The following is a 56,538-nucleotide window of genomic DNA, read 5'->3' as shown; positions in this document are numbered from 1 at the left end:
CATATCGATGGCCAGGCCATCCGCAGCTGCGTGTACCCGGCATCGGCCGTCACGGCGCAGCAGAAGGTCACCACCATCGAGGGCTTGTCGCCGGACGGCTCACACCCGATCCAGAAGGCGTGGGCGGCGCTGGATGTGCCGCAGTGCGGTTTCTGCCAGTCCGGCATGATCATGGCCGCCGCCGCGCTGGTGCGCCAGAAACCGAAATGCACCGACGCCGACATCGATGAGGCGATGACCAATATCTGCCGCTGCGGCACCTACAACCGCGTGCGCAAGGCGATCCACGTGGCCGTGCGCGGCGGCGATCCGGCCAGCGCCGGCTTGTCGATCGAGCGCGTCGAAGGGAGCAAGGCATGAACGCGCGCCGTGATTTCCTCAAGCTGGCCGGTGGCCTGGTGGTCGCCTTCCACATCCCGTTCGACGCCATGGCGGCGGCCGAACAGAAGCCGATCGCCAAGGGCGCCTCCGGGGCGACGCCGGAGGTGAACGCCTGGGTGGTGGTCAAGCCCGACGACACCATCGTGATCCGCATCGCCCGCTCCGAGATGGGGCAGGGTACGCTGACCGGCCTGGCGCAGCTGGTGGCCGAGGAGCTGGATGCCGACTGGAGCAAGGTCGTCACCGAGTATCCGTCGCCGGGCCAGAATCTGGCGCGCAAGCGCGTGTGGGGTTCGTTCTCCACCGGTGGCAGCCGCGGCGTGCGCGAGTCGCACGAGTATGTGCGCAAGGGCGGCGCCATCGCACGGACCATGCTGGTGCAGGCGGCTGCCGACCAATGGCAGGTGCCGGCCGCCGAGTGCGTGGCCGCGTCCAGCGTGATCACGCACAAGCCGAGCGGCCGCACCACTAGCTATGGCAAGGTGGCCGAAGCGGCCGCCAAACTGACGCCGCCGGCGGACATCATGCTGAAGGATCCCAGGGACTGGAAGCTGGCCGGCAAGCGCCTGGCGCGCCTGGACACGGTGGACAAGACCACCGGCGCGCAGATCTACGGCATGGACATCCGCCTGCCCGGCATGCTGAACGCCGCCATCAAGGATTGCCCGGTGTTCGGCGGCACGGTGAAGAGTTTCGATGCCGCGGCGGTGCAGAACCTGAAGGGCATCAAGAAGGTGTTCAAGTTGGGCGACACCGCCGTGGTGGTGGTGGCCGATACCTGGTGGCGCGCCAGGTCGGCGCTGGAGAAGGTCAACATCGAGTGGGACAAAGGGCCGAACGCCGGCCTGTCCAGCAAGGATGTCGCCGCCACGCTGAAGGCGGCGCTGGATGCGGACGAGGCGGTGGTCGGCAACGCCAACGGCGACGCCAAGGCCGCCATCAAGTCGGCCGCGCGCAAGATCGAGGCCACGTATTCCTTCCCGTGGCTGAACCATGCCACCATGGAGACCATGAACGCCACCGCGATCTGGACCCCGGAGCGCTGCGAGGTGTGGACGCCGACCCAGAACGGCGAAGGCGCGCTGGCGGCGACGGCGGAAGCGGCCGGTCTGCCGGCGGCCAAGTGCGACGTCTACAAGATGCACCTCGGCGGCGGCTTCGGCCGGCGCGGCGCCACGCACGACTGGGTGACGCAGGTGGTGAAGATCGCCAGGGAATTCCCCGGCACGCCCATCAAGTTGATCTGGTCGCGCGAGGAAGACATGCTGCACGGCCGCTATCACCCGATCACGCAGTGCAAGCTGACCGCCGGCCTGGATGCCAGGGGCAATGTGACGGCGCTGCATATGCGGATTGCCGGCCAGTCGATCCTGGCCTCGCTGGGCTCCACGCTCAAGGACGGCAAGGACCCGGTGGTGTTCCAGGGGCTGAACGCGCCGGGACCGGAGGCGTCGATCGGCTACAGTTTCCCGCATCTGCTGGTGGACCATGCGATGCGCAATCCGCCGGTACCGGCCGGCTTCTGGCGCGGTGTGAACCTGAACCAGAACACGATTTATCTCGAGTGCTTCATGGACGAGCTGGCGCATGCGACCAGACAGGACCCGCTGGCCTTCCGCCGCAAGCTGATGGCCGATCATCCCAAGCACCTGGCGGTGCTGAACGCGGTGGCGGAGAAGGCCGGCTGGGGCAAGCCGGCGCCGAAGGGTGTGTATCGCGGGCTGGCACAGACCATGGGCTTCGGCAGCTACGTGGCCGCCTGCGCCGAGGTGTCGGTGGACCGCAAGACGGGCAAGGTGAAAATCCACCGCATCGTCGCCGCCACCGATCCGGGGTATGCCGTCAATCCGCAGCAGATCGAGGCCCAGGTGGAGGGCTCGTTCGTGTATGGCCTGTCGGCCGCGCTGTACGGCGAATGCACGCTGAAGGACGGCCAGATGGAGCAGCAGAACTTCGATACCTATCAGGTGATGAAGCTGGAGGAGATGCCGAAGGTGGAGTCGATCATCATGCCGTCGGGCGGTTTCTGGGGCGGCGTGGGCGAGCCGACCATCGCGGTGGCTGCGCCGGCGGTGCTGAACGCGATCTTCGCCGCCACCGGCCAGCGGGTGCGTGATCTGCCGCTGAAGAATCACAGCCTGGTGAAGAAGGCCTAGCGATGGCCAGGCATCGCGACGGCAGCGTGGGAGGGGCGATGGCTCCAGCCGCGCTGCTGCTTGCGTGGGCGCTGGCGCTGTCTCCGGCGTTGCTGTCCGCCGCGTGGGCGATGCCGCCGCCATCGGCCGGCGCAGCGTCGCCGCTGCAGCAAGCCGGGGACATGACGGCGCAGCTTCCCCGGGCCGCCGGTGCCGTCTCGCCGGGCTACGTCATCAAAGGCGACGGCATCCCCGCGCTGCTGGCCGGCGCGGCGCCTGGCGATGCCGCGCGCGGCCGCGCCATCGTGGCCAATCGTCAGGTGGGCCTGTGCCTGTTGTGCCATACCGGTCCGATTCCTGAAGAACGCTTCCAGGGCAATCTGGCACCCGATCTGCAAGGCGCCGGTGCGCGCTGGTCGGCCGCGCAGCTGCGCTTGCGCATCGTCGATGCCGGTCATTTCAACCCGTCGAGCATCATGCCTTCGTACTACCGGACGGAGGGACTGAACCGCGTGGCGGCGGCTTACCAGGGCAAAACCATTCTCGACGCTCAGCAGATCGAGGATGTGGTGGCCTGGCTGCAGACGCTGAGGGAGCCGGCATCATGAAGCGCCGCGACCTGCTGGCCGCCGGCGCCGGCGCGGTGATGCTGGCGCTGGTCCGCCCCGCAGCCGCCACACCGGCCGACATGGCGGCTGCCATCGGCAAGTTCACCGGTGGCGTCACGCCGCAAGCCGGCAAGGTCAGATTCGACATCGCCCAACTGATCGACAACGGCAACGCCGTGCCCATCACGGTCAGCGTGGAGAGTCCGATGAGCGCCCTCGATCACGTCAGCGCCATCGCCCTCTTCACCGAAAAGAACCCGCAGACCGACGTGGCCGTGTTCACGCTGGGGCCACGCGCGGGCAAGGCGGAAATCTCGACCCGCATCCGGCTGGCGACCTCGCAGCGGCTGATGGCGGTGGCAAAGCTCAGCGACGGCAGCTGCTGGTCGCAGGCGGTCGATGTGATCGTCGTGCTGGCCGCGTGCGTCGAAGGGGAGGCGCCCTGATGGCCCGCGCGCTGATCCACATGCCGCCCAGCGCCAGACGCGGCGAGGTGATCGAAATCCGCGCGCTGATCGGCCATCCGATGGAAACCGGCTATCGCGTCGGCGCCGACGGCAAGCCGCTGCCGCGCGATATCATCCGCCGCTTCACCTGCCGCTATAACGGCGAACAGGTGTTTGCCGGCGAACTGCATCAAGCGATATCGGCCAATCCCTACATCGCATTCTTCACCGTCGCCACGGAGAGCGGCACGCTGGAATTCAGCTGGGAGGGCGACAACGGCTTCGCCCATACCGAAAAAATGAACCTGACGGTGAGCGCGGCATGAGATGCGCAATGACCGCCGCAATGCCGGTCGCGGCGAAAGCCGCCATCGCGACCATGGCCTTGATCGCCAGCGCAAGCGGTTCGCTGCCGGCCGCAGCGATGGCGGCAGGTGCCGACTTGCCAACCGGCGAGCGCCGCTCGGGCGCCGATTTCATGAGCCCCGCCACGCAGGCCATGCAGCGCGACGATGCGCAGAATCCGGCCATGCTGTGGATCAGCGGCGGCGAAGCGCAATGGCGCGTCAAAGCCGGCGGCAGCGCCAAATCCTGCGCCGACTGTCATGGCGATGCGCGCAGCAGCATGCGCGGTGTCGCCGCGCGCTTTCCCGCGTTCGACACGGAGAGCGGCGCGGTGGTCAACCTCGGTCGGCGCATCAACCTGTGCCGAGAGCGCAGACAGCAAGCCGCCGCGTGGAAGCTGGAGAGCGAGGACTTGCTCGGCATGGAAGCCTATGTGGCCATGCAGTCGCGCGGCATGCCGGTGACGCCGCCGCGGGATGCCGGCACCAAGGCATCCGCCGCGCGCGGCCAACAGCTGTACCGGCAGCGCATCGGCCAGCTGAATCTGTCATGCGCGCAGTGCCACGACCAGCAATCGGGCAGGAAGCTGGCGGGAAGCACGATCCCGCAGGCGCATGCGGCGGCGTATCCGATCTACCGGCTGGAATGGCAGGCGCTGGGATCTTTGCAGCGTCGTCTGCGCAACTGCATGAGCGGCGTGCGCGCGGAAGCGCCGCCGCTGGGCGCGCAGGAATTGACCGACCTGGAAGCCTGGCTCGCCGTGCGCGATCAGGGCATGACGATCGAAACACCCGCAGTGAGACCTTGAGGAGGCATGATGTTGTCCAAGTTTCTGGTGATTCTGGCGGCGACGGCCGCGCTGACGGCGGGTGGCCGGGCCGGCGCAGTCGGTGCAGACGGTGCGGGCGGTGCCACTCCGGCGCCGGTGGCGTCAGCGACGCCCGAGATATCGAAAGGCGCACGTCTGGCCGCCACCTGCGTCGCCTGCCACGGCACCAACGGCGACACGAAAGAGGGTGCGCTGCCGCGCCTCGCCGGCCAGTCGCGGCAGGCGCTGTCGGCCAGTCTGCACGCGTTTAAAAGCGGCAGGCGACCATCGACCATCATGACGCAGATCGCCAAGGGCTACACCGACGAACAGATCGAACTGCTGGCGGCCTACTTCGCCGCGCAGAAATAGGGAGGCCGCATGCAACGCCGTCAATTCATCCAGGCCGCCGGCGCGGGCGCCGTGGCCGCGTCGCTGGCCGGTTGCGCCAGCATCGCCGGCCAGGCCAGGCCGCAAGTCGTCGTCATCGGCGGCGGCTATGGCGGCGCTACCGCCGCCCGTTACGTGCGCATGTGGAGCGACAACCGCATCGACGTCACGCTGATCGAACCGAATGCCAGCTTCATTTCCTGCCCGCTGTCCAACCTGGTGCTGGGCGGCTCGCGCCGGATCGGCGAGCTCACCATGTCGATCGATGCGCTGGCCGGCAAGCATGGCGTGCGCATCGTGCGCGATACCGTCAGCGCCATCGACGCCGATAAACGCACGCTGGCGCTGGCCGGCGGTCAGACCCTGAGCTACGACCGCCTGATCGTCTCGCCGGGTGTCGATTTCATGTGGGGCGAACTGCCAGGCATGCTCAAACCGGGCGCGCAGGACAGCATTCTGCATGCCTGGAAGGCCGGTGCCCAGACCACCGCGCTGCGCGCGCAGCTGGAAGCCATGCCGGACGGCGGTGTGTATGCCATGACCGTCCCGCCCGCGCCTTACCGTTGCCCGCCCGGCCCATACGAGCGCGCTTCGCAGGTGGCTTTTTACTTCAGCCGCCACAAGCCCAAATCGAAAGTCCTGATCCTCGATGCCAATGACGACGTGGTGTCCAAAGGGCCGCTGTTCAAGAAGGTGTGGAAGGAGCGCTATGGCGGCATCATCGAATACCGTCCGGCCTTCCGCACCGCCGACGTGGATGCGGCCAGCCGCAGCGCCATCTCCGAGCTGGGCGACCAGGTGCGGGCCGATGTGCTGAACGTGATTCCGCCGCAGCGCGCCGGCAGCATCGCCGTGCGCAGCGGACTGGCCAACGCCAACGCGCGCTGGTGCGCGGTCGATTTCCTGACCTTTGAATCGACGCAGGCGAACAACATCCACGTGCTCGGCGACGCCATCGCCGTCGCGCCGCTGATGCCCAAGTCCGCGCACATGGCCAACCAGCACGCCAAGGTGTGCGCGGCGGCCGTGGTGGACCTGCTCGGCGGCCGCGCGCCCGGTGCCCAGCCGATGCTGACCAACACCTGCTACAGCTTCGTCTCCGACCACGAGGTGATTCACGTCGCCTCGGTCCATGCCTACGATGCGGACAAGAAGACGCTGCTGGTGGTGTCCGGCTCCGGCGGCGTCTCCTCCGGCCCCAGCCCGCTGGAAGGCGAATATGCGCTGAACTGGGCGCGCAACATCTGGGCCGACACGCTGGCGGTCTGAATGTTCAGCCAGCCCGCGCGCCACGTGCGCCGTCGTTCACCTTGACATTAATTCCAGCGCCGTGAGTATTCGATAGGTTTACTGTTCAGCAACGTTGATATCATGTGTAAATTAAAGTAAAGATTTAATTATCACCAAATATGGCGGACGACTATAGCGCGAACATTTCCACTACCGGCCGGCTGACTGTCGGCGGCAGCGCCAGCGGTGAGTTCGACACCAGTTATGACGGCGACTGGTTCAGGATTTCGCTCAAGGCCGGCGTCAACTACATATTCACGCTACGCGGCGCGGCCAGCGGCGATGGTACCTTTGCCGGCACGGCCGGCGCGTATCTGAATGTGAATGATGGCAAGGGCAACGCGACCTTCGGCGATTTCTTCAGCATGTATGCGGATGGCAACAGCGCGGTGGCGCAGTTCATGCCCTCCGTGGGCGGAGACTATTTTTTTTCCGTATCCAACAATGGCAATAGCCTCGGCAGCTATACGGTCAGCGTCACCACGCCGGCGCCGGACGACTTTGCCGATAATGCCCGCACCACCGGCACGCTGCAGGCCGGCGTGGCCACGTCCGCCGTGTTCGAGAGCGCGGCCGACACCGACTGGTTCCGCTTTCACGCCGAGAAAGGGCAGCTCATCACGTTCGATGCCGACGGCGTGGCGGGCCTCTGGCACGGCAACAATGCCGCGCGCGCCGTGTACGATGCCGCCGGCGTGTTGCAGGCCAATGTCACCAACGGGCCATTCGTGGTGACCCAGAGCGGGGACTACTTTTTATCGGTCAAGGCAAACAGCCGCCTGGGCGCGTACACGCAAACCATGCAGCTTATAACGGACGACTACGCGGGCGACAAGACCACGACCGGCCAGCTGGCCGCCGGTTCGCAGGTGTCGGGCACGCTGGATTTTTACGGCGATAACGACCGCTTCCTGATGCAGATGGAAGCTGGCCAGGTTTATAAGCTGAATTTGCGCTTGTCCAGCAATGACACCAGCGGCATCAGTCTGGCGGTTTACGAGCCCGGCAACGATTATGCGCTTTTGGACTTCAATCCGGCCGCTGACGGTACGCTGGAGGTGTACTACCTGGCCACCCAGACCGGTGTGTATGGCGTCGGCGTCAGCGGTACCGTGAGCAACCGGCCTTCCTACGTGCTGTCCGCGTCGACCGGCGTGGCGGACGACTTTGGCGGCACGCGCGAGACGGCCGGCGCGCTGCCGCTGGATGTCCCACTCACCGGCCACTTGCAGTCGGTGCGTGATGTGGACATGTTCAAGCTGGACCTGAAAGCGGGCATCACCTACAGCTTTGCGCTGGACGCGGGCAAGGCCGCAATCTACATCTCGTTGTACGACAACAAAGGCGCCAGCGTATCCAGCTGGTTCTACGGCGACAAGTCCTACAGCTATACGCCGAGCCAGGATGGCAGTTATTACCTGGCCACCGATTACAACTACCGGGCGTTTCCCGGCGACTTGCCCTACACGCTGACGGCCAGCAAGGCGGAGGACGATTATGCCGCCAATGTCAGCGGCGCCGGCCGCTTGCTGGTGGGGGGCACGAAAAAGGGGACATTGGAATCCGCCGGAGACCGCGACTGGTTCGCCGCCACGCTGGACGCGGACGGTTATTACTGGTTCACACTGGCAGGCGAGCACGAAAACGGCGGCACGCTGTCCTCCGGTAACTTGCGGCTGATGGACGCCAGTGGCAAGGTCGTGGCCGCAACGGACCTCGATCCGGGCTCGGCCACCGCGGCCACGCTGGACTTCAAGGCGCCCGCGCGCGGCGTGTATTACCTGGACGTATCCACCTCGGGTGGCAGCGGCAGCTATACCGTCAAGGCGCAGCTCGGCGTTCCGGACGACTACGGCAACGACGCCAGCCACGCCGCCGCCATCGTGGCTGGCGTCCCGCTCAAGGGCGCGCTGCAAATGAGCGGTGACAAGGACGTGTTCAAGCTGAACACAGTTGCGGGCATGAGCTATATCGTCGAGCTGACACCCGACGCCACCAGCGACGGCAGCAGCGCCTACGCCGGCGCCGTCGACGTCAGCGACAGCCGGCAGTTCGGCGTGAATTTCCGCATCCTCGGCAGTTCAGGCAACAAGACCTATGGCGTGTTCGACGCCGATCAGGGCGGGGATTATTACCTGGATATCCAGAGTTCTTCCTACTACCAGGTCAACACCGGTTACACCCTGTCCGTGCGCCCGGGCGGCGCGGACGATTATGCGGCCAACACCGGCACGCGCGGCGTGCTGGAGATCGCCCGGCCGCTGCAGGGCGCGCTGCACGTCAGCGACGACCGCGACTGGATCAAGGTCCACCTCGATGCGGGCCGCACCTACGTGTTCGATCTGCAGGGCCGCTACAGCGGCGGCGGCACGCTGGACACGGCGCTTGCCAGTTTCAGCTTGCTGAACGCCGGCGGCGGCAGCGTCGCCACCGCCAGCATTCCCGGCGGCGGCGGCGGCAGCGATCCGCGCATCAAATACGTGGCCAGCGTCACCGGCGACTTCTACCTGGACGTGCACAACAACTACGGCGCCAGCGTCGACAGCGTTGGCACCTATACGCTGTCCGCCGTGCAGACCAACCTCGACACGAGCGGCCCCCGCTTGCTGGCGAGCAGCGTGGCGGCTGGCGCCACCGGGGTCGCGCCGGTCGGCAAGATCGTGCTGACCTTCGATGAAACGGTCATGGCGGGCGGCCCGATCACGCTGACCGATAGCGCCGGCGTGGTGGTGGCAGGCAATGCCGGCGCCCAGATCGTGGTGGCGGGGAACACCATCACCTTCGATCCGCACGCCTATCTGACCCCGGGCAAAAGCTACATCCTGAATCTGCCGCAAGGCAGCGTGCTCGACCTGGCCGGCAATGCGGCCGCGCCACGGAGCCTCGGCTTCACGGTGGTGGCGCCGGTCGGCAGCGGCACGGTGGGGAATGACTATTTCCTCGGTGGCGGCAGCGTCAGCCTGGACGGCGGCGCCGGTGTCGACACCGTATATTACGATCAGGCGGCATCGCGGTTCACCACCACGCGCAATGCCGACGGCAGCGTCGCGGTGCATCACAACGTCAGCGGCGCCACCGACCACCTGACCAATATCGAACGCTTGCAGTTCAGCGATGGCGCGCGGGCGCTGGACATCGAGGGCGTCGGCGGCCAGGCTTACCGCATGTATCAGAGCGCCTTCAACCGCACGCCCGACAACGCCGGCCTGGGCCTGTGGATCAGCAACATGGACCAGGGCATGAGCCTGAACCAGGTGGCCGGCTACTTCATCGCCAGCGACGAGTTCCGCCAGCGCTATGGCGCGGCGCCCAGCGACACCGATTTTGTCACGCTGCTGTACAAGAACGTGCTGCACCGCGCGCCCGAGGCGGCCGGCCTGGCGCACTGGCTGGACCAGCTGCACGGCGGCCTGAGCCGCGCTGACACGCTGGTGGCCTTCAGCGAAAGCGCGGAAAACCACGCCAATGTCGCCACCATCATCGGCAATGGCTTCAATTACACACCTTACGGAACCTGACCCATGGCCGACGACTACAGCGCCACCATAGCCACCACCGGCAGACTCGGCGTGGGCGGCAGCGCCCGCGGGGAGTTTGAAACCGCCTATGACAGTGATTGGTTCAAGCTCTCGCTCAAGGCGGGGGCGACCTATATCCTGACCCTGAGCGGTGCGGCCAGCGGCGACGGCACGCTGCCAGCGGACGGATCATTTTATTTCACCCTGATGGACAGCAAGGGCAACAATCCTTACGGCAGCGGCACGCTGTACTCCGGTTATGCCGCCGATAGCATGGGCACGCTGCAATTCACCGCGGCGGTGAGCGGCGATTTTTTTGTTGTGGCTTCCGCGTACAGTGCGCTGGGCAGCTATACGCTGCGCGCTCGCACTCCGGCGGCGGACGATTACAGCGACAACAGCAGCACCCGCGCCACCCTGCAGTCCGGCGTCGCCAGCGCGGCCGTATTTGAGCAGGTCAACGATGTTGACTGGTTCAAGTTTCATGCGGAGAAGGGCCAGATCATTGTGTTCGACGCCGGCGGCGTGGCCGCCGCGAACGGTGGGGCCTACCGCACCGTGTATGACGGCGCCGGCGGGATCAGGGCGTTCGTCACCAACGATCCGTTCAAGGTTGCCGAGAGCGGCGACTATTACCTGGCGGTGAGCGCCAGTGGCCGCCTTGGCGCCTACACACAGACCCTGCAGGTCATCACCGACGATTATGCCGACAACAACAGCACCACCGGGCAGTTGTCCGCCGGCGGCCAGGCGTATGGGGTCATCGACTATAACGGCGATGTCGATCGCTTCAAGATCTACCTCGAAGCCGGCCAGATTTATACGCTGAGCTTGCGGCCATCGGGCGCCGGCACGTTTACCCTCGCCTTGCGCGATCCCGACACCGGTTACCCGGTAGCGACCTCGTCCTACTACGGCGGTGCCGATACGCCGACCTTCCGCTATCAGGCCACGGTCTCCGGCCTCTACAGCGTCGACGTCAGCGGCAGCAGCACCGCGCGGCCCGGCTATACGTTACTGGCATCGGCCGGTGAACCGGATGATTTCGGCGGTACGCGCGATACCGCCACCACACTGGATCTGAATGCGCCGGTCAGCGGCCGCGTGCAGGCATCGTCCGACGTGGACATGTTCAAGCTGGATTTGCAGGCCGGCGTCACTTATCTGTTTGAACTGGCCAACGCCACCAGCCAGCTGACGCTGTCCAGCCAGTTAAGCGACAGCGCCGGCGCCATTCTGACATCGCTGAGTTACGGCAGCAAATCCTACAGTTATACGCCGGGCAAGACTGGCAGTTATTACATTTCCGCCAGCTACACTTATGCCACCGATACTGCCATCGCATATACCCTGACGGCCAGCGCGCCGCAGGATGATTACGCCGCCAACGCGGCCGGCGCCGGTCGTCTGGCGGTGGGCGGCTCGGCCACTGGCGCGCTGGAGGCCGGTGGGGGGGACCGCGACTGGTTCGCCGTGACCCTGAATGCCGGCGGCTATTACTGGTTCAAGCTGGACGGCAGCAACGAGAAGGGTGGCACGCTCAGCTACTACCCCAACGTCTACCTGAAGCTGTACGACAGCAGCGGCAAGTTGCTGGCCACCAGTTCGGCCTCGTACTCCGCCACCGCAGGCATACTGGATTACAAGGCGGCGGCGCGCGGCACCTATTACGTGGAAGTGTCGGCCCCAGGCAATAGCGGCAGCTATACGGTGAAAGCGCAGCTGGGCACACCGGACGATTACGGCAGCGACAAGGCGCATGCCAGCGTCATCCAGGCCGGCGTATCCCTGAAGGGCGCTCTGGAGTTGCCCACCGACATGGATGTCTTCAAGCTCGGTACGGTTGCCGGCATGAGCTACATCGTCGAGCTGACGCCCGATCCGGAGAACGGCAGCCTGCGCAGTTACGGCAATCTGAGCATCAGCGATGGCCAGTCCGGCGTCGCCCTGCGCACTGGCAGCGGCAGCTACGACAAGATCTATGGCGTGTTCGACGCCACCCAGGGCGGTGACTATTACCTGAGCTTTTCTTCCTGGAACGTCACCGGCGCTTATACCTTGAAGGTCAGTGCCGCCGGTATCGACGATTACGCCGCCACCTCGGCCACCAGCGCCGCCATCGACCCGAACCGACCGGCACATGGGACGCTGCACGTCAGTGACGACCATGACTGGATCAAGGTGCATCTGGATGCGGGCAGGACGTATGTATTCGATTTGCAAGGCAAGTACAGCGGCGGCGGCACCCTGGACACCAACGGCGCCGTGCTGACGCTGATGAATGACAACAACGGCGCCCTGGCCACGTCGGCGATTCCGACCAACGCCGGCGCCGGTGTCGATCCGCGCATCCAGTACGTCGCCAGCACCACTGGCGATTTCTATCTGGACGTGCACAACAACTACGGTGTGACGGCCGGCAGCATCGGTACATACACGGTCCGGGAAGTGCAGGCCAATCTGGACACCACGGGGCCGCGGCTGTTGGCCAGCAGCGTGGCGGCCGGCTCGACCACCGCCTCGCCCGCTACCAAGATCGTACTGACCTTCGATGAAACGGTGATGATCGGTAGCGGCATCACGCTGACCGACAGCACCGGAGCGGTTGTCAAAGGCAATTATGCCACCGAGGTGGCGGTGGCAGGTAACACCGTCACCTTCGATCCGCATGCGTACCTGATTCCCGGCGCAACCTATTTACTGAACCTGCCGCAGGGCAGTGTGGTCGATCTGGCCGGCAATCCGGCTGCAGCGTCGCTATCGTTCAGCTTCACAGTGACGCCGCCGGTCGGCAGCGGCACTGCCGGCAATGATTATCTGCCCGGCGGCGGCGGCGTCACGCTGGATGGCGGCGCCGGGATCGATACGGTGTTCTACCAGCAGGCCTGGTACTATTACGACATCACGCGCAACACCGATGGCAGCCTCGCCGTGCGCAGCTACGAAAGCGGCAAGACCGATACGCTGACCAACGTCGAGCGCCTGCTGTTCAGCAATACCGCGCGCGCCTTCGATGTCGACGGCACTGGCGGCCAGGCATACCGCATGTACCAGAGCGCCTTCAACCGCACACCCGACAATGCCGGACTGGGTCTGTGGATCAGTAATATGGATAAGGGCATGAGCCTGAGTCAGGTGGCCGCCTACTTCATCGCCAGCGACGAGTTCATCAAGCGTTATGGCGCGGCCCCCAGCGACACCGGGTTCGTCACGCTGTTATACAAGAACGTGTTGCACCGCGATCCCGAGGCGGCCGGCCTGGCGCACTGGCTGGACCAGCTGCACGGCAGCCTGAGCCGCGAGGACGCACTGGTGGCCTTCAGCGAAAGCAATGAAAATCACACGAATGTCGCCAGCATCATCGGCAAAGGTTTCGACTACACGCTTTACGGTTCCTGAGCCCGATAATGATTCAGACGACAAGGGCGTCAGCTATCGACTCGACAGCACCGGCGATGCCGCGCCGGCATCCAGTAGCCGGTTGAACGACAGTAGCGATGGTGGGGCAGCGCCGATCCCCCTTCCATCTGTACGCCGAACAATGACGAGCCACTTTATATTCCGCCACTTGTCGCGTGTTTTGCGTGACTACATTTTGGCTAATGGCAAAAAGTACGGTGTGTTCGACGCCGTTCAGGGCGGCGACTAATATCCACGGCTGGCCTCCGCCGCCGGTTACAGCGTCGTCGGCGGCTGACGCTCAGCGGTAGCGCGCCAGGATCTGGTCGATGCTGCCGTCCTTGATCAGGCCGTCGATGGCGCGGCCCACCTCGTCGAAGGGGATGGCCGACCGCCGCGAGAACGCACACTGCGCGCGGTAGGCGGAAAACACCAGCTCGGCGCGCAGCCGCAGGCCGGGCTGGCTGCGGTGCAGGTAGTTCAGGGTGGCTTCGCTCAGCATCGCGTACTGCACCTTGCCGGTCATGACCTGACGCAGGTTCTGCTCCATGTTGGCGGCGTCGACCCGCTGGAAGCGCTCGCCCAGCACCTGCTGCACGCGCGGGTAGCGGTAGCCGCTGACGGTGCCGACCGGCTTGTCCTTCAGATCCTTGAGCGAACGCAGGCGCGGCGCCTCGTGGCGCGCGGCCACCATCTCGGCGTCCGGCAGCAGCGGCACGCTCCAGTTGTAGTCGCCGTCGATCCAGAACGGCAGCACGTAGCACATGGCGTCGGCGCGGCCGGCGCCGAGCAGCGGCGCGACGTCGGGCGCGGCGGCGTTCAGGTACACCGCGCGCCGGCCCAGACGCCGCGCCAGCGCATCGCCCACATCTTTGACGATGCCGCCGGCCAGCGCGCCGCGGTGCAGGCGCGCGATCGGCATCGCCTGGTCCAGCGGCGCCAGCATCACCAGCTCGCCCGGCCCCGCCAGGACATCGACCGACAGCGCGGCCAGCAGCAATGGAAGATGTCGGAATGATAAGATCATGCGGCCATTATAGCCTGCCAGTGTGGGTGACCGCACATGCAAGCCGGGACCGGTGTGGCACCCTGACACCTCCCCAAACTCAGCATGGAGTTACATCATGGCCAAGCCATTGCAAGACAAGCGCGTCGCGGTGCTGATGACCGACGGCGTCGAGCAGGTGGAATACGAGCAGCCGCGCCGCTTCCTCGAGGAGCAGGGCGCCAAGGTCACGCTGGTGTCGCCCAAGCACCAGGGCGACGAGATCCAGGGCTTCCAGCACATGGCGCCGGGCAGCAAGTTCAAGGTGGAACTGGACGTGCGCGACGCCCGCCCGGCCGATTTCGACGCGCTGGTGCTGCCGGGCGGCGTGGCCAACCCGGACCAGCTACGCCTGCACACCGAGGCGATCACCTTCATCCGCGAGTTCGGCCGCGAGAACAAGCCGATCGCCGCCATCTGCCACGGTCCGTGGACCCTGATCGACGCCGATCTGGCCAAGGGCAAGCACATGACCAGCTGGCCCAGCCTGGAACTCGACCTGCGCAACGCCGGTGCCGAATGGAGCGACCAGGAAGTGGTGGTGGACGGCAAGCTGATCACCAGCCGCAAGCCGGACGACATTCCGGCCTTCAACCAGGCGCTGCAACAGGCGCTGGCCGCCGCGTGATTTTCCTTGCGGCAAACGGGCGCTGGTCTGCACGGGTAAACCGTAGACTGAAGCCGATACTCGACCTCATCTGTCTCAAACCAGGAGCACATCATGACCCACACTCTGGCAGCCGTATTTGAAACCCGGGCCGAGGCCAACCTGGCCCGCGACGAACTGGTGCACAGCGGTTATGACCGCGACAGCATCCAGATCCACGATTCCGGTAGCGCGGCCGGCACCGCGCGCATCAACGATGACGAATCGATCCTGGGCAACGTGCGCCGGATGTTCAGCGACCTGATCGGCCGCGAACATGCCGACCGCCACGTCTATGCCGAAGCGCTGAACCGCGGCCACGCGGTGCTGTCGCTGGAAACCGCATCGCTGGACGCGGCCGAACGCGCGGCAGACCTGATCGAGGACTTCAACCCGATCGACATCGACGAACACGAAACCATGTGGCGCGCCAGCGGCTGGGTGGGCGCCGAGGCGGCCCGCAGCAGCTACGGCAGCCAGCAGATCAGCCAGGGCGCGCAGCAGAGCGCGCCGGAATACCACGGCATCATCCCGCGCGAGGACGCGGTGGTGTTCGCCCGTTCCGAGCAGGGATCGGTGGCGGGCGGCTCGATGCAGCGCGGCGACGTCGGCGCCATCACGCCGCCGGCGGCGGCCTCGGTGGCCGACATCCAGCGTACCGTGCAGCGCAGCGGCATGCGCATCTACCCGCGCGACGAGCGTTTGGCGCAGGCCTCGCTGGACATCCAGACCGGCCGCAACGAGGACGCCGAGGACGATTACTTCCGCTCGCACTGGGAAAAGACCTACACCGGCGGCACCTTCCAGGAATATGACCCGGCCTACCGCCATGGCGAATCGCTGGCCGGCAATCCCGGTTACCGCGACAAGGAATGGAACGACGTCGAGCCGGAACTGCGCAGCACCTGGGAAGCGCAGAACCCGCAATCGAGCTGGGACAAGTTCAAGGATGCCGTGAAGCACGGCTGGGATCGCATCACGAAGTAAGGCATAGCGGCACCCCGTCGCGCAGCATCCTTTGCTGGAAGGTGGGGTTGCCGATCTGGTGCAGCAGCACCAGGTCGGTCTCCAGCCGCACGGGCTGGCCCCAGGCGTTGCCGCGCGAACCGTCGTAGACCGCGTGCTCCCCGCTCGTCAGGGCGGATAGCTGTTGTTGCTGAGCATTCCCTTGGGGCCACCGCCGCCGCGCCGCGCGCCTCCGACATCTGGCAAGCCCAAGCGTACTGGCAAGCGCGAGCAGCGCCTGGCGGCGGAGTCAACGAACTGCAGCGCGATCTGTTCGGCATCAGCCACCTGCTGCGCTACGAGTGGGCGCTGTTCACCTGGTCGGATCGGGCGCTGACACCGCAAGCCGTCTTGCGTCATGTGGAGGACGAGGCGGAACAGATGCGCCGCATGCTGGCCGCCACCGAACGCGATCTGGCGGCGTTCCAGGACGTCAAGCAACTGAAGACCTGCCAGCCGCCGCCTGCCGACGACTGGTAGGTCTGAAGTTACCGGCGCTTGTGTTTTCTCAAAGGAATGATTTTCCGTCGTGACATGATCGACAGCCTGGGCCATCCCGATGGCGGGACGCCCGCCTGCGATGGATGCGCGAGATGGAAAAACTGCTGCCCTATTACGAACGTGAGTTGAGCCTGCTGCGGCGCGCCGGCGCCGAGTTCGCGGGACGCTATCCCAAGCTGGCGGGCAGCCTGCAGATCCGCGGCGAAACCTGCGCCGATCCCCACGTCGAGCGGCTGATCCAGGCGTCGGCCTTCCTGAACGCGCGCGTGGCGCGGCTGCTGGACGATGGCTACGCCCACTTCACCGACGCGCTGCTGGCGATGCTGTATCCGCATTATTTGCGGCCGATCCCGTCCTGCTCCATCGCCCGCATCGACTACAGCGGCGCGCGCGTCAGCGAACTCGGCGCGGCGCGCGTCATGCCGCGCGGCACCGCCATGAAGTCGTTCGGTCACAGCGCCGCCGTGTGCCGCTTCCGCACCGTCTACGATGTGACGGTGGCGCCGGTGACGATCGCCGCGGTGCAGCTGGAACCCTACCCGCAGCTGCCGGCCACGCTGACGCTGCCCGCGGAGGCCGGCGTCGCCATCTGCATCACCCTCGCCAGCACCGGCGCGGCGCGCAGCCTGAGGGAGGCGGGCATCGACCGGCTGCGCGTCTTCATCGACGGCGACAGCTCGCTGCGCGCCGCCCTGCGCGACGCGCTGTTCATGCAGACCGCCTGTGCCTGCGTGGAAGCGGACGGCCACTGGCGGATGCTGGAACGGCTGCCGCTGGCGCCGGTCGGCTTCGCGCCCGAGGAGGCGCTGCTGCCGGCCGCGCCGTCCGAACACGCCGCCTACCGCCTGCTGAGCGAATACTTCGCCTTCCCCGAAAAATTCGACTTTGCCGACATCGACCTGGCGGCGCTGCTGGCGGCCAGTCCGGATGGCTGCGCGCGCCTGACGCTGCGGCTGCTGCTGGCCGACATCCGTCCCGACGCGCCTGTCACGCGCATGCTGCGCACGCTGTGCGCCGATAACCTGGTGCCGGCCTGCACGCCGGTGATCAACCTGTTCCCGCACGCCGCCACGCCGATCCGCATCACGCACACCAGCAGCAGCTACCCGCTGCTGGTGGACGAAAGCGGCGCCTGCGACATCTACAGCGTCGACACTGTACAGATGGTGCGCAACGCCGGCGACGGCAGTGCGGTCACCGAATTCTTCCCTTGTCACTCGCTGCGCCATGGCCAGCCCGGCAGGAAAGGACATTACTGGCTGTCCCAGCGTGACGACCTGATGCCGCCCGGTCTGGAACACACGCTGACGCTGGTCGACCGCGACTTCTCACCGCTGCGCCTGGATGGCGGCACCGCCTCGGTGCACCTGACCTGTACCGACCGCAACCTGCCGCATGGGCTGCCATACGGCCGCGCCGGCGGCGACCTGAACACGGAGACCTGCATCGCCAGCTTCCCCATCCGCCTGCTGCGGCGGCCGACGCTGTCGTACCGTCTGGACAGCCGGCAGTGGGGCCTGATCGCCCAGCTGGCGCTGAACCACCGCTCGCTGACGCAGGAAGGCTTGCCGGCCCTGACCGCCATGCTGCGGCTATACGCGCATCCGGACAGCCTGGTCGCGCAGCGGCTGATCGACGGCATCACCGCACTGTCGCAAAGGCCGGCGACGGCCTGGCTGCGGCAGGCGCAGGGCAACGCCTATCTGCGCGGCGTGGAAATCCATGTGTCGCTGGACGAGGACGCCTATGCCGGCATGAGCCTGCACGCTTTTGCCCAGCTACTCGACCACCTGTTCAGCCTGCATGTGCACCTGAACAGCTTTACCCGGCTGGTGGTGCTGTCGCACGCCAGTGGAAAGGAGCTCTTGCGATGCCCACCTCGCAACGGCCTGCTGCCGCTGGCGTGATCGGCCGCCTGCTGGCCGCGCCGCAGCGCTTCGAATTCTTCCAGGCGATGCGGCTGCTCGAGCAATGGCGGCCGGGCGCGGTGCGCTGCCGCAACCGGCTGGGCATGAGCTTTCCGCCCAACCAGATCGAGAACATCAGCAGCGACGATACTGGCGTGCGCGTCACGCCGGCGTTCATGGGCTTGCTCGGTAGCCAGGGCGTGCTGCCGCTGCATTACTCGGAACGCATCGGACGTCATGAGCGCAGTGCCAACGATGGCGGCCCGCGCGCGTTTCTCGATCTGCTGTCGCACCGGCCGGTCGCCCTGTTTTACGAAGCCTGGACCAGGCACCGGCCGGAATGCGCGGAAGACGCATTCATGGCCTTGCTCAACGCGCTGGCCGGCGTCTCCCGCGTCGGCGAGGACAGCGGCGGCATCGCCCGCGAAACCATCGCCTTCTACGCCATGCAGATCCGCGCCCGCGCGGCGCCGGCCGCGCTGCTGGAGGGCATGTACTCGGAATACTTCGGCGTGCCGGTCGAGGTGCAGCCGCTGATCGGCGAATGGCGCGCGCTGCCGGCGCAAGACCAGGCGCAACTGGGCCGTGCCCACGTGGCGCTGGACGGCGGCGTGATGCTGGGAGCGCGCTGCTACGGTTGCGACGGCCGCGCCCGTCTGCGCATCGGTCCGTTGGACAAGGGGCGTTACGAGGATTTTTTGCCCGGCAGAGCTGGCGCGCGGCAACTGGCGGCCATGCTGGCGCTGCACTGCGGCGCCGGCCTGACCTGGGAAGTGTATCTGGTGCAGCGCGCACAGGACATGACTGGCGTGCGGCTGGATGGCGGCAGTCGCCTGGGCGTCGATGCCCGCCTGCAGGACGGCACGGCCACCGAGGACCACGCGGAACTGATGTACTTGTTGCATAGCTAAGGAGCGATCGTGGAAAGCGGCGACTTTTTCAGCTTCATGACGGCGGCCAGGGAACTGGTCACCAGCAACCGGCCGCTGCGGCTGCGGCTCGAGCTGCCCGGCGGCTTCAACGACGACCTGCTGCTGCCACAGCGCGTGTACGGCACCGAGCACATCTGCGGCGGCATCGAATACCGCGTACTGTGCGTCTCCGGCGAGGTGCAACTGCCGCTGAAGCAAATGATCGCCGTGCCGGCCAGGCTGGAAATCGTCACCGACCGCGGCGCGCTGCGCAGCGTGTGCGGCATCGTCACCGAGGCCAGCTCGGGCGACAGCGACGGCGGCCTGGCCAGCTACCAGCTGGTGCTGCGCGACGCCCTGGCCATCCTGGAAAAACGCACCAACACCCGCGTGTTCCGCAACATGGACGAAGTGGAAATCGTCCAGCGCATCCTGAACGAATGGCGGCACAAGAATTCCGTGCTTGGCGTCTGCTTCAAGCACGAGCTGTGCGAAGCGTTCGAACTGCGCACCTACCCCAAGCGTGAATTCACCATGCAGCACAACGAGTCGGATGCGCACTTCATCCGTAGGTTGCTGAAGCGGCGTGGCATCGGCTGGTATGTGCGGGCGAACGGCGACAGCCACACGCTGGTCCTGTTCAACCGCAGCGACACCCTGCGCCAGAACGCCGCTGGCACCGTGCGCTACCACCGCGACAGCGCCACCGAGCAACGCGACACCATCACACGCTGGAGCGCGGTGCGCAGCCTGCAACCGGGCGTGGTGACGCGGCACAGCTGGGATTACCGCAATCCCGAAGGGCGTGACTTCATGCTGGCGCAGGCCGACGGCAGCAACAACCAGGGACCGAACGGCAACGAAATGGCCGCCAGCCTGGACGACTACCAGATCCTGCCGCCGCATGCCGGCAACGACAACGAAGACCTGTTCCGCATGGGGCAGTTGCGTTTGAGGCGGCATGACTACGAGTCGAAATGCTTCCATGGTGAAGGCAGCGTGCGCGACCTGTGCGCCGGTGAATACTTCCGGCTGGCCGAGCATCCTGAAGTCGACCAGCATCCGGCGGAAGAGCGCGATTTTGTGGTCACGGCATTACGTGTGGCGGCACAAAACAATCTGCCGAAAGCGCTGGCGGCACGCGTGGAGGGGCTGTTCACCCGCAGCCGTTGGGCGCAAGACGGCGACGACATGCAAATGCAGCGCGAGCTGGGCGACAAGGTGGCGGATGGGCCGCTGCGGATGCACATACAGTTGACGGCGGTGCGCCGCACGGTGCCGATCGTGCCGGCCTTCGACCCTCGCACCGATGTGCCGCAGGCGCAAATGCAAAGCGCGGTTGTAGTCGGCCCGGAGGGAGAGGAGGTGTACTGCGACGAACTGGGGCGGGTCAAGATCCGTTTTCCCGGTACACGCCCGGAGGATCATGCCGAAGTTGGTGGCGCCACCGACACTGAGGCCGACTCCGCCTGGGTGCGTGTTGCGTCCAATTGGGCGGGGGCGGGTCCGAGTAGTCTGGTCCAATGCGGCACTTTAGGTTTGCCTCGTATTGGTACAGAAGTTCTGGTTTCGTTTCTTGGAGGAGATCCGGACAAGCCTGTGATCGTCGCACAACTCTACAATCAGTCTGCATCCCCACCATCATTGAGAGAACTTGCTGGGCTTCCCGATGAGAAATACCTTGCAGGTTTCAAAAGTAAGGAAGTGCGGGGTAGTCGATCTAATCAAGTTCGCTTCGACGATACACCGGGAGAGATAAATGCTCAATTGGCGAGTGACCATGGCCACACGGAGCTGAATTTAGGTTTCCTCACGCATCCAAATGCAAACGGCAAAAGTGAGCCGCGAGGAGAGGGAGCAGAGCTTCGGAGTGATAAAGCTGTCTCAATCCGTGGAGGTGAAGGTGTTTTGATCTCCGCGAGCGGTCGTACACGCGCAGCTGGTGCGCTGCTTAGCAGAGATGAGCTCTCTACTCTCGCCGAGGCCTCGCAGCATGTTGCCGAAGAGCTTACGGCCGTGGCGGCGAGGCACTCCATTGAGACGGAAAACACGCGGGATTTATCCGACCTCGTGAATCGAGTTAAAAATTGGGACGGCGAAGGGGAGAACACCTCGATTGGCGAATCTCAACCAATCATCGCAATGAGTGCGCCGGCGGGGGCTTTCATCGGAAGTCAAATGGCGGTGGCGATAGCTGCGAAAGCTTCCGCGCATGTGCTTAGCTTGGATAACGCATATATTGAAACTGGCCGCAATCTGATGCTAAGAGCAATGCAGGGTGTAAGTGTGTTCGCGCTTAAGCTTGGTATTAAGCTTATTGCAGCATCGGGCAATATCAAGATCGAAGCGCACAACGGCGATATTGAGATAACGTCGTTAAAAAAAATAAGGTTGACCGCTACGGAAGGGATAGAAATTCAATCGCAAGCTGTAAAGATCGTCGCGCAAGGATGTCAGGTTGATTATGGGGCTGGTGCGATTACCCAACAAAGCAAGGGAGACCATACCATCAAGTCATCCAAATTCAAGCATGAAAATGGCAGTGATGGACGCCCTGTTAACTTGTCGCTCCCCTCTACAGAGGTGGACCATGATCAGCAAGTGTTGGTGACCGATATGATTACTGATGAGCCAATTATTGGGCGTAGATATCGCGTTACCTTGGAAGACGGCAAGGTTGTCGAAGGCAAAACTGACAACAATGGTTTAACTGAGCGATTTGCATCCAAGATTGCTTTTGCTCGATTCGAGATAGAGCTTTTGGAGTGAGGGCCTAGCCATGTCCGATCAAAACATGATAAAAGACAGCGATAAAAAAAATAAGGTCTGCGGTTGCTGTACACCCAAGGCAGACAAAATTCCCCAAAAAATGAGTGTGGCACCCAAACGTGTCCTACCCATAGTATTTTTGCCCGGCATTATGGGATCCAGCTTACGCATGAGTGCAGCTAGACAAGCAGAATTAAAAAAAAGTAATAACATCGCTTGGAAACCCGATAGCGGGTTTGATGCGCTAAAAATGGTTAACGCTACCCCAGCTCAACGGCAACTCCAATTGGATCCTGACACGACTGAAGTCGATATTTATGATCCACACACTAACCCTACTGGTGATCCAAAAGAAACAGCAGATGGTCGCCATAATCTTGGTTTTATCAACGTCGAACTCAATGTAGGTATTGATACACCGTTGTTAAAGAGTGATCCAAAAAAAAGCAAAGAAGTGAAAGCAAGGGAACGTGGATGGGGGGAAGTGTACTTTTCCAGTTACCGATCTATTTTGGAAATTTGCGAAGAGGCACTCAATCAGTATTGGACCACGGGGCCTTGGGTTAGCGCCATAATAGGAAGAGAGCCTAAAATTTGGGGAGCCTCCCCAGAATTTATGCTGCCGATATTAACTGAGCAGCAGCACAAAAAAGCCGTCGCTGGTTGTTGGTTTCCAGTACATGCGATGGGCTATAACTGGCTTAAATCCAATGCTCAATCTGCCAAAGTAATCGCGAGTCGTATTAGTGCGTTGATATGTAAGTATCAGAATGAAGGGTACCAGTGTGAAAAAATAATTGTGGTTACTCATTCTATGGGTGGGTTAGTGGCGCGTGCTCTGATCCACCCCGATATCGGTGGGATGAAAGACGAGATATTGGGTATTGTTCACGGTGTGATGCCAGCAGCAGGTGCACCAGCTGCCTATAAACGAATGCGTTGTGGTTTTGAGGAGGCCTATGGAGGAATTCATCCTGCGCCCAAGGTATTAGGTAACTATGGAGCCGAAGTCACGGCTGTTCTGGCAAACGCACCAGGCGGGTTGGAGCTCCTTCCAAGCAAAGCATACGGGAATGAATGGCTCGTCATTGCACAAGGAGATAAATCGCTCCTGAAGCTTCCCCAGAAAGGCAATCCCTATAGTGAAATTTATAAACTGCCAGATAAGTGGTATGGACTGCTGCGCGAAGAGTGGATCAATCCTGCGCGTCTTGAGGGGAGAGGTTTCAGTAAAACCTGTGAGCTTTTAGATCTGGCTGAGAATTTTCACGATACGATACGCGATTCCTACCATCCCTTGAGTTACGCTCACTATGGCGCGGACTCAAGCCGCCCATCTTGGGAAAAGGTCGTTTGGAATTTGGAAAAAAATCAGAAGACTGATGGCTGGCAGAATTTTCATATCATTTTGGATAGCGGTAAAGGACGACTGCAGATCTTCAAATCGGAAACAGCGCCAAATATTGACATCGGTTTTTCCATTGATGGAGTTGAGTCAGCACAGTTGACACCTCACGGAGCAGTCGATGTGTCGCTTGGTCCTAGTAATGGACCGGGGGATCAGACTGTTCCTATGCGGTCGGCGGATGCACAGCTATTTAGTAAAAAGTTCGCGGGTATTTTTCGGCAAATCGGATACGAGCATCAAGGCAGCTATGACGACAAGAATGCAGTTCGTTCGACCCTCTATAGCCTAAGCAAAATTATTAGTACGATGAGGTGGTCCGATGATACATGATCGTTTTAGCTACCTATTTTTAGCAATGACCGCCGGTGCGCTCGCTGCAGCTATTTCCTTCAGCAGTGTTAGCCACCGTGAACCCCATGGAGATCATATGACGATCAAGAGCGCTCGTGTTCAGCAACTTTTCTCTCAAACAAGGACGGTTTGTATAGGGCGGCTGTTGCTTGACGTTCCAGCGGAATCAGCTGTAGTGTATGGCCCGTCGTATGCGCCTTGGCCCCTCACCACTTATATCGGTGACGCAGAAAAAAAAGAATCAGTGGTCGCTAAACGTCTAGCTGAAACTTTAGAAGAGAGGAATATCGCAAGCGGAAACCTGCGTGGCGAAGATTCGCTGGTTGGCACCTTGCGGGAGGGGGGATTTGCCGGGCAAAAAATTGTATTCGGTATTACCAAGGGGAACTCTGCCATTTATAAGATAGATTCTTATGTAGCCGCTGGAGAAAATTTGTTTGTCCAAACTGCCGACCCGATTGCAGCAGAAAAAGACAAAGCGATTCAAGACTTGAACGCAATTGCCTCCGCCCTAAGATATCGCGAACTAACCGAAATCCCAACGGAAGCAGGGGCTTGTGTGGACGGTGGGTTTATTGCAGAGACGCCGTACTTAAGATTTGAAGCTTTTAATTTGGGCGTACGGCTACAGGCATTTCCTGACGTACATTTCTCTCTTTCTGCAACAAACAAGGATGTGCTCGTTGAGTCGGACGCGCTTGAACCTCGTTTACGGCAGGCGGAAGAGATAGCTAATCATTCCGGGCAAGGTGGATGGTACTCTCGTATCAAGACATTCCGGCGAGGCCGTCGTCAGATTGGTCACTGGCACGGCTTCGAAATGCTGGCGTGGAAGCCAGCGCAAGAGACTGAAGGTGAGTCGCACGAGTTTGTATATGTCAGCCAAGGGGAGCCCAAAAACGCCCTGCGCCCGCTGCTCGAGCTGGAGCTGCACACCGGTGTCTTGGATAACCGAGTAGGCAATGCCAAGCCTAGTTTAACGGACGAAGAGGCGGTTGAACTCTGGGATCGTCTGACAGCTTCGATTCGGGTACGGCCATATAAATGACTGTCACGACCAGATCTTCAAAACGTAGCACCGGCCAAGTCAGGCGTCCGATATCAACAAATCCGTGCATTAAATTGGCTATGCAGCACATTGGAGAATGCGGACTGTGACGCCAAGTGAGTCCTGCGCACGTGTCCAATCGGTATCGTTCGTGCTCCTCTTAGAAGCTATAGTGGTGTGGGACAAGCTTGCCTATCTAATTTGCGTTCGCAAGTTCCCCTCTTTTTGAATGTTGCCTGGGGCAATCAGCCTCAATATCAGGGCGGGAAAGAAAATGAAAAACGTAATCAGGGTAGGCGACCCTACCTCACATGGCGGTAAGGTCCTTGAGAGCGGCGCCGCGCATTTCATCGTGAGCGGAAAGCCAGTTGTGCTAGTCGGTGACAAGTGCATTTGCCCGATTACCGGCCATCAAAATTGCACGGTAGTGAGCGGCAACGAGAAGCATCAAATCAACGGCAAAGCGGTCGCCTACGATGGCGACAAAACCAGCTGTGGCGCTACTCTCATCTCGACGATTGGCACCTTCTCATCGGCTTAGGCGGTGATAACGCAGACCGTCGCGTGCACTGACACGTAGGCGCTTTCCCCTATCAGAAAGTTAGCTGAAGCCGTGCCGGCGTTGATGTTTGATCAGATAGCTAACGTTTGCCGTCGTGAGATCCCTTAAACGAGTGAAGCGGTCCAGACCCAAGATACCGCGATCCTCCAAGTTAAGCCTGGTAGCGATTTGTAAGAGCCCCTGATTCGAGAAGGAGATGAGTCCTTGGTCAAACAGCCGGTCGATATGTGGCGCTAAGAGTAAGCCGTTGTTCACATCCAAGCGCTGTTCATTGTTGCAGAGTGCCCAGGCCTCAATGTGGGATGCCACCATAAGATTGGTATTCTGCAGTCCCGTGAGTGCGCACCGGCCGCCCCAGCGTTTGATGAGATCCGAGCGAAATTGACCTTGACCACGCCGGGCTTGTATCAATGCCTCGCGCGTGGTTTTAGAAATTTTCGCCGTCGAGACATTGCCCGCATCGATCAACGCTTCATCGATCAGTTTAGTTTGCCGCGTCGCCTCTAACAAAAACATACCTGCGTCCGCCGGCAGATGCGCCATGTAGATTTGGTTGAGTGTGCCCTGACTATTGAAGAGTGAAGGCGAACTTCTGCTATCGAATCGTGCGATGAACTCGGCAGAAATTTCGTCACGATGGATTTCCCGGTCGAGCTGGATGATTTCCACATCGACCCGATTGCCAATTTCGTCCCAATTCTTGAACGCAGGATTGAACGGACGTCTTTCTCGGTATGCATCCATGTGCGCGCGTGCTAGAAAGCTGATGCGTTTCTCATAGCAGCAAAAGATCACATCGCCCTGCTTGACGCTTGCAACGTTGTCCCAATAAAGCCGGGTGACTTCGTTGCCGACCTTGTTGACGGAGCTTATGGGGGCCCATAGGAAATGCTGCTCGATCACCGCTTTGTGCGTGCCGCCTATGTTGACCCAATAGAATTCCAAAAAATCCTCGTACTGTTTATTTTCTTGAATTAATTTACGTTCATAAACAATACTATCACTTCCTGTATCAAGACGCCTAAGAGTCGGTATCCGAGTCTCGATTGACCAAAAAAAAGCGACCTCATCAGAGGTCGCTTTGCTTGTCAGCGAAGAGGCGTATCAGACGTCGATATTCCCCGCACGCAGCGCATTGGTCTCAATGAACGCCCGACGCGGCTCCACATCATCCCCCATCAGCGTGGTGAAGATCTGGTCCGCGGCAATCGCATCCTCGATCTGTACCTTGAGCAAGCGGCGCACGGTCGGGTCCATGGTGGTTTCCCACAGCTGTTCCGGATTCATCTCGCCCAGACCTTTGTAGCGCTGCTTGGAGACCACGCGTTCCGCTTCGTCGCGCAGCCATTGCATGGCCTGGTGGAAGTCGTGCACGGCCGATTCCTTGGTGCGCTCGCCTTCGCCGCGGCGCACGACCGCGCCTTCGCCGATCAGGCCGCTGAAGGTGGAGGCGGCGTCGGCCAGCACGCGGTAGTCGGCGCCCTGGACGAAGTCGGCGTCGATGGCGCTGACTTTGACGTTACCGTGGTGCATGCGCTCGATCCACAGCATGTGCTTCTCGCTCAGTTCATCCGAGCGGACGCTGACCTTGACGCTGATGTCGTTGATGTTGCCGGCCAGCGCGCGCGCCGAGGCTTCGGCCGCTTCCTGGGTGCTCAGGTCCAGCGTCACGCCGGTCATGATGGCGGTCAGCGCGGCGCGGTCGATCACGCGCGTCAGGCGCGTCATGATGACGTTGGCCAGGTTGAACTGGCGCACCAGCTCGGCCAGCGGTTCGCCGGTGATCGGGTCGGCGCCGTCGCGCGGGGTCAGCACGGCGGTGTTCAGCGCCACGTTCATCATGTAGCCGGCTTCTTCGGCGTCGTCCTTGAGGTAGCGCTCGTCGCGGCCGGCCTTGACCTTGTACAGCGGCGGCTGGGCGATGTAGACGTGGCCGCGCTCGACCAGTTCCGGCATCTGGCGGTAGAACAGGGTCAGCAGCAGGGTGCGGATGTGGGCGCCGTCGACGTCGGCGTCGGTCATGATGATGATGCGGTGGTAGCGCAGCTTTTCGACGTTGAATTCGTCCGGGCCGATCGAGGTGCCCAGGGTGGCGATCAGGGTGGTGATCTGTTCCGACGACAGCATCTTTTCGAAGCGCGCCTTTTCCACGTTCAGCACCTTGCCGCGCAGCGGCAGGATGGCCTGGAACTTGCGGTCGCGGCCCTGCTTGGCCGAGCCGCCCGCAGAGTCACCCTCGACGATGTACAGTTCGCACAGGGCCGGGTCGCGTTCTTGGCAGTCGGCCAGTTTCGACGACAGGCCCAGGCCGTCCATCACGCCCTTGCGGCGGGTCAGGTCGCGCGCCTTGCGCGCCGCTTCGCGCGCACGCGCGGCTTCGACGATCTTGCCGCAGATGATCTTGGCGTCGTTCGGCTTTTCCATCAGGAAGTCGGTCAGGGTCTTGGCGACGATTTCCTCGACCGGGCCGCGCACTTCGGACGAGACCAGCTTGTCCTTGGTCTGCGAGGAGAATTTCGGTTCCGGCACTTTCACCGACAGCACGCAGGTCAGGCCCTCGCGCATGTCGTCGCCGGAGATTTCTACTTTCGCTTTCTTGGCGAAGTCGTTCTCGTCGATGTATTTGTTGATCACGCGCGTCATGGCCGCGCGCAGGCCGGTCAGGTGGGTGCCGCCGTCGCGCTGCGGGATGTTGTTGGTGAAGCACAGCACGGTTTCGTTGTAGGCGTCGTTCCACTGCATGGAGACGTCCACGGTGATGGTGGTGTTCTGGTCCGACTGGCGCTCGCCGGTGGCCTGGAACACGGTCGGGTGCAGCACGGTCTTGGCCTTGTTGATGTATTCGACGAAGCCGCGGGTGCCGCCTTCGAAGGCGAAGATTTCTTCCTTGCCGGTGCGCTGGTCGGTCAGCTTGATGTTGACGCCGTTGTTCAGGAAGGACAGTTCGCGGATGCGCTTGGCCAGGATTTCGTAGTGGAATTCGACGTGGGTGAAGATTTCCTCGTCGGCCCAGAAGTGCACGTCGGTGCCGCGCTTGTCGGTTTCGCCGATGACCTTGATCGGCGAGACTTGCACGCCGTCGCGCATTTCCAGCTCACGGTTCTGCGGCACGCCGCGCACGAAGTCCATCTGGTGCACCTTGCCGTCGCGGCGGATGGTCACGCGCAGCAGTTTGGACAGCGCGTTGACGCAGGACACGCCGACGCCGTGCAGGCCGCCCGAGACTTTATACGCGTTCTGGTCGAACTTGCCGCCGGCGTGCAGTTCGGTCAGCACGATCTCGGCCGCCGAGCGCTTCGGCTCGTGCTTGTCGTCCATCTTCAGGCCGACCGGGATGCCGCGGCCGTTGTCGGTGATGGAGATCGAGTTGTCCGAGTGGATGGTGACGTGGATCTCGGAGCAGTAGCCGGCCAGCGCCTCGTCGATCGAGTTGTCCAGCACTTCGAACACCAGGTGGTGCAGGCCGGTGCCGTCCGAGGTGTCGCCGATGTACATGCCGGGACGTTTGCGGACTGCTTCCAGACCTTCCAGGATCTGGATCGAGGAGGCGCCGTATTCTTCGTTCTTTACCGCTGGGACTGCATTCTCTTCGGACATGTGCTGCTTTCTCTAAATTCGATTACGTAAAGGCTCTGGGCGCGGCTTAAATGCGCATCGGCATGACGACGTACTTGAAGTCGGCATTGTCCGGGATCGAGATCAGCGCCGACGAGTTGGAGTCGCCCAGCGCCACGTTGACCTGGTCGCATTTCAGGTTGTTCAGCACGTCCAGCAGGTAGGTGACGTTGAAGCCGATGTCGACGCTGTCGCCGCCGTAGTCGATTTCCAGTTCCTCGACCGCTTCTTCCTGGTCGGCGTTGGTGGAGCTGATCTTCATCACGCCCGGCGCGATGATGCAGCGCACGCCCTTGAACTTATCGCTGGTCATGATGGCCGCGCGCTGCAGCGAGCGCAGCAGCTCGTCGCGGCCGATGGTGAACTCGTTCTTGTAGCCTTTCGGGATCACGCGCGTGTAGTCGGGGAACTTGCCCTCCACCAGTTTCGAGATCAGCTCGATGTCGGCGAAGGTCAGCTTGACCTGGTTGGCGGCGATGTCCAGTTGTACCGGCTCGTCGTTTTCTTCCAACAGGCGCTGCAGTTCGATGATGGTCTTGCGCGGGATGATCACTTCCTGGCGCGCGAAGGTCTGCTCGGTCTCGACCTGGCAGAAGGCCAGGCGGTGGCCGTCGGTGGCCACGGCGATCACGTTGTTGCCGTCCAGGACCAGCAGCAGGCCGTTCAGGTAGTAGCGGATGTCCTGCTGGGCCATCGAGAAGTGCACCATGTTGAACAGGTGCTTGAGGGTTTTCTGCGGCAGCGTGACGGTGGCGCTGTAGCTGTCGGCCTGCTGCACGGTCGGGAATTCCTCGGCCGCCAGGGTTTGCAGCGCGAAGCGCGATTTGCCCGATTGCACGGCCAGGCGCTTGTTCTGCAGGGTGATGGTCACGTCGCCCGATTCCGGCAGCGCGCGCAGGATGTCCAGCAGCTTGCGCGCGGCCACGGTGGTGCCGGTCACTTCCGCGCCCGAGCCGATCTCGGCGTTGGTGGTGATCTGGACTTCGGTGTCGGTCGACAGGAAGGATACGCTCTCGCCTTCTTTGCGGATGAGGATATTGGCCAGAATCGGCATAGTGTGCCGACGCTCGACAATACCGCTCACGATCTGCAGTGGCCGGAGTAGCGTATCTCGGGTGGTTTTGACCAATTGCATAGAAAATCCTCAGTAAAAATTAACGTGTTTGCGAATACTTTGCCGGCTGGCCGGCATGACAGGTTTGCCTGAATCATAATGGCAAACCCGGTCACGGGCTAGCCCTTCAGCGTCTGTTCCAGGACGTGCAATTCGTGGTTGCATTCCGGGTTTTTGGTGCGGTCCAGGGCGATCTTGCGCACCGCGTGCAGCACCGTGGTGTGGTCGCGGCCGCCGAACAGCTCGCCGATCTCCGGCAGCGACTTCTGCGTCAGTTCCTTGGCCAGGTACATGGCGATCTGGCGCGGCCGCGCGATGTTGGCGGGCCGGCGCTTGGAATACATGTCGGCCACCTTGATGTTGAAGAAGTCGGCCACGGTTTTCTGGATGTTTTCCACCGAGATCTGGCGGTTCTGCACCGACAGCAGGTCCTTCAGCGCCTCCTTGACGATGTCGATGGTGATGTCCTTGCCGTGGAAGCGCGAGTAGGCCAGGATCTTGCGCAGCGCGCCTTCCAGCTCGCGCACGTTGGAGCGCAGGTGCTTGGCGACGAAGAAGGCGACGTCGTCGGAGAAGGTGACGCCTTCCTGCTTGGCTTTCTTGAGCAAAATGGCCACGCGCATTTCCAGCTCGGGCGGCTCGATCGCCACCGTCAGGCCGGAGTCGAAGCGCGAGATCAGGCGGTCGTCCATGCCGGTGATTTCTTTCGGATAGGTATCCGAGGTGATGATGATCTGCTTCTTGGCGGCGATCAGCGCTTCGAACGCGTAGAAGAATTCCTCCTGCGTGCGGCTCTTGCCGCCGAAGAATTGAATATCGTCGATCAGCAGCATGTCCAGCGAGTGGTAGTAATGCTTGAAGTCGTCGAAGCCCTTGCGCTGGTAGGCGGTCACCACGTCGCGCACGTACTGCTCGGCGTGGATGTAGCGGATGCGTGCGTTGGGCTGGTCGGCCATCACCTGGTTGCCGATCGCGTGGATCAAGTGGGTCTTGCCCAGGCCGACGCCGCCGTAGAAGAACAGCGGGTTGTACGACACGCCCGGGTTGTTGGCGACCTGGATCGCGGCGGCGCGCGCCAGCTGGTTGGCCTTACCGGTGACGAAGCTTTCGAAGGTGAGGTCGGTGTTGATGCGGCTCTGCTCGCGGCGCGGCGCGGCCGAGGCCGGCATCTCGGGCACCGACGGCACCGGGTCGGCCAAGCGCGCGTTGTGGCTCGGCGCGCCGCCGTTCACGTCGGGCACCGGTGCCACGGTGGCGGCTTTTTTCGGCGCGCTCAGGCGCGGGTCGAGCACGAACTGGACTTCGGTCGGCTGGTCCCAATACTGGCAGGCCAGCGCGGTGATGCGGCTGGCGAACTGGGACTTGACCCAATCCAGCTTGAAGCGGTTGGGCGCGGCCACGCGCAGCTTGCCCGCCTCGTAATCGAGGGGGATAAGCGGCTTAATCCAGGCGCTGTATTGCTGCGGCGTCAGCTCCAGCTCCAGCTGGGCGGAGCAGGTCTGCCAGAAATTTTCCATGAATCGCTATCTGTGTACTGTACTGCGGATAAGGGTGTGGGCAACTTTGAAGTTTTTCACACGTAACGCGCTATTCTACTCTCGTCGAGCGAAGTTATCCACAGGGGCGACGCGAATTTTCGCGATTTTGAAGCGGGGCGCGGCCCGCCGCCGATGCCGGGCGGGCCAGTCAGTTGTTGACAAGGCTGGCCGAAATGCTGATAATTCAGGGTTCCCCGCCCGTATTCCCTGTTTCTTCACATGGAAATCAATATGGAGTAGCGAGGATTTAGCGGGCGATGAGATGGACCCAGCTTGTGCCGGTAGCGTTGGCATGGGTGCGCGAAGTGTCATTGGCACCAAAAACTGACGGGCCGTCTGACCCGATTTTGCATTTTTTTCTGCTTTAAGCGAGACCAACATGAAACGTACTTACCAACCTTCCGTTGTGCGCCGTAAGCGTACCCACGGCTTCCGTGCACGTATGGCTACCCGTGGTGGCCGCCAAGTGCTGAACGCACGCCGCGCCAAAGGCCGCAAGCGTCTGGCTGTATAAGCCATCTGCTTGTCATAGGCTGATCGCGTGGACAGCTGCATTTCAGGCGGCTCGACAGGCGAGGGTTCACACGACTTCGCGCGCGCTCGGCGTATCGTTAAAACGGATGAATTTTCATCCGTTTTTCGTTTGCGCCCCAGCCAAAAAAGCGCGCACTTCGTGCTGTACACCCGTCTGAACCAACTGCCGCATGCGCGGCTGGGCGTCGTGGTGGCCAAGCGCTTTGCGCCGCGCGCCGTCACGCGCAACACCATCAAGCGCCTCACCCGCGAAATCTTCCGCGTGACCGCTCTGCCGCCCCTCGATTGCGTGGTGCGCCTGGCCCGGCCGGTCAACAGCAAGGATGGCCCGGCCACCTCCGCCAAGCTGAAGGCAGCTTTGCGGGTGGAACTGGCACGTCTGTTCGCGGCGCAGATCAAACAGAGTAAATCTGCCCGACCCGCCTTGTCCCCCACGGCGCCGCCGCCACCTGTGTCGCCATGAAAACCGTGCTCCGCTTCCTGCTGCGCTTTTATCAACTGGCCATCAGCCCGCTGATGACGCCGAGCTGCCGCTTTCATCCGAGCTGCTCGAACTATGCGCTGGAAGCGCTGCAAGTGCACGGCGCCGGCAAAGGCAGCTGGCTGGCGGTGAAGCGCGTCTGCCGCTGCCACCCCTGGAATGCGGGCGGGCACGACCCGGTGCCGCCGGGCGCGGACCAATCGAATTCTTCAACAACCGCTTGCGGTTGCAACCACTCCTGAAAAGACCCAATGGATATCAATAAACGTACCATTCTGTGGATCGTGTTCGCGGTGTCGCTGTTTGTTCTGTGGAACAACTGGCAGATCCACAACGGCAATCCATCGATGTTTGCGCCGCCGCCGGCCCAGACGGCCAAGGCGCCTGAGGCGAAGAAGGCCGATGCCGCCGCCGCCAGCGCCGCCGCGGTTGCCGTGCCGGGCGCCGCGCCGGCCGATGGTGCGCCGCAAGCCGTGCCGTTCAAGGCCGAGCGCATCACCATCACCACCGACGTGGTGCGTGCCGATATCGATACCCAGGGCGGTACCATCAAGCGCCTGGAACTGCTGAAGTACAAGGAAAACAGCCATCCGGGCTGGTTCAACGGCTGCTTCGGCCTGTTCAAGTTCTGCCAGCCTGGCGACCAGAGCCAGAACGTGGTGCTGTTCGACGTCGACGCCGGCACCGGCAAGACTTACCTGGCGCGTACCGGCCTGATCGGCGCGGCCGGCCTGCCCAACCACACCACCGGCTTCGTCGCCAAGCCGGGTCCGCGCATGCTGACCGACGCCGGCCAGAACCAGATCCAGCTGGTGCTGGAGGCGGAATCGGGCGGCGTCAAGCTGACCAAGACCTTCACCTTCAAGCGCGGCGATTACGTGATCGACGTGCGCCACGATGTCACCAACACCGGCGCCGCGCCGGTGGCGCCGCAGCTGTACCTGCAGCTGGCGCACGATGGCAACAAGCCGGCCAACGACTCCTTCTTCAACAGCACCTACACCGGTCCGACCCTGTACACCGATGAGAAGCACTACGAGAAGCTGAAGTTCGAGACGCTGGAGAAGGAAGCCCAGGAGGCGGCCAAGACCGGCAAGCCGGCGGTGCAGGACCACGCGACCAAGGCCGACAACGGCTGGATCGCGATTTCGCAGCACTTCTTCGTCTCGGCCTTCGTGCCGCAGCCCAAGCAGATGCACGACATCACCACCGAGAAGATCGACACCAACCTGTACGGCATCAGCGTCAAGCAGCCGCTGGGCACCATCGCGCCGGGCGCGACCGTCAGCAACGACGCCAAGCTGTTCTCCGGTCCGCAGGAAGCCAAGCTGCTGGAGCCGGTCTCGCCGGGCCTGATCCTGGTGCGCGACTACGGCTGGCTGGCGATGATCGCCAAGCCGATGTTCGCGGTGATCAACTACATCCACTCGCTGCTGGGCAACTGGGGCTGGACCATCATCGTCTTCACCATCCTGATCAAGCTGCTGTTCTTCCCGCTGTCGGCGGCCGGCTACCGCAGCATGGCCAAGGTCAAGCTGGTGACGCCGAAGATGCAAGCCATCCGCGAGCGCTACAAGGGCGACCCGGCCAAGATGAACCAGGCCACGATGGAACTGTACAAGCAAGAAAAGATCAACCCGCTGGGCGGCTGCCTGCCTATCCTGGTGCAGATGCCGGTGTTCATCTCGCTGTACTACGTGCTGCAGTCGGCGGTGGAAATCCGCGGCGCGCCGTGGGCTTTCTGGATCACCGACCTGGCCCAGCATGACCCGTATGCGATCCTGCCGGTGCTGTACGCGATTTCGATGTTCATCACCACCAAGCTGAATCCGGCCCCGGCCGATCCGATGCAGGCCAAGATGATGATGTTCATGCCGCTGGCGTTCTCGGTGATGTTCTTCTTCTTCCCGTCCGGCCTGGTGCTGTACTGGGTGGTGAACAATGTGCTGTCGATTGCACAACAGTATGTGATTTCCAAGAAATTCGGCACGGTCGCCCCGGCCAAGGCGTAACATGCAGCTGATGCTGTTGCTAAAAAGCCCGCGGTGAACGCGGGCTTTTTTTATCTAATACAATTCCAGCTTATGAACCTCGATTCCTCTCCCATCGCAGCCATCGCCACCGCACCGGGACGCGGCGGCATCGGCGTGGTCCGCGCCTCCGGCAAAAACCTGCAGGCGCTGATCAAGGCGCTGTTCGGCGAGACCGGCCTCAAGCCGCGCCATGCCACCTACATCCCGTTCAAGCAGGCGGACGGCAGCATCATCGACCAGGGCATCGCCATCTGGTTCAAGGGACCGCACTCGTACACCGGCGAAGACGTGCTGGAACTGCAGGGCCACGGCGGCCCCATCGTGCTGCAGATCCTGCTGGCGCGCGTGCTGGAGGCGGGCGAGGACCTGGGCCTGCGGCTGGCCGAGCCGGGCGAATTCACGCGCCGCGCCTACCTCAACGACAAGCTCGACCTGGCGCAGGCCGAGGCGGTGGCCGACCTGATCGACGCCTCGACCGAAGCGGCGGCCAAATCGGCGTCGCAATCGCTGTCGGGCGCGTTCTCGAAAACCGTGAACACGCTGGTGGACAGCGTCACCAACCTGCGCATGCTGGTGGAAGCGACCTTGGACTTTCCGGAGGAAGAGATCGATTTCCTGGAAAAATCCAACGCGCGCGGGCAACTGAAGGGCATCGTTGACGCTTTAGAGCAAGTCTTCAAACAGGCGGCCCAGGGTGCCTTGCTGCGCGAAGGCTTGAACGTGGTGCTGGTTGGGCAGCCCAACGTGGGCAAATCGTCGCTGCTGAACGCGCTGGCCGGCAACGACGTGGCCATCGTCACCCCGATCGCCGGCACCACGCGCGACAAGGTGACCGAGACCATCCAGATCGAAGGCATCCCGCTGAACATCATCGACACCGCCGGCATCCGTGCGCCGGACGAGGCGGTGGACGTGGTCGAGCGCATCGGCATCGAGCGCACCTGGGGCGAGGTCGGCAAGGCCGACGTGATCCTGCATCTGCTGGACGCCGACCACGGCCCGTCGCGCGCCGACGAAAACATCACCGCCGCCTTCCCGGCCGGCGTGCCGGTGCTGCGCATCTGGAACAAGATCGACCTGTCGGGCCACAAGCCGGGCGTGGACCAGATGGACGACGCCACCCACATCTACCTGTCGGCGCACGAGCACATCGGCATCGACCTGCTGCGCAAGGAACTGCTGCGCATCGCCGGCTGGCAGCAGACGGGCGAATCGCTGTACCTGGCGCGCGAGCGTCACCTGATCGCCCTGAAAAACGCCGGCGCCCACCTCGAGCGCGCCGGCCAGCACGCCGCGCAGGATGACCAGTCACTGGACCTGTTCGCCGAAGAACTGCGGCTGGCGCAGGTGCAGCTGTCAAGCATCACCGGCGCCTTCTCGTCCGACGACCTGCTCGGCGTCATCTTCAGCCGCTTCTGCATAGGAAAATAAATAGTCGCCAACCAACGTCAAGCATTGCCAAGATTTTTCTATTCTGATTCGTAAAATCAAGGACTTAGATGCGAAGTTTGCCAAGCAATGCCAATTGACACCAACGATTTTTTAGTACACAGTTTAGTACACACGCCAATGTGTACTTAATCGTGTGTACTAACGATGCCCAAAACTGCTACTCCACTCAACGACAAGCGCATCAAGGCGCTGAAGCCCAAGGACAAGCGCTACCTGGTCGCCGACGGCGGCGGGCTGGCGCTGGAGGTCATGACCTCCGGGACGAAGATCTGGCGCTACCGCTACTCGCTGCACGGCAAACAGCAGCCCATGGTGACGATTGGCGAATACCCGGCCGTCACGCTGCAGGACGCGCGCGGACGCGCCGACCGGTACCGCGAGACTGTCGCCGCCGGCGTGTCCCCGGTGGCAGATGCAAAGAAAGACCGTGGCGCAGCTCAGGCGCTGGATACCGTCCGCGCTTTCGCCGATCACTGGTATCAGTCCGAAATCGCGCCGAAATCGAAGTCGTACAGCACGGTCACGCGGCGCGCCCTGGACAAAGACATCTACCCGGCCATCGGCAACAAGCCGCTGGTCGACGTCAACGCCGGCGACGTGCTGGCCATCTGCGACAAGGTGAAGGGGCGGGGCGCCTCGCAGTCGGCGCTGTTCACCCGCAACGTGCTGAAGCGCATGTACGAATACGCCATCGCGCGCCAGCTCGCCGCGGTGAACCCGGCCCAGCAACTGGTTGCCCGGTACATCGCCACGCCGCAGAGCCGCACCCGCGTGCTGGCGCCGGACGAAATCGGCCGGCTGATGCGCGCGGTGTATGCTTCCAACATGAGCCGCGCCTACAAGCTGGCCCTGCACCTGCTGGTTATTACGATGGTGCGCAAGTCCGAGCTGATTGAGGCTGAGTGGTCCGAGTTTGATCTGGACGAGGGGATTTGGCGCATCCCGGCCGCGCGCATGAAGAAAGACAACGAGCATTGGGTGTACCTGTCGGCCCAGGCGGTAGAGATGATCCGCGAGCTGCGCACGCTGTCGCACAGCCAGCGCTTCGTGTTCCCAATGCGGCGCGGCTATGAGGACCGGCCAATTGCGAAGTCCACTCTCAACCAGGCCGTGCGCGCGATGAAGGCCGACGTGCAGCATTTCGTGATCCACGATTTCCGCCGCACGGCGTCCACGCATCTGCACGAGATGGGACTGTCGTCCGACGCCATCGAGAAGGCGCTAGCGCACTCCATCAAGGGTATCAAGGGCGTGTACAACCGCGCGCAGTATGCAGACGAACGCCGCAAGATCCTGCAACTGTGGGCCACGTTCGTGGACGCGCAGATAAACGAAGGAAATAAGGTCGTAGTCGGACGGTTTGGCGTCGCTGCGTGATTTCTTAATCTTACAGGGTGTTGCGTCTGCTTGGGTTTGCGGGGTTTAGCATGGGAAATTTGTATAACTGAGTTGACTTCTGTTTGGGAGTCCGCTAACGTTCAGCCTACACACTCACCGCGTGTCGTAATGTAGGCTACGAGCCTCACCGCTAGCAGTGATTCGAGGCTAGTACCCAATCCGTTTGATAGATTGACTCGCCTGTAGTATCTAAATTCTCTCGGCACTCCGCGCCCTTGGCGCCGATAGTTGGGACAGTCAAGTTGATCCCCCGTGATGACTTGACTCGCCTGTACAAGTCATATCGCTCACTTCGCATGGCGAAAGAGCAAAAACCGAAGCTGCCACTTGTGGTGGCTTTTTTTATTTCATCTCACAATTCGTAAGACGCCAAGCCGACCTAACCAGTCGGCTTTTTTCGTTAACAGCCTGCTATCCGTTCACCCGGTGGCGGGCTTTTTTTTTGAAAGCGCCACATGAAAGACTCAGAAAATTTTTCCATTCCTCCGGCACTTGAGCGAGTCGCTGCTGGTCGCGATTCGATCGGTACGGAAGAATTTGCGGAATCTATCGGCCTGGAGTATCAGACCGTCCGCCGTTATCTCTCGGAGCGCGGTGACGTGTTCGGGGTGCGTCCGGTGAAGATTGGCGGTCGACTGCACTGGCCAGTCTCGAAAATTGCTGTTCTGCTCACTGAGGGCACGGTATGAGCGCTCGCCTGAGTCAATCCGGGGGGGCTGCTACGGTCTTGCCGCGCGAGGGCATGTCGCGCTGGCAGCAACTGAGCCACTTCGTTCCCGTCTCCCGTGAAACCTGGCGTAAGCTGGGCTTGGCTGGCCGCGCGCCGGCGGCCATCCGCCTCAGCGAGCGCTGCAGCCTATACTCGAATGTCGAAGTACATCGCTGGCTGGCCGATCCCATCGGTTACCGCCAGGAAGGCAGTGCAGTATGACTTCCAGAAAACGAAACGCCTCCGGCAAGGGAGGCGCTCGACCTACGAAGCTGGCGGGCGGGGTAGGTGGGCAAATCAAAGTTTTGAAGTGCTCCAACCAGTATATCGCAAAGCTGCGCCGAGAAGTGCGCAGCGCTGGCCTGTTCCTGCGAGATACCACAGGTAGTACCCAGCGCGAAACGCTGCTGGGCGTGCTGCAGTATCTTGGTCCCCGTGGGCTGAACACGCTGGAGGGCGTCGGCCTCGGCTTCTATCGGATCGCCACTCGCGTGCAAGAACTGCAAGAAGCTGGCTATAGCATCGACTCGCGCCCTGAGCGTGTCGAAGGCCCGGACGGCTTGGTGCATTGTCGGATCGCGCGCTATGTGTTCTGCGGCCGCCTTCCGGATGCGCAGGGCAAACTGGATCTGGGCGAATGACTACCTCCTTCCACCAGCTGCGCGCCGCCGCGCTGCGCCTGCCACCACTGCCAGAACTGCTGGCGCTGCTGTGCACTGCAGTCAAAGGCTGCGTATGACCGATTCGCTTTACCTGCGGCTCAAGAGCTTGAACACTCGGAGCGTCCGCGGCGTGACGTCGCCCAAGAACATCGTCAGGGTGGCGGCCATGCACAACTTGCGCGAGATACAGGCCGAGCTGGGCGCCAGCGCCGCCAGCGGCATCAACCCGGCACGCATGCACCTGAACTACCAGCTGCGCGGCCCGGCGACCGCCGACGAGGTGGCCGGCTTGGCGCTGGTGCTGCTGGACAATGCGGGCGTGACCACGCTCCGCCGCGACGCATGCATGGCGCTCGAGCTAGTTGTGAGCTTGCCGGCCGCCGCCGCCATCGACCACCGCGAGTACTTCACCGCCGCCATCACCTGGGCGGATGCCTATTTCAACGTCCCCATCCTGAGCGCCGCCGTCCACCTGGACGAAGCCGCGCCGCATTGCCACATCCTGCTCCTGCCTCTGGTGGCCGGCCGCATGCAGGGTGGCGCGCTCGCCGGCGGCCCGGCCAAGATTCGCGCCATGCTGGCCGACTTCCAGCAGCAGGTAGCCCAGCGCTTCGGCCTGACCTACCAGCCGCGCGCTAAGCGCCTCAGCAAGCCGAGCAGGGATGCAGCCGGCCGCATGGTGCTGGACACCATCCGCGCGCGCCCTGAGCGCCTGAGCGAGCCTGCCATGCGCGATGCGCTTATCGCCGCTCTCGGCACCCAAGCGGAAACGCTGCTGGCGCTGCTAGGCTTGAGCATGCCCGCTACCAAGGCAAAGGCCAAGAGCTTTGCGGACATCATGACGGCGCCGTGCAAGCCTGAGCGCGCGAGCCGCGCCGCACCGGACACGAAACTTGTAATAGACATTGCACAAAATTTGAGCAATAAGGAAGGCGAGAAATTCGACAACGTCTATCTCTGTGTAGACATTGCCCCTTCCCCTTCCCCAATCCCAGCCGACGAACAGCCGACCGTACATGCGGCCGACGGCGCCGCCGACCAGCCCGCCACCGGTGACGTCCAGCAGCAGGACGGCCAGGGTATGCAAAATATTTTGGACACCCCGCCACCGCGCTGGTGCCAACGACTGACGGGCACGCACGCGGCCTGCCTGAACACTTCCTCCGCTGGAGGACGTCGACAGCATGCCGCCCGGGTTGACCAGTACGCTGGCCGCGCGCGCGAATCTGGTTGCAGCTCTCCTCCAACTCCCGCCGCTGGCGGAAGTGTGCAGCGCGCCGGCCAAGCTGAGAGCCTGACGCCGGCCGGCCCACCGCCGACACTTCCTGCATCGCAGGATGTCGTCGAAGTCTTGGTGATGTCCACCGGTGGTGGGAGTGTCGCCGGTCGGCCAGCCCCCAACGGGGAGTCGACGGCGCGCTGGGGCAGCATTGACATCACAACCGCGGTTGGCGACACCCGCACCTGTCGCCCTCGCAAACAAACGGAATTTCGCGACCAGTACGCGCGCGTGCGCGAAGGTACCGAGTTTTCGGAGCACTACGCGCGCGCCCGCGAGCTGGCCGAGGCTACGGGACCGCCGCAAGCGCCGGCCGCCAAACCAGGAAGATCAACTAACGCGACCTTTTCGCGCTACCGCAACGACATCGCCCTGATGGGCAGAAGGCAAGAGCATGAACCAAACTACCTACCGCAACGGTGAGGCTGCCACCCTTGGCGGTCCGGAAATCCTCGTAATCAGTGGCTGTGTCTTATCAGCAGACGGCGACATGGGCGAAGGGGAATTAGTCCCGCCGGAGGGCATGCAGTTCGCCCGCAACGCGATGTACGGCATCCCCGCTGCGGCCCGCGCCGGCGGCTACAAGAAGTGCGACATTCTGGAAACGCTGCTGCTGCGCGGGAATATGACTCCCCGCATCGGCGCCATGGCCAGGGAGGCGTGCGACGCAGCCGGCCTGCCCGCGCTGCGGGCACTATTCGACCGCATCGGCCCGTTTGTCGACGACTGAGGCGCTGTGATGGTCGAACGAGAACTGATAGGCGCGGCACTGCGTTGGTACACCATGCATCTCCGCCGTCTGGCCGCAGGCAAAGAAAAGCGCCGCATCGATGCCCAACTGCGCGCCGGTGGCGACGGCGCATGGTGCCTTCAGCGCGTCATCCAGCAGAACGACACCGGCCGCCAGCTGACCGAACTCAAGCGCAAGGAACTGGCCGCCCTGCGTGAACTGGCACGCCTCTGCCCCAAACAGCGCGGGCACCTGCAGGCTGCCGACGTCATCGATGTGAACGGCACCGCGGCGCTCTTAGCCGAACCAGGCAAAAAGGCTGTGGCAATCCTAGGATAAAGCGAAGCAGCAACTTAATTCATAAGCGACAACTCTCAAATAGGTGAAAAAATGGCAGGTATCATTGCATCAGTACTGGCTGCCGCCGGCGACGCCGGTGTGCAGTCGATCAATCAGGAGATTCAGCGACGGGACCAGGCTGACCGTGACGCCACGCTCGCACAGCAGCAGAAGGAGCGCGACGAGGCCATGGCCAAGTTGCAGACGCAGAAGGAGATGACCATCCTGGCCTTCCAAAAGGAGGCCCGCATCGCTGAGTACAATCAAATGCGGGAAGAGCGTGCCGCCAGGATCAATAAGGCCAGTGACGACATCGCGCAAGCTCAGGCCAACAACATCTACACGGCTCACGACAATGCACTGGCGGGCGACACCGGCACCGGCACGCCGCTAACGCCAGCGCAGAAGGCAGTGATCAACCAGACCGCCGGCGATGTGGCGGCCAACAAGCCAGCGACGATTGCATCAGCATTCGATGAGTTCAAGAGGGACCCCGAGACCTACATCCGAGCTGCGATCCATACTGGCGACTTGGACCCGTCGCAAGTGGCCCACCTGTTTTCCCAGGATAAGGCAATTCGCCGGCAGGAGATGGCTCAGCAACAGGGGTTTGATCACGACTTGGAAATACAGCGCAAATCGCAGGATTTCCAGCGGGGCGAACGCGAAAAAGACAGGGCCGTATCCGCTGCTGCCAAGGCGATGGACCCCGCCGTCATCGAGCTCAACGCCCAGGCCATTGCAGATGGCCGCTTGGCGCCGCTGTCCGGATCTGCCCTCCGCTCGCCTGGCGCGTCGGCTATCATGGCGCGCGCGCTTCAGATCAACCCCAAGCTCTCGGCAACGGACTATGCTGTTGCACTGAAAGGAGGAAAGGATTTCGGCACTGGCACTATCGGCAGTTCGGTTCGTTCCTTCAGTGTCGCGCTGGACCACATCAACACCCTGCAGGATGCGGTCAGAGCCCTCAACAGCGGGGACGTCCGACTCATTAACAAATTGGGCAATACGCTCGCTCAAGCCACCGGCAATCCAGCCCCTACCGATGTTGATGCGGTCAGACACTTGGTCGGTGATGAAATTAGCAAATCTGTTTTGAACGGTCCTGGCGCGGTGGCGGACCGCCAGAAAATCGCAAGTACGCTGGACCTTTCTGCCTCTCCCGCGCAGTGGGAAGGCGTAATCAATCGGTACAAGCAATTGATGGTCGGCCAACTTGACGGCTACCGTCGGCAATACAGAGCCGCCACCGGCAAGGATGACTTCGATCAAAAGTACCTTTCAGACGAAGGGCGAGCATTGCTTGATAAGCTGCATCCAAAGGAGGGGGCGCCCACCACCGCGACCAAGGTGCCGAGCCCTTTTTACCCGCAAAAATCCCGGCCTTCGTTGGATGAGATTTTTGGGGACGCCGGCGCGCAGCCTTCGAGTCCGACATCCAGGACGCTGACTTACGACCCTAAAACTGGGGGGTTCCACTAATCCGCACCTGGCAAGTTCGCCTGGTTCGCAGTGCGAACTGCCATTTCCAAGCACCGGGAATAGCGCAACTGAAATCACCTGAAGCGCCTTGAATTTAAAAGTAAAGCGGCTTTCGCAGTCTCAGATTGCGCAACGCCAAACGCAACAGATGCCGGCCAGCTTTTACTGCGCTTTACTACACGAAGCAGGCCGTAAGTGGCGGCGGCCCATGAGCTGACTGGGGTTGCGAGTTTGCCGCGTCCTCCCGCTGGGCCAACGCCGTAAAGCAAGATTGATCCGCATGAATGGCGAGGCGCACCAATGCAGGTGTCGTCAAGGTACGGATTTATTCGAGCGTGTGGTAACAGGGAACGGTTTTCTTTGACAGGGCCTTGACGCCTGCCATGCTGCCCGCCGGGATGAATGCCCGCCGCGAACCGCCGATAAGTGCGCGGCGCCGAACAGCCCAGCAATGCTGGGAGTGAGCATTCATGCGGGGCGGCGAAGCTTGGTAGGGCGGCTACGCCAATTATTTTGCCGAATAAGTACGCGCTTTGCGCCGAACGCGCAGCAAAACGAACTTTTCAAGAGGTGACAGCATGCCCAGGTGGACCGACGCCGCGCGCGCCAAGCAGGCCGCACTGATTACACGTTGGAAGCCATGGCAGGCGGCCACCGGACCGCGCACTGACGCCGGAAAGGCAAGCTCATCTCGCAATGCAGATAAGGGCGGCGACGCCGGCCGCGCTCAGCGCCTGGCCGATGCCGAAGCCGAGCTCGCGGCGGCGCTGGCCAAGGTGCACAAGCTGAGCAAGGCACTTCGGCGCAGGTCATCCGCGCTGTGATGTTGGTTGCTGGCGCTGGTCGGTGCCGTGCTTCCCAATCTGAGGATGGCCGCAGGTCAAAACTACAGGAAATCCTGCAGTTTCCAAGGCGAGCGCATCCCGCCCCAAGTCTATCAAATATGGGTGAGCTAACGCCTCTCAACTTCTCGACAGACGGCGCCGAAGCGGTAAATCCTGCATCGGTTGGAAGTGGGACAATCTCGCCTTCCATGTAGGTGTGCGGCAACGCCGTAGACCCATCGCGCGCACTGCACGTTTAAATCCGAGGTAATCCCGGTATGGGAAATCCCATAGCGCCCCCATACCCAGCCTCCTGAGATTTAAGGCGGCGTCCGCTGGCGCCGCTCCCCCCCAGTCCCCGAAATGTCCCAATGCTGTCCCTGCACTGTCCCAGGGACAATCAACGCCTGTCCCTGGGGACGCGCCACCATTCGCGAACGCTCGCGAGGTTTCGCGATTCCTCGTGCCCCGGGAGGAATTTACCGGCATCTCCTCAAAATTGAGGAGATGGTGCAGGCCCGCCGCATCTGTGACCGACACGCCTGTAACGCGTTGCAGGTGCGTTGCAGGAACACTTTTGGAAGGCTTGCGGGAACCCTTTCGATACCCTTCGATGGCCCTTGCAAGGGGCTTGCAAGTTCCTTCCGCGCCCAGCCCCCGATGGGTGACAGGACGGTTCCGCCGGCGTCGCTGCACCGCGCGTCCGCATTCTGTCCGCAATTTGTCCAAGCTGGAACGGACGAGTTGCGGAAACCGCTCGGTTCCCATCGGGATTTGATCTGCACGATTTGGTGCGCGTTCGGCGGCAACAGTCGTTGGACGGATGCTCAATAGGTGTTGAGCGCTCGCTGGAAATCACCCAAGACCCGGGTGATTTGTGATTGAACATTGATAACTCGCTAATTCTGCGGCGGCGCAGAATTGACCACCCGATAGAATGATGGGATGTCAAAAACTCCCAAATTCCCCGGCCCACTGACCGCGCGCGGTGCCGTCTTGGCCGTGTTGTTGTCGGACGCCGACCAGACCGGCGCCGAGCCGCTGCAGGGCCGTACGTCGCTCGCCGCCATCGTCAAAACTCTCAAGCGCAAATACAACTGGCCCATTGAGTCAAGTAGCTTCCCTTCCAATACTGCTGATGGCCGCGCCACCTGGGCGACGGTGTACAGCCTGCCGGCGACGGTGGTGGCCAAAGCCCTAGACAACGGCGGGAGAAAATGGCTGGAGCGCCGCGCCGGAGCGAGGGATTGAGGTAGCGGACCGTGGGGGCCGTTCAAACAAACGACACCCCGAACGGCCATGCATGCCTAGTTGTCGCCACGCGTGCGGCGCTTGCACCATGCTTGTACCATTACCTCGCCGTGCTTTAACGGAAGTCCGCTAGCTTCCGCTGGTTATTAGCCTGAAATCCCGTACCTCTTTCTTACGGCAGCCATGTGGGCCTCGAAGTCTTTCAGTTCGCGGTACCCAGCAGCGTAACTTACCTCGATGGCGACCACTGGCACAATCGGCTAGCGGACAATGTTCAAAGCAAAGGGGATGCCCATTTTTTCGAGCTGATCAGCCTGTAGGCGCTTGTTGCGGTACCCGGTGAGAGTGCCACATCCTCCTCGCTAAGATAGCGTGGATTGCGCACGGATCTTAGTCTGGCATTATCCATTATGGCTTCTCCGGTTTTGGCAGCTCGCGTTTTCCTTCAATCGCAGAGCGCGGGACGACTGGTGCGTCATGCGCATTCACCTAGAACGGGAGTGCCATTTTGCGAAGGGCCTCAGTTTGCTTGCTCTTCGTCTCGCGGCCGGTCAGTGTGGCTATCTCGTCCTTCAAAAACATATCGCTCATTTTCTCCTTTTCACAGGTGGCGCACCACTGACGAGCATCGGCGCGCTGGCGTCCCACTCCTCAACCCAGCGCTGTGCTGCGGGGAGGTTAATCCACAGACGCCCATCCACAATTTTGCACTGATTCCCATCGAGCCATTTCCCGACTTTCCGCCGGGCCTGAACCGCATCCATACTGTCGCCGGTGAGCTCGATGTACTTCTCCAATTTGACCCATACGACTGGATGATCCATGCACTTCTCCTTTGATTTGCTAATAAAGCAAAGTTGACTATTTAACCCCGCGATCCATGATACTGCTAAAATCCAAGTCGACGAAAACCGCTTGACGCAATACCGGTCGTGGGTCTATTCTAAAAACGTCCCCGATAAAGAGGGGAACGGGTTTGGAAGCCCGAATTGCACAGGCGGATGAAACCGCCTACAGGCGGTATTTTTTCGTCCGTACCTTGCCGTGCCTTCAATGAGCGGCGGTGGTAGGGAGGCTTATGCCTGCCGGTTCCCTGTGCGCCGGTCTTCCAACCTTGCCATCGCTGCTCCCCCTCGTTTGGAAGCGCTAGGGAGCGGTTCACCAACCGCACAGGAGGCAACCATGCCACGCACCACCACACCCAAATCCGGCCAAGACCGGCCAGCACGCAAATCGGCAAATACGAAATCGCGCGATGCGGTTGCTTTGCTGACCGTAGCGGCTGATAACCCATCCAAGGTCGAGTTCCAATTCACTGACGACGAGCGGGCTTGGGCGGTCCGCATCCTCACTGCAGCCAGGGAAGTATCGGCCGAAATGAGGCGCGTATCGATGCAAGGTTTTGCTAACGCCATGGACATTTTGGCGGAAGAGCACCCTTGGCGGCCATCCTTGCGATTGGTTATTGGTGGCGCAAAATGACCGTCGCCGCCTTGCTTACGGAGCTGCATCACTCCGACTACATAATTAAAACCATACTACGCGCTATGACTGTCCAACAGCAGGCCCGCGTCGGGGCTGAGTTGGAGCGAGCCGGCATTGCTGGAGAGGGAATGACGCGCCACCATGAGCGAGCGGCTGTCATCGCCGCGGCGACGGCGGTGCCGGCCACCGTGCCGACCAGCGCCAGCCCGGCGCCGCATCTGCTCGACATTGAAGCTCAAGCGGTCGACGTCCTCACGCAAGCCGAGCACGCCGACGTGCTGCTGCAGGCGGTATTCGACAAGCTCGACCAGATGGAGCGCTCGACGCCAGCCGCGGTGGCCATCAACTGCTTTGCCACCTGCGCCGCGCGTGCCGTCGCCTTGATGCGCGAGGCCGCAGAAAACATCATTGGGTCATTGAAGGATGGAGGCGCTGCATGAAGCTGATTGATTCCTCGCCGGCGGAACTGAGGCCCGACCAACTTCGGGTCGCAAAGCTCTTCGCTTCCATGGACGAACAAACGCAGCAGCAAATACTGCTCATCCTTGAGGGATTTGCAGAGCGTTACCCGCGCCATTCTGCTCCAGCCCTGCGACTAGTAAAAGGTGGTTCGGCGTGACTCATCATCAAAGTTGGGAGGCGCGTTCTTGGTGCGGGCGAAGGTCGCGCATTCGCCACCATGGCGGCGCCACAAAAGCACCTGTACGCCGTCATGGTGGTTGGCGACCGCCTTCCGAAGCTGGCGCCGTCGACCGCCATCGGGCAGCAGCGTTACGGCGTGCATATCAGGTCGATGGCCGTACAGCCGTCTGCCATAGTACGCGCAACCTGCAAGCCATCCATCGAGATACGCTTGGATGAGAGTGTGAGGGTGGAACATTTGATGAGTGGCGGGCGGCCGAGTCTCGAGCCGCCCGGCATGCTGGCGGCGCTCGCCGAGATGGAGCGGGATCTGCTGCTGGAGCGCACCGCCGCCGGCCTGGCCCGCGCCAAGAGCGAAGGCAAGACGCTGGGCCGGCCAGCCAAGACCACACCCGAGCAGCGCGCGGACATCATCGCCAAGTATGCCGCCGGCGAGAGCGTCAGCGCTCTGGCCCGCATGTACGATGTTTCGCGCGCAAATATCCTGGGTGTCGTAAAGCCTGCTTAGCTCCATCCAGAATATCCACCATTCGCCCGGCCGTACTCCCGGGCATTTTCATTTCGATAGGCATAATCAGGGCAGATCATTCAATTGATGACCGACCCGTCGCGCGCCGCACACGTTGCCCACGATGGTAAGCTGGATCGGTAAGAACCCGAAGTGCCAGCTGTCGGGGTATGCCGCTCTCGGTCAGATAATCTATAGCAGGCCCGATGCCATGGCGCTTGACCATCACGAGCGCGTTCTCAATGGTCCGGGCACTTAGCGCATCCACGCGGCGGTCAGAAATTTTCGACATCTCGGCATCTGCGTGGTTTGGTTCATAACACCCTACCACCGGCGACGACAAGGCGTGCGCATCATATCGCGCGGAATTAAATCTACGTCAAAGTCCAGATCATAGGATGTGACCTCTCAGCATGATCGTCCCTTGCAAAAAATCGCTAACTAACACCGCAGCCGGCAAAATAGACGTCATATGGTATGCGATGTGGTACTCTCGATCATGCTGCAAGGAGGTGTCATGGAAATGCGATTCGAATCGCAATACAGCGGGTGGGATATCGATATATCCTGCACGCCACGCTTATGGGCCTCCGGCGACGCTCCTCGTCTGGAAAAATACACTGCTACCGCCCATGCATCGCTGATAGACCAGAGCGAAAGCGGCGACTTATGGGTGGATGCAAGAATGCAAGTTGTTAGCCTGGGCAGCCGTAGCTTTGAAACACCTGCTGAATGTGCTCACATTTTGCTCGAAGACGTCCACGAACTCATTGATGCTTTGAGAAAGTATCAGCTCACGCGGCGTTAAACGAGGCCCGATACACTCGGGTCGGCGGTGTGCTGGCGCTGGTGAGCGCGGGAATGGACACTTTTTCTTTTTAGTACACAGGTTAGTACACAGTATTTCGATTTCCGTAAGAAAGCCTGTAGCCACGGTCTCTATACGATATCAGCCGCTTCTGCATAGGCAAATAAATCCGGGGTCAGTTCTGCCAATCGCACACGAGCTCTACCGTAGCGTGCGCTACGGTAGAGCTCGTGTGCGATTGGCAGAACTGACCCCGGAGTTGCCGGTGATTTTGCGCAAAGAGGACATTTCGCACCGTGCCACCATGAGGGCTGGATTTCATCATGGGGCTTCCATGCCAACCGCAATGACGATTTTGGGCGTGCGGGTCGCTATTTTTCTGAACGACCATCGTCCCGCTCACGTGCATCTGATCGGCCAGGGTCACGAAGCGGTGTTAGACTTGCATTGTCCGAGTGGACCGCCGTCGTTGCGCGAGAATTATGGTTTTTCACGCAGTGACTTGCGGCGCTTGATGACGGCAGTCGCGCCCAGCGTGGCCATACTCTGCGCGAAATGGAGGAAAGTCCATGGACCTTACTGACACCGAATTCGACGCCGCCAACCGGCGCGGCGCCGAGATGCGCGCCAGGTTTCCAGCCGCGCTGGCGGTGCGTTACGACCGCACCGCGGAATGTCTGGTGATCTCTTTGTCCAGCGGTCAGCAGATCACCGTCGCGCCGCAGGAGCTGCGCGGCCTCGAATCGGCTCGGCCGGAGCAACTGGGCGACGCGCAGATCAGCCCGAGCGGCCTCGGCATCCATTTCCCGCAGCTGGATGCCGATATCTATCTGCCGGACCTGCTCAGTACGGCGAACCGGTCACGTCCAGCTTGAGTTGCCACACGGCGCCGGCGCCGGTGATGTAGAGCGTCTTGCCGTCGGCGCCGCCGAACGCGGCATTGGTGACGTTGGCGTCGACCTTGATGGTGGCGATCTGCTTGCCGGCCGGCGTGAACACGCGCAGGCGGTGGTCGGTGTGCTCGGTCACGTAGATGTTGCCATAGCAATCCACCACCATCCCGTCCGGGATGCCCAGCTTCTCGACCAAGTCCTTGCCCGACTGCGGCACGCCGTTGACGATGGCGTACGAGCGCAGCACGCCGTGGTCGCCCACCATGCCGTTCACATACAGCACATCCCCTTTCGGCGACAGCGAGACGCCGTTCGGGTTCTTCAGCGTGTCTTCCACCACGGTCACCTTGCCATCCTTGGCCACGCGGTAGACGCGGGTCTTGTCCTGTCCGCCCGGCGCGGCGCTACGCTGGAAGTCGGGATCGCTGAAGTACAGCGTGCCATCGGCCGCCATCGCCATGTCGTTCGGCGAATTGAAGACGTTGCCGTTGAACTGGCTGACCACGTCGCTGCGCTTGCCGTCCAGCGTGTAGCGCGATACCGATTTGTACTTGTGGGTGGCGGCCAGGATGTTGCCATCGTTATCGACCGCCAGACCGTTGCTGCCGCTGTCGGCGATCGCCACGCTGACCTTGCCGCTGGCGTCCAGTTTCATGATGCGCGACGGGAAGCCGGGATCGGAGGTGAAATCGGAGAAGTACAGCGCATCCTTGATCCATACCGGGCCTTCGTACAGCTGGGTGGCGCGGCTGGAGTTGGCGGCGGCGATGCGGGTGGCGGTCAGCTCGCCGGACGGCGCTTTGCCGCTGCACACGGCCGGCGCCGACATGGCAAGCGGGGCGGCCAGCACGGCAGCCAGGGCGATCAAGATACGACGTAATTTCATGCAGCAGTCTCCTGTTGGTGGTCTTGTGGTCGGTAAACGATGACGCAGTCGCGGCCGGCGCGCTTGGCCGCGTACAGGCAGCTGTCGGCCGCGGCCAGCATGGCGGCGGCACTGTTCAGCTGGTCCTTGTCGAAGGTGGCCACGCCGATGCTCATGGTCACGTGCGGCCGCGTGGCCGCCGGCGCGTGGCCGATGTCGAGCGAGGCGATTTTCGCGCGGATGGCTTCCGCGTGCACGGCCGCCTGTTCGGCGCTGGTGTCCGGCAGCACGGCGGCAAACTCCTCGCCGCCGTAGCGTGCCGCCAGGTCGGCGGGGCGCTGCAGCATGGAGGCGAACGCTTCCGCGACCATGCTCAGGCAGGCGTCGCCCTGCTGGTGGCCGAAGTGGTCGTTGTAGGCTTTGAAGGAATCGATGTCCATCAGCAGCAGCGACAGCTGGCCTTCGTTGCGCAGCGCGCGCCGCAGTTCGCGGTCCAGCGCGACGTCGAAGTGGCGGCGGTTGGCGATGCCGGTCAGGCCGTCCACATACGATTGCGCGCGCAGCGCCTCGGCCTGGCTGCGCAGCTGGCGCTCGCGGCCGACGATGGTGCTGATGTCGCTGACTTCGATCAGGCAATAGCGTTCCTTGCCCTCGTTGAACGGCGTTACCGCCACCGCCTGTTCGACGCGCTCGCCGCCCCAGGTGCCGGCCGGATACAGCGGGAATGGCGACGGATTCAGCGACGGCGACAGGGTCTGCGGCAGGCTGCTCTGCATCGCGCTCAGCACCGCATGCTCCAGGCGCTGGCCGCGCAGTTCGCCGTACAGGTCGAACAAGTCCTGGCCGATCACGCGGTGCGACGATTTGCCGGAACGGCTGGCCATCCACTGGTTCCACATGACGATGCGGTGGTCGGCATCGATTACGATCAGGCCGAGGTTGGCCAGGCCGAGCACGCGCGCGGACAAGGGGGCGGGGACGGAGTCGGACATGCGTGCTTTCCTGATGGGAATGATAAGTGTGCACAGATTATACGGGCAGCGGCGCACGCTGCCGTACTATCGTCCCGCCCTTTTTCATTGAAAAAAATTTCTCCATTCTGGAAAGCAGCGAAAGTGTCGTTTGACGGCGATTTTTTGGCGGGCCGGTGGATGCGGCGGCTGCTCCTAACCTGCTATTATTGATTCGTCCCAATGGCGTGCAAGCATTGAGAATTCTCATGTTTGCCGCTATTCCGCTGAAGTAATCTTGCACTCACCTGGCATGGTCTGGAAAGGAGAGGAATCGTGGAACCGACACAAGACATCGTCACGGATGAGGGGCACAGCCATCCGCCGCCCGCCGCGGCCACGCCGCCGGTACGCGCGCGCCATCTGCTGCCACCCAAGGGCGCGTGCTGGTACTGCGAAAAGCCATTGGACAACGTGCGCCGCTTCTGCGACAAGGAGTGCGCCGACGCGTTCGATGAAGAGAAGGAATTTACCCGCTGAGATCGTCAGCGCATTGCCGCCTGCAAGGTCGCCAGCGCCGCTTCAAAATCGAACTGGTGCGCCGCTTCGGTGACTTCCTGAAACACCTCCACCCCCAGACTGGCCGCCAGCACCGTGGCCGACTGTTCCAGCACATCGATGGCCGCGCCGTCGCCTTCGTCGAGCAGACGCGACAGGTGCAGCAGCAGCATGCGCGCTTCCGGCACCGGCGACGCGGACGCGGCGGGCGCCGGCGCCGTCAGCACGGCGCCGCCGTCACCGTCCAGCAGGCTGTCGATCACCGCGATCAGGCTGCGCAAGGCTGCCTCCAGCTGGGCCAGCGGCGCCGACCAGGCGCTGACCGGTCCGGCGCACAACGGTTCCACCTGCGCCGCCAGCAGATACACCTGCTGCGCGCCGATCATGCCGGCCGCGCCCTTGAGCGTGTGGACGATGCGCTGCGCATGGCCGGGTTCGCCTTCGGTCAGCGCCTTGCGCGCCTCGCAGCCGCTGTCGGGGTAGCGCTGGCGGAAGCGGCGCAGGATCTGCAGGTAAAGCTCGCGGTCGCCCATCAGCTGTTGCAAGCCGGTTTCCACCTGGAGGATGTGGCCGGCACCGGCGGCAGTGGCAAGCGGTGAACTGGAAATGGTCATGGGCGGATGGCGCGATCAAGTTACCGTTACGATAGCAGACGCGGCCGTTTCCACAGTTAAAATCCTGCAACATTCGGCGGCTTATTTGGTTGTAAACGACCAGCTGCGGCTGACCGCCGTCGTGCCCACCGTGCCGGTGAAGCTGACGTCGTAAATGGTAGCGCTGCGCAAAGTTGTCAGCGGCACAATCGCCGCCGCGCTGGCGGTGCTGCTGGTGCCGGCCGCGCTGCTGAGCAGCCGTGTCGCCAGCGCCGCGCCGCCGCGCGGGGCGATGGTGAAGCTCTGCACCGTCACCGGCTGTCCCAGATCGGCGTGGACGCTGACCGGATAGCCGACTTCGTTCTGGCCCGGCACCGGATCGGGCGATTCGTTGTCGCTGAAGAAATTGGTCGGCACGGCGGTCTGGCCATTGAAGGGATAGGCCACCAGCTTGCCGTTGCCGATGCCGCCATAGCTGCCGCGCACTGCAAAGTCGGCCGTGAAGTACGTGTTGCCGCCGGTGGCCGTCGCGGCCCCCGCGCCCAGTTCCTTGAACACCGGCTCGAAGATGACGAAGCGGTGGTAGATGGCGGTGATCAGTTCCTCGGCCTGGTAGAAGCCGGAATTGCTGCTGGTGGCGGCGATCACTTCGCCGGCGGCGTAACTGGTGCCGGCCGTCAGCTTGTAGCCGGCCACGCCAAGGCGGTCATTGAGCGTGTCGCCGGTATAGCCCTGCAAGCCCTGGGTTTCCTCGTGCGTGATGACGTTGTTGAGACGCTGGTAGTTCGAATGCGCCTGCGCGGCGGCATCGATCTGGCTGTTGCGCGTCAGGACCGACAGGCCGATCTGGGCGCGGCGGTAATTCAGCCAGTTGTAGCCGTCGGTGGCGGTGTTGTTGGTGAGCGTGGGCGCGCCCGGCTCCTGCGTCAGATTGGGCGGCGTGGTGGTGGTGGTGCCGGTGACGGCCGTGTTGTTGTCGCCACCGCCGCCGCCGCACGCGGCCAGCAGCAGGGCGCTCAGCAGCGCCGCCAGGGATAATCGCCATTTCTCCATGATGAACTCCTGTGCCATGGTCCCGATTGTAAGCCGGTTTGCGCAAATCGCCGCACGCGTTACAAGTTCAGGCGCGGCGTAAAATGGTAAGCTTGCCAACCATGAATGCACCCAAGTTGAAGCCCACCCGTCAGGCGCGCATGCAGCGCGCCAAGTTCGCCCTGCCCAGCATGGTCACGCTGATGTCGATCGCCTGCGGTTTCGGCAGCATCGTCATTTCGGTCGACAACGCGGAGCCCGGCTTGCCGCACGATTACCGGCTGGCGGCGGTGCTGCTGGTGCTGGCCGGCGTGTTCGACGCGCTGGACGGGCTGGTGGCGCGCGCCACCAACACCCAGTCCGATTTCGGCATGCAGCTCGACTCGATCGCGGATGTGATGAACTTCGGCTGCGCGCCCGGCCTGCTGCTGTATTGCTACGGCTTCGCCCACCTCGGCCACGATTACCCGACGCTGCTGCGCCTGGGCGGCATCGCCAGTTTTTTCTTTGTCGCCTGCGGCGCGCTGCGGCTGGCGCGCTTCAATGTGAACGTGGGCCGTACCGATCCGCGTTACTTCGTTGGCATGCCGATCACGGCCGGCGCGGCCTGCGTGGCCTCGGTGGTGGTGGCCTGGCCCGATCCGGCCGCCTCGGTGCTGCACGGCGGCCTGGTGGTGCTGCTGCTGTTCGTGGTCGGCAGCCTGATGGTGTCCACCGTGCGCTTCCCCAGCTCCAAGCAGAAGAAGAGCTGGACGGCGCTGGTCATACTGCTGATCAACCTCGGCCTGCTGGCCTGGCTGCAGGCGCTGTACTTCGTGCTGTTCTTCCTGGTCTACATCGTCGGCACGCTGGCGCTCAACCTCGGCTGGAAGAGCGGCTGGCGGGGCGTGGCCCCGCCGCTGGTGTACGACGACGAGGACGCCTGATCGGTCACGCCACTTCGTGACCGCGCGCGGCGCGCAGGATCTCGAACCACTGGCTGCGGCTCAGGCTGAACTGGGTGGCCTGCACCGCTTCCTTGACCGCCTCGATGCGGCCGCTGCCGGTCAGCGGCACCGGACGGCAGGGCAGCTGCATGATCCAGGCGAACACCACCGCGCCGAACGGACGCTGCAGTTCATCGGCCACCTGCTGGATCACCGCGCGCACGCGCGCGCCGGCGGCGTCGTCGCTGCTGAACAGGCGGCCGCCGCCCAGCGGCGACCAGATCATCGGCGCCACGCCCAGATCCTGCAGGCCGTCGAAGGTTTCATCGAACATCGGCGCCACGTGCAGCGGCGAGAACTCGACCTGGTTGGTGGCCAGCGCGATGCGGCGGTTCAGGCTCTCGAACTGGTGGCGGCTGAAGTTGGACACGCCGAAGTGCCTGACCTTGCCGGCTTGCTTCAGCTGCTGGAAGGCGCCGGCGATCTCATCGAAATTCATCAGCGGATCGGGACGGTGGATCAGCAGCAGGTCCAGGTGATCGGTACGCAGCTGCTTCAGCGAATTCTCGGCCGAGGCGATGATGTGGCTGGCGCTGGTGTCATAGTGCTGAATGGTGTGTTCCGGCCGCGCATTCGACACCAGCTTGATGCCGCACTTGCTGACGATCTGCATGCGCTGGCGCAGCGACGGCTGCAGCGCCAGCGCCTCGCCGAAGGCCGCCTCGACGCCGTAGCCACCGTAGATGTCGGCGTGGTCGAAGCTGGTGACGCCCATCTCCAGCGCCTGCTCGATCCAGCCCAGGCGCTGCTGCGGCGTCAGATTCCATTCATTCAGGCGCCACATGCCGGCGACGATGCGCGACAGCGTCAGGCCGCCTGGGTAAGTGACGAGGGAAGGGCAGGACAGGTCGCTCATGGGTCTCACTTTCTGGTTGTAAATTAAAGTACAGGCAAGGATTATAGTATGATCGTTGCACGAAAGAACGGAGGGCGTCGTGGGCTTGTTATCGTTTCTAAAACCGAAATCCGAACCCGCGCCGGCCGACGCCGTAGCGCCCGCTGTCGAGGCGCCGCCGCCGGCGCCGGAAGCACCGGCCACCGCGGCGGGCGACCCCGACGCCATGGTGGTGCGTAGCGAAATCGTCGACGCCCATCTGCAACTGTGCGGCTACCGTTACAGCGTGCCGCTGGGCGGCGACCGTCAGCCGCTGGCCGAGCCGGTGGCGCTGGCCAGCTTGGCGGCCGCGGGCGTGGCCGATTTCGCCCGCCAGCGTCTGGCGCTGGTGCCGCTGAGCGCGGATGCGGTGGCGCGGCAGCTCTATCAGCCGCTGGTGGCGGCCCAGACCATCTTTATGGTGGAGCGCAGCGCGGCCGACGCGGTGACGGCCTTGCGCGCAGCCGGCTGCAGGGTGGCGTTGCGCGGCGCCACGCTGGACGATGACGCGCTGCTGAGCCAGGCAGAACTGGTGCTGCTGCAGCTCAGCCAGCTGCCGCTGGCGGAACTGCAGTTCCTGGTCACGCAACTGCGCCGGCGCCATCCGGCGCTGAAACTGGCGATCGACGGCGTGCAGAGCTGGGACGAACAGCGCATGTGCCAGGCATGGGGCGCCGATTACTTCCTCGGGCCGTTCCTGACCACCAGCGACCAGCCCGATCCGGAAGGCACGATCGAGCAAAGCCGCATGACCTCGATCGAACTGCTGAACCTGCTGCGTACCGATGCCGAATTGCCGGCCATGATAGAGGTGGCCAAGCGCGATCCCGGCATGACCTACCAGGTGTTGCAATGGGCCAACGCGCCGGGCAGCGGCAACACTGGCAAGGTCACCAGCCTGCAGCAGGCGTTCATGGTGCTGGGGCGTAATCAGCTGTACCGCGGCCTGACGGTCTCGATGTTCCGGCTGGGGAGCGGCGCCAACCGCATGCGCGATGAATCGCTGCTGGAAGTGGCGCTGACGCGCGCGCGTTTCCTGGAAACCTGCAGCACCTTGCCGCAGGCCAAACGTGACGAACTGTTCCTGGTCGGCCTGCTGTCCTTGTTCGACGTGCTGCTGGGGGTGCCGATGGCGCGACTGGCCGACCAGATGCACTTGTCGGATGACATCCGTCACGTGCTGCTGGGGCAGGATGGCGTCTACAAGCCCTATCTGACCATGGTGCTGCTGCTGGAGCGCGACAAGGTCGAGCCGGCGCTGGCGCTCGCCGAGACGCTGGAGGTGGAGATCGACAGCCTGGCCGCAATTGCCCAAGCCGCCTTCCGATGGGCGCAGGACGCGCTGCGCTAATCCGCGGTTCGGGGTCAGGTCTTTCATTGCGTCACGGGCTCTACCGTAGCGACCGCTACGGTAGAGCCCGTGACGCAAT

55 protein-coding genes and 1 pseudogene (1 of these 56 only partly in view) are annotated in these 56,538 nt (G+C 62.5%); 43 read left to right on the top strand and 13 right to left on the bottom strand.

What is annotated here, in order from left to right; genetic code table 11:
- From E4L98_RS29405 to E4L98_RS29360, 10 genes are all read left to right on the top strand, one after another.
- Nucleotides 1-360 carry the 3' portion of a (2Fe-2S)-binding protein gene (locus tag E4L98_RS29405; protein WP_135205085.1) on the top strand. The gene continues 144 nt to the left of window position 1, outside the view, so only the last 360 of its 504 coding nucleotides appear in the window; the start codon falls outside the window, past its left edge; its stop codon occupies nucleotides 358-360.
- Entirely contained in the window at nucleotides 357-2,537 is a 2,181-nt protein-coding gene (locus E4L98_RS29400; protein WP_135205084.1) for a xanthine dehydrogenase family protein molybdopterin-binding subunit, read from the top strand. The genes E4L98_RS29405 and E4L98_RS29400 overlap by 4 nt, the downstream gene beginning before the upstream one ends.
- Nucleotides 2,538-2,575: 38 nt before the next feature.
- Nucleotides 2,576-3,124: a sulfur oxidation c-type cytochrome SoxX gene (gene soxX / locus E4L98_RS29395; protein WP_229257632.1), complete on the top strand. Its 549-nt coding sequence runs from the start codon at nucleotides 2,576-2,578 to the stop codon at nucleotides 3,122-3,124.
- A complete protein-coding gene (locus E4L98_RS29390) occupies nucleotides 3,121-3,570 on the top strand; it encodes a SoxY-related AACIE arm protein (RefSeq protein WP_135205083.1) in 450 nt (149 codons plus the stop codon). Before soxX ends, E4L98_RS29390 begins: the two co-directional genes overlap by 4 nt.
- Complete coding sequence (soxZ, locus tag E4L98_RS29385) at nucleotides 3,570-3,896, top strand: thiosulfate oxidation carrier complex protein SoxZ (protein WP_135205082.1); 327 nt, start codon at nucleotides 3,570-3,572, stop codon at nucleotides 3,894-3,896. The genes E4L98_RS29390 and soxZ overlap by 1 nt, the downstream gene beginning before the upstream one ends.
- Nucleotides 3,897-3,904: 8 nt before the next feature.
- On the top strand, nucleotides 3,905-4,723 hold the full coding sequence (soxA, locus tag E4L98_RS29380) for a sulfur oxidation c-type cytochrome SoxA (protein WP_135205081.1): 819 nt from the start codon (nucleotides 3,905-3,907) through the stop codon (nucleotides 4,721-4,723).
- Nucleotides 4,724-4,729: 6 nt separating this feature from the next.
- The gene (locus E4L98_RS29375; protein ID WP_229257631.1) at nucleotides 4,730-5,095 is read left to right on the top strand and encodes a c-type cytochrome; all 366 of its coding nucleotides are present in this window, start codon (nucleotides 4,730-4,732) and stop codon (nucleotides 5,093-5,095) included.
- A 9-nt stretch (nucleotides 5,096-5,104) separates the two neighbouring features.
- Nucleotides 5,105-6,382, top strand: coding sequence for an NAD(P)/FAD-dependent oxidoreductase (locus E4L98_RS29370; protein WP_135205079.1), 1,278 nt, complete (start codon nucleotides 5,105-5,107; stop codon nucleotides 6,380-6,382).
- 140 nt (nucleotides 6,383-6,522) lie between these two features.
- Nucleotides 6,523-9,921 (top strand): DUF4214 domain-containing protein, encoded by a 3,399-nt coding sequence (locus tag E4L98_RS29365; protein WP_135205078.1) that lies wholly within the window; start codon nucleotides 6,523-6,525, stop codon nucleotides 9,919-9,921.
- A gap of 3 nt (nucleotides 9,922-9,924) precedes the next feature.
- On the top strand, nucleotides 9,925-13,320 hold the full coding sequence (locus E4L98_RS29360) for a DUF4214 domain-containing protein (protein ID WP_135205077.1): 3,396 nt from the start codon (nucleotides 9,925-9,927) through the stop codon (nucleotides 13,318-13,320).
- Between the two features lie 301 nt (nucleotides 13,321-13,621).
- On the opposite strand, the gene E4L98_RS29355 is transcribed toward E4L98_RS29360, so the two are convergent.
- Nucleotides 13,622-14,347 (bottom strand): substrate-binding periplasmic protein, encoded by a 726-nt coding sequence (locus tag E4L98_RS29355; protein WP_135205076.1) that lies wholly within the window; start codon nucleotides 14,345-14,347, stop codon nucleotides 13,622-13,624.
- A 97-nt stretch (nucleotides 14,348-14,444) separates the two neighbouring features.
- Here E4L98_RS29355 and E4L98_RS29350 point away from each other — a divergent pair, with 97 nt between their 5' ends.
- From E4L98_RS29350 to E4L98_RS29315, 9 genes are all read left to right on the top strand, one after another.
- Complete coding sequence (locus tag E4L98_RS29350; RefSeq protein ID WP_135205075.1) at nucleotides 14,445-14,993, top strand: type 1 glutamine amidotransferase domain-containing protein; 549 nt, start codon at nucleotides 14,445-14,447, stop codon at nucleotides 14,991-14,993.
- Nucleotides 14,994-15,086: 93 nt separating this feature from the next.
- Entirely contained in the window at nucleotides 15,087-15,998 is a 912-nt protein-coding gene (locus E4L98_RS29345) for a hypothetical protein (protein ID WP_135205074.1), read from the top strand.
- Between the two features lie 369 nt (nucleotides 15,999-16,367).
- Nucleotides 16,368-16,496, top strand: a complete 129-nt coding sequence (locus E4L98_RS31130) for a hypothetical protein (RefSeq protein WP_267874938.1) — start codon at nucleotides 16,368-16,370, stop codon at nucleotides 16,494-16,496.
- A gap of 113 nt (nucleotides 16,497-16,609) precedes the next feature.
- Nucleotides 16,610-18,424 (top strand): type VI secretion system baseplate subunit TssF, encoded by a 1,815-nt coding sequence (tssF, locus tag E4L98_RS29340; protein ID WP_135205073.1) that lies wholly within the window; start codon nucleotides 16,610-16,612, stop codon nucleotides 18,422-18,424.
- Nucleotides 18,388-19,335 (top strand): type VI secretion system baseplate subunit TssG, encoded by a 948-nt coding sequence (gene tssG, locus E4L98_RS29335; RefSeq protein ID WP_135205072.1) that lies wholly within the window; start codon nucleotides 18,388-18,390, stop codon nucleotides 19,333-19,335. Before tssF ends, tssG begins: the two co-directional genes overlap by 37 nt.
- A 9-nt stretch (nucleotides 19,336-19,344) precedes the next feature.
- Nucleotides 19,345-22,104 (top strand): type VI secretion system Vgr family protein, encoded by a 2,760-nt coding sequence (locus E4L98_RS29330; protein ID WP_229257630.1) that lies wholly within the window; start codon nucleotides 19,345-19,347, stop codon nucleotides 22,102-22,104.
- Between the two features lie 10 nt (nucleotides 22,105-22,114).
- Nucleotides 22,115-23,842 carry a lipase family alpha/beta hydrolase gene (locus E4L98_RS29325; protein ID WP_229257629.1) on the top strand — a complete coding sequence of 576 codons (1,728 nt, stop codon included), beginning with the start codon at nucleotides 22,115-22,117 and terminating at the stop codon, nucleotides 23,840-23,842.
- A gap of 97 nt (nucleotides 23,843-23,939) precedes the next feature.
- Nucleotides 23,940-24,911 carry a T6SS immunity protein Tli4 family protein gene (locus E4L98_RS29320; protein ID WP_135205071.1) on the top strand — a complete coding sequence of 324 codons (972 nt, stop codon included), beginning with the start codon at nucleotides 23,940-23,942 and terminating at the stop codon, nucleotides 24,909-24,911.
- Between the two features lie 274 nt (nucleotides 24,912-25,185).
- Entirely contained in the window at nucleotides 25,186-25,452 is a 267-nt protein-coding gene (locus E4L98_RS29315; protein ID WP_135205070.1) for a PAAR domain-containing protein, read from the top strand.
- A gap of 60 nt (nucleotides 25,453-25,512) precedes the next feature.
- Here the strand turns inward: E4L98_RS29315 and E4L98_RS29310 are convergent, their stop codons facing one another.
- The 4 genes from E4L98_RS29310 to dnaA form a co-directional block, all read right to left on the bottom strand.
- Nucleotides 25,513-26,418 (bottom strand): HNH endonuclease, encoded by a 906-nt coding sequence (locus tag E4L98_RS29310; protein WP_135205069.1) that lies wholly within the window; start codon nucleotides 26,416-26,418, stop codon nucleotides 25,513-25,515.
- Between the two features lie 159 nt (nucleotides 26,419-26,577).
- The gene (gyrB, locus tag E4L98_RS29305) at nucleotides 26,578-29,070 is read right to left on the bottom strand and encodes a DNA topoisomerase (ATP-hydrolyzing) subunit B (RefSeq protein ID WP_135205068.1); all 2,493 of its coding nucleotides are present in this window, start codon (nucleotides 29,068-29,070) and stop codon (nucleotides 26,578-26,580) included.
- A 46-nt stretch (nucleotides 29,071-29,116) separates the two neighbouring features.
- The gene (gene dnaN, locus E4L98_RS29300; RefSeq protein WP_135205067.1) at nucleotides 29,117-30,223 is read right to left on the bottom strand and encodes a DNA polymerase III subunit beta; all 1,107 of its coding nucleotides are present in this window, start codon (nucleotides 30,221-30,223) and stop codon (nucleotides 29,117-29,119) included.
- Between the two features lie 98 nt (nucleotides 30,224-30,321).
- A complete protein-coding gene (gene dnaA, locus E4L98_RS29295; RefSeq protein ID WP_135205066.1) occupies nucleotides 30,322-31,719 on the bottom strand; it encodes a chromosomal replication initiator protein DnaA in 1,398 nt (465 codons plus the stop codon).
- A 400-nt stretch (nucleotides 31,720-32,119) separates the two neighbouring features.
- Here dnaA and rpmH point away from each other — a divergent pair, with 400 nt between their 5' ends.
- The 14 genes from rpmH (at nucleotide 32,120) to E4L98_RS29220 (ending at nucleotide 44,914) form a co-directional block, all read left to right on the top strand.
- On the top strand, nucleotides 32,120-32,254 hold the full coding sequence (gene rpmH, locus E4L98_RS29290; protein WP_040378179.1) for a 50S ribosomal protein L34: 135 nt from the start codon (nucleotides 32,120-32,122) through the stop codon (nucleotides 32,252-32,254).
- A gap of 39 nt (nucleotides 32,255-32,293) precedes the next feature.
- Nucleotides 32,294-32,737, top strand: coding sequence for a ribonuclease P protein component (gene rnpA, locus E4L98_RS29285; RefSeq protein ID WP_135205090.1), 444 nt, complete (start codon nucleotides 32,294-32,296; stop codon nucleotides 32,735-32,737).
- Nucleotides 32,734-32,997, top strand: coding sequence for a membrane protein insertion efficiency factor YidD (gene yidD, locus E4L98_RS29280; protein ID WP_135205065.1), 264 nt, complete (start codon nucleotides 32,734-32,736; stop codon nucleotides 32,995-32,997). The genes rnpA and yidD overlap by 4 nt, the downstream gene beginning before the upstream one ends.
- A gap of 9 nt (nucleotides 32,998-33,006) precedes the next feature.
- Entirely contained in the window at nucleotides 33,007-34,767 is a 1,761-nt protein-coding gene (yidC, locus tag E4L98_RS29275) for a membrane protein insertase YidC (RefSeq protein ID WP_135205064.1), read from the top strand.
- 72 nt (nucleotides 34,768-34,839) lie between these two features.
- On the top strand, nucleotides 34,840-36,219 hold the full coding sequence (mnmE, locus tag E4L98_RS29270; protein ID WP_135205063.1) for a tRNA uridine-5-carboxymethylaminomethyl(34) synthesis GTPase MnmE: 1,380 nt from the start codon (nucleotides 34,840-34,842) through the stop codon (nucleotides 36,217-36,219).
- Nucleotides 36,220-36,384: 165 nt separating this feature from the next.
- Nucleotides 36,385-37,617 carry a tyrosine-type recombinase/integrase gene (locus tag E4L98_RS29265; protein WP_135205062.1) on the top strand — a complete coding sequence of 411 codons (1,233 nt, stop codon included), beginning with the start codon at nucleotides 36,385-36,387 and terminating at the stop codon, nucleotides 37,615-37,617.
- Between the two features lie 476 nt (nucleotides 37,618-38,093).
- Nucleotides 38,094-38,327: a hypothetical protein gene (locus E4L98_RS29260; protein ID WP_135205061.1), complete on the top strand. Its 234-nt coding sequence runs from the start codon at nucleotides 38,094-38,096 to the stop codon at nucleotides 38,325-38,327.
- Nucleotides 38,328-38,565: 238 nt separating this feature from the next.
- A complete protein-coding gene (locus E4L98_RS29250) occupies nucleotides 38,566-38,988 on the top strand; it encodes a helix-turn-helix domain-containing protein (RefSeq protein WP_135205059.1) in 423 nt (140 codons plus the stop codon).
- 94 nt (nucleotides 38,989-39,082) lie between these two features.
- Nucleotides 39,083-40,711 (top strand): plasmid recombination protein, encoded by a 1,629-nt coding sequence (locus tag E4L98_RS29245; RefSeq protein WP_167761486.1) that lies wholly within the window; start codon nucleotides 39,083-39,085, stop codon nucleotides 40,709-40,711.
- Nucleotides 40,683-41,018, top strand: a complete 336-nt coding sequence (locus E4L98_RS29240; RefSeq protein ID WP_135205057.1) for a hypothetical protein — start codon at nucleotides 40,683-40,685, stop codon at nucleotides 41,016-41,018. Before E4L98_RS29245 ends, E4L98_RS29240 begins: the two co-directional genes overlap by 29 nt.
- 9 nt (nucleotides 41,019-41,027) lie before the next feature.
- The gene (locus E4L98_RS29235; protein WP_135205056.1) at nucleotides 41,028-41,357 is read left to right on the top strand and encodes a hypothetical protein; all 330 of its coding nucleotides are present in this window, start codon (nucleotides 41,028-41,030) and stop codon (nucleotides 41,355-41,357) included.
- Nucleotides 41,358-41,408: 51 nt separating this feature from the next.
- Nucleotides 41,409-42,839: a hypothetical protein gene (locus tag E4L98_RS29230; protein ID WP_135205055.1), complete on the top strand. Its 1,431-nt coding sequence runs from the start codon at nucleotides 41,409-41,411 to the stop codon at nucleotides 42,837-42,839.
- Between the two features lie 578 nt (nucleotides 42,840-43,417).
- Nucleotides 43,418-43,663: a hypothetical protein gene (locus E4L98_RS29225; RefSeq protein ID WP_135205054.1), complete on the top strand. Its 246-nt coding sequence runs from the start codon at nucleotides 43,418-43,420 to the stop codon at nucleotides 43,661-43,663.
- Nucleotides 43,664-44,608: 945 nt separating this feature from the next.
- Nucleotides 44,609-44,914, top strand: coding sequence for a hypothetical protein (locus E4L98_RS29220; RefSeq protein WP_135205053.1), 306 nt, complete (start codon nucleotides 44,609-44,611; stop codon nucleotides 44,912-44,914).
- A gap of 260 nt (nucleotides 44,915-45,174) precedes the next feature.
- Here the strand turns inward: E4L98_RS29220 and E4L98_RS31375 are convergent.
- The 3 genes and pseudogenes from E4L98_RS31375 to xisR all read right to left on the bottom strand — a co-directional run.
- Nucleotides 45,175-45,249: pseudogene (locus E4L98_RS31375) on the bottom strand (hypothetical protein); the annotation flags it as partial.
- A 154-nt stretch (nucleotides 45,250-45,403) separates the two neighbouring features.
- Entirely contained in the window at nucleotides 45,404-45,496 is a 93-nt protein-coding gene (locus tag E4L98_RS31370; RefSeq protein ID WP_371857309.1) for a DUF4224 domain-containing protein, read from the bottom strand.
- Nucleotides 45,497-45,501: 5 nt separating this feature from the next.
- On the bottom strand, nucleotides 45,502-45,738 hold the full coding sequence (gene xisR / locus E4L98_RS29205; RefSeq protein WP_135205051.1) for an excisionase family protein: 237 nt from the start codon (nucleotides 45,736-45,738) through the stop codon (nucleotides 45,502-45,504).
- Between the two features lie 358 nt (nucleotides 45,739-46,096).
- On the opposite strand from xisR, the gene E4L98_RS29200 reads away from it, so the two are divergent.
- The 7 genes from E4L98_RS29200 to E4L98_RS29170 all read left to right on the top strand — a co-directional run bounded on the left by E4L98_RS29200 (nucleotide 46,097) and on the right by E4L98_RS29170 (nucleotide 49,232).
- Entirely contained in the window at nucleotides 46,097-46,396 is a 300-nt protein-coding gene (locus E4L98_RS29200; RefSeq protein WP_135205050.1) for a hypothetical protein, read from the top strand.
- Nucleotides 46,354-46,839 carry a hypothetical protein gene (locus E4L98_RS29195; protein ID WP_167761485.1) on the top strand — a complete coding sequence of 162 codons (486 nt, stop codon included), beginning with the start codon at nucleotides 46,354-46,356 and terminating at the stop codon, nucleotides 46,837-46,839. Before E4L98_RS29200 ends, E4L98_RS29195 begins: the two co-directional genes overlap by 43 nt.
- On the top strand, nucleotides 46,836-47,018 hold the full coding sequence (locus E4L98_RS29190; RefSeq protein WP_135205048.1) for a hypothetical protein: 183 nt from the start codon (nucleotides 46,836-46,838) through the stop codon (nucleotides 47,016-47,018). Before E4L98_RS29195 ends, E4L98_RS29190 begins: the two co-directional genes overlap by 4 nt.
- Before the next feature lie 60 nt (nucleotides 47,019-47,078).
- Nucleotides 47,079-47,549, top strand: coding sequence for a recombinase family protein (locus E4L98_RS31015; protein ID WP_229257628.1), 471 nt, complete (start codon nucleotides 47,079-47,081; stop codon nucleotides 47,547-47,549).
- Nucleotides 47,550-48,066: 517 nt separating this feature from the next.
- Nucleotides 48,067-48,357, top strand: a complete 291-nt coding sequence (locus E4L98_RS29180; protein WP_135205047.1) for a hypothetical protein — start codon at nucleotides 48,067-48,069, stop codon at nucleotides 48,355-48,357.
- A 304-nt stretch (nucleotides 48,358-48,661) separates the two neighbouring features.
- Nucleotides 48,662-48,940 carry a DUF4160 domain-containing protein gene (locus tag E4L98_RS31365; RefSeq protein WP_371857308.1) on the top strand — a complete coding sequence of 93 codons (279 nt, stop codon included), beginning with the start codon at nucleotides 48,662-48,664 and terminating at the stop codon, nucleotides 48,938-48,940.
- The gene (locus E4L98_RS29170) at nucleotides 48,927-49,232 is read left to right on the top strand and encodes a DUF2442 domain-containing protein (RefSeq protein ID WP_135205046.1); all 306 of its coding nucleotides are present in this window, start codon (nucleotides 48,927-48,929) and stop codon (nucleotides 49,230-49,232) included. Before E4L98_RS31365 ends, E4L98_RS29170 begins: the two co-directional genes overlap by 14 nt.
- Here E4L98_RS29170 and E4L98_RS29165 read toward each other — a convergent pair.
- Both E4L98_RS29165 and E4L98_RS29160 read right to left on the bottom strand, forming a co-directional pair.
- Complete coding sequence (locus E4L98_RS29165) at nucleotides 49,201-50,136, bottom strand: SMP-30/gluconolactonase/LRE family protein (RefSeq protein WP_135205045.1); 936 nt, start codon at nucleotides 50,134-50,136, stop codon at nucleotides 49,201-49,203. The two genes, E4L98_RS29170 and E4L98_RS29165, sit on opposite strands and share 32 nt — an antisense overlap.
- Nucleotides 50,133-51,107 carry a diguanylate cyclase gene (locus tag E4L98_RS29160; RefSeq protein WP_135205044.1) on the bottom strand — a complete coding sequence of 325 codons (975 nt, stop codon included), beginning with the start codon at nucleotides 51,105-51,107 and terminating at the stop codon, nucleotides 50,133-50,135. The genes E4L98_RS29165 and E4L98_RS29160 overlap by 4 nt, the downstream gene beginning before the upstream one ends.
- A 294-nt stretch (nucleotides 51,108-51,401) precedes the next feature.
- Here E4L98_RS29160 and E4L98_RS29155 point away from each other — a divergent pair, with 294 nt between their 5' ends.
- The gene (locus tag E4L98_RS29155; protein ID WP_135205043.1) at nucleotides 51,402-51,605 is read left to right on the top strand and encodes a hypothetical protein; all 204 of its coding nucleotides are present in this window, start codon (nucleotides 51,402-51,404) and stop codon (nucleotides 51,603-51,605) included.
- Between the two features lie 5 nt (nucleotides 51,606-51,610).
- Here E4L98_RS29155 and E4L98_RS29150 read toward each other — a convergent pair whose 3' ends face one another.
- Both E4L98_RS29150 and E4L98_RS29145 read right to left on the bottom strand, forming a co-directional pair.
- The gene (locus E4L98_RS29150) at nucleotides 51,611-52,237 is read right to left on the bottom strand and encodes an Hpt domain-containing protein (protein ID WP_135205042.1); all 627 of its coding nucleotides are present in this window, start codon (nucleotides 52,235-52,237) and stop codon (nucleotides 51,611-51,613) included.
- 81 nt (nucleotides 52,238-52,318) lie between these two features.
- A complete protein-coding gene (locus E4L98_RS29145; protein ID WP_135205041.1) occupies nucleotides 52,319-53,269 on the bottom strand; it encodes a CAP domain-containing protein in 951 nt (316 codons plus the stop codon).
- Between the two features lie 140 nt (nucleotides 53,270-53,409).
- On the opposite strand from E4L98_RS29145, the gene pssA reads away from it, so the two are divergent.
- Complete coding sequence (pssA, locus tag E4L98_RS29140) at nucleotides 53,410-54,174, top strand: CDP-diacylglycerol--serine O-phosphatidyltransferase (protein WP_135205088.1); 765 nt, start codon at nucleotides 53,410-53,412, stop codon at nucleotides 54,172-54,174.
- A 4-nt stretch (nucleotides 54,175-54,178) separates the two neighbouring features.
- Here the strand turns inward: pssA and E4L98_RS29135 are convergent, their stop codons facing one another.
- Nucleotides 54,179-55,090, bottom strand: coding sequence for an aldo/keto reductase (locus E4L98_RS29135; RefSeq protein ID WP_135205040.1), 912 nt, complete (start codon nucleotides 55,088-55,090; stop codon nucleotides 54,179-54,181).
- A 79-nt stretch (nucleotides 55,091-55,169) separates the two neighbouring features.
- On the opposite strand from E4L98_RS29135, the gene E4L98_RS29130 reads away from it, so the two are divergent.
- Complete coding sequence (locus tag E4L98_RS29130; protein WP_229257627.1) at nucleotides 55,170-56,459, top strand: EAL and HDOD domain-containing protein; 1,290 nt, start codon at nucleotides 55,170-55,172, stop codon at nucleotides 56,457-56,459.
- Nucleotides 56,460-56,538 lie beyond the last annotated feature (79 nt).

Source organism: Duganella callida (genome assembly GCF_004614165.1).
GTDB lineage: Bacteria > Pseudomonadota > Gammaproteobacteria > Burkholderiales > Burkholderiaceae_D > Rugamonas > Rugamonas callida.
This window is presented reverse-complemented; position numbering and strand designations above follow the sequence as displayed.

Coding starts and splice junctions, on each gene's coding strand:
- E4L98_RS31365 (WP_371857308.1), top strand. CDS start 48,662: ATGAGGGCTGGATTTCATCATGGGGCTTCCATGCCAACCGCAATGACG.
- xisR (WP_135205051.1), bottom strand. CDS start 45,738: ATGGATCATCCAGTCGTATGGGTCAAATTGGAGAAGTACATCGAGCTC.
- E4L98_RS29250 (WP_135205059.1), top strand. CDS start 38,566: ATGACTTCCAGAAAACGAAACGCCTCCGGCAAGGGAGGCGCTCGACCT.
- E4L98_RS31370 (WP_371857309.1), bottom strand. CDS start 45,496: ATGTTTTTGAAGGACGAGATAGCCACACTGACCGGCCGCGAGACGAAG.
- E4L98_RS29180 (WP_135205047.1), top strand. CDS start 48,067: ATGGAAATGCGATTCGAATCGCAATACAGCGGGTGGGATATCGATATA.
- E4L98_RS29170 (WP_135205046.1), top strand. CDS start 48,927: ATGGACCTTACTGACACCGAATTCGACGCCGCCAACCGGCGCGGCGCC.
- E4L98_RS29135 (WP_135205040.1), bottom strand. CDS start 55,090: ATGAGCGACCTGTCCTGCCCTTCCCTCGTCACTTACCCAGGCGGCCTG.
- soxA (WP_135205081.1), top strand. CDS start 3,905: ATGACCGCCGCAATGCCGGTCGCGGCGAAAGCCGCCATCGCGACCATG.
- E4L98_RS29315 (WP_135205070.1), top strand. CDS start 25,186: ATGAAAAACGTAATCAGGGTAGGCGACCCTACCTCACATGGCGGTAAG.
- E4L98_RS29235 (WP_135205056.1), top strand. CDS start 41,028: ATGGTCGAACGAGAACTGATAGGCGCGGCACTGCGTTGGTACACCATG.
- E4L98_RS29190 (WP_135205048.1), top strand. CDS start 46,836: ATGAAGCTGATTGATTCCTCGCCGGCGGAACTGAGGCCCGACCAACTT.
- E4L98_RS29325 (WP_229257629.1), top strand. CDS start 22,115: ATGTCCGATCAAAACATGATAAAAGACAGCGATAAAAAAAATAAGGTC.
- E4L98_RS29370 (WP_135205079.1), top strand. CDS start 5,105: ATGCAACGCCGTCAATTCATCCAGGCCGCCGGCGCGGGCGCCGTGGCC.
- E4L98_RS29145 (WP_135205041.1), bottom strand. CDS start 53,269: ATGGAGAAATGGCGATTATCCCTGGCGGCGCTGCTGAGCGCCCTGCTG.
- E4L98_RS29240 (WP_135205057.1), top strand. CDS start 40,683: ATGAACCAAACTACCTACCGCAACGGTGAGGCTGCCACCCTTGGCGGT.
- E4L98_RS29225 (WP_135205054.1), top strand. CDS start 43,418: ATGCCCAGGTGGACCGACGCCGCGCGCGCCAAGCAGGCCGCACTGATT.
- E4L98_RS29160 (WP_135205044.1), bottom strand. CDS start 51,107: ATGTCCGACTCCGTCCCCGCCCCCTTGTCCGCGCGCGTGCTCGGCCTG.
- tssG (WP_135205072.1), top strand. CDS start 18,388: ATGCCCACCTCGCAACGGCCTGCTGCCGCTGGCGTGATCGGCCGCCTG.
- yidD (WP_135205065.1), top strand. CDS start 32,734: ATGAAAACCGTGCTCCGCTTCCTGCTGCGCTTTTATCAACTGGCCATC.
- yidC (WP_135205064.1), top strand. CDS start 33,007: ATGGATATCAATAAACGTACCATTCTGTGGATCGTGTTCGCGGTGTCG.
- E4L98_RS29360 (WP_135205077.1), top strand. CDS start 9,925: ATGGCCGACGACTACAGCGCCACCATAGCCACCACCGGCAGACTCGGC.
- E4L98_RS29320 (WP_135205071.1), top strand. CDS start 23,940: ATGACGATCAAGAGCGCTCGTGTTCAGCAACTTTTCTCTCAAACAAGG.
- E4L98_RS29375 (WP_229257631.1), top strand. CDS start 4,730: ATGATGTTGTCCAAGTTTCTGGTGATTCTGGCGGCGACGGCCGCGCTG.
- E4L98_RS29165 (WP_135205045.1), bottom strand. CDS start 50,136: ATGAAATTACGTCGTATCTTGATCGCCCTGGCTGCCGTGCTGGCCGCC.
- E4L98_RS29260 (WP_135205061.1), top strand. CDS start 38,094: ATGAAAGACTCAGAAAATTTTTCCATTCCTCCGGCACTTGAGCGAGTC.
- rpmH (WP_040378179.1), top strand. CDS start 32,120: ATGAAACGTACTTACCAACCTTCCGTTGTGCGCCGTAAGCGTACCCAC.
- E4L98_RS31015 (WP_229257628.1), top strand. CDS start 47,079: ATGGCGGCGCCACAAAAGCACCTGTACGCCGTCATGGTGGTTGGCGAC.
- E4L98_RS29355 (WP_135205076.1), bottom strand. CDS start 14,347: ATGATCTTATCATTCCGACATCTTCCATTGCTGCTGGCCGCGCTGTCG.
- dnaA (WP_135205066.1), bottom strand. CDS start 31,719: ATGGAAAATTTCTGGCAGACCTGCTCCGCCCAGCTGGAGCTGGAGCTG.
- pssA (WP_135205088.1), top strand. CDS start 53,410: ATGCAGCGCGCCAAGTTCGCCCTGCCCAGCATGGTCACGCTGATGTCG.
- tssF (WP_135205073.1), top strand. CDS start 16,610: ATGGAAAAACTGCTGCCCTATTACGAACGTGAGTTGAGCCTGCTGCGG.
- E4L98_RS29245 (WP_167761486.1), top strand. CDS start 39,083: ATGACCGATTCGCTTTACCTGCGGCTCAAGAGCTTGAACACTCGGAGC.
- E4L98_RS29265 (WP_135205062.1), top strand. CDS start 36,385: ATGCCCAAAACTGCTACTCCACTCAACGACAAGCGCATCAAGGCGCTG.
- gyrB (WP_135205068.1), bottom strand. CDS start 29,070: ATGTCCGAAGAGAATGCAGTCCCAGCGGTAAAGAACGAAGAATACGGC.
- mnmE (WP_135205063.1), top strand. CDS start 34,840: ATGAACCTCGATTCCTCTCCCATCGCAGCCATCGCCACCGCACCGGGA.
- E4L98_RS29365 (WP_135205078.1), top strand. CDS start 6,523: ATGGCGGACGACTATAGCGCGAACATTTCCACTACCGGCCGGCTGACT.
- E4L98_RS29200 (WP_135205050.1), top strand. CDS start 46,097: ATGCCACGCACCACCACACCCAAATCCGGCCAAGACCGGCCAGCACGC.
- soxX (WP_229257632.1), top strand. CDS start 2,576: ATGGCTCCAGCCGCGCTGCTGCTTGCGTGGGCGCTGGCGCTGTCTCCG.
- E4L98_RS29150 (WP_135205042.1), bottom strand. CDS start 52,237: ATGACCATTTCCAGTTCACCGCTTGCCACTGCCGCCGGTGCCGGCCAC.
- dnaN (WP_135205067.1), bottom strand. CDS start 30,223: ATGCAATTGGTCAAAACCACCCGAGATACGCTACTCCGGCCACTGCAG.
- E4L98_RS29220 (WP_135205053.1), top strand. CDS start 44,609: ATGTCAAAAACTCCCAAATTCCCCGGCCCACTGACCGCGCGCGGTGCC.
- E4L98_RS29230 (WP_135205055.1), top strand. CDS start 41,409: ATGGCAGGTATCATTGCATCAGTACTGGCTGCCGCCGGCGACGCCGGT.
- soxZ (WP_135205082.1), top strand. CDS start 3,570: ATGGCCCGCGCGCTGATCCACATGCCGCCCAGCGCCAGACGCGGCGAG.
- E4L98_RS29350 (WP_135205075.1), top strand. CDS start 14,445: ATGGCCAAGCCATTGCAAGACAAGCGCGTCGCGGTGCTGATGACCGAC.
- E4L98_RS29390 (WP_135205083.1), top strand. CDS start 3,121: ATGAAGCGCCGCGACCTGCTGGCCGCCGGCGCCGGCGCGGTGATGCTG.
- E4L98_RS29400 (WP_135205084.1), top strand. CDS start 357: ATGAACGCGCGCCGTGATTTCCTCAAGCTGGCCGGTGGCCTGGTGGTC.
- E4L98_RS29345 (WP_135205074.1), top strand. CDS start 15,087: ATGACCCACACTCTGGCAGCCGTATTTGAAACCCGGGCCGAGGCCAAC.